Genomic DNA, 57,671 nt, shown 5'->3' with positions numbered 1-57,671 from the left:
CGATCACTGCACCTGAAATTGCCAGATAAACGGAGCTCATGATCAGCAATGGCAGACGCAAGGAATTGAACTGAATGACCATCAGGATGTAAATCAAGAAAATAACAATGATGAACAGTTTACCTACTTCAATAAAGAAGTCGCTTCTTGCTGAAGACTCCCCTCCAACAGAGATCGAAGTGGAATCTGTTTCATAGGAATCGGCAATCTCCTCTACCTGCTTTTCAAGCTTCTGTTTATCCTCTTCACCAGGATACACTCGGACAGTAACCGTTCTTTCCCCATTTTTATGCGGGATAAGCGGCAGGGCTTCCGTTTCCTCCTGTGTAACCAGCTCGGATAATGGTACAAGTACAGGTGCACCGAACTCCGTGGTTTCAAGCTTGCTAGGGATCTCGAGGTTTTCCAGGTTCAACGTTTCCCCTTCATCCATTAGATCCTGAATGATAGTTAACGTTTTTCTTTCCTTACCCGCTTCATAGGAACCAACAGGTATGCCTTCCGTTTTCAGTCTGATCAGATTACTGATTTCCTCGGCGGTAATGCCATGTTGCTCCATTGCGCCGCGATTCGGAACATAGTTGATGGTTGGTAATGGTGTACCCACATCATCTATTACTACACCGCTTCCTTCCAAATTATCAATTTCTCTTTTCAAACCATTTACAGTTTCCATCAATTCATCGATATTTTCTCCGACAACCGTCAAGGCAATCGGGGCACCAACAGGCGGACCGGCTTCAATGGTGGAAAGCATAATGACACTATCGGGATTTTCTTCCCTCAGCTTAGGCTGCCATTCTTCAATCGTTTCAGCAGCCGACTGCTTTTCGCGATCAACTCTCAAGACGATCTGTCCAGTATTTTCACCAGAATTGGATAACTTGCTGCCGAAAATGCCCGGCTCTCCACTACCCGCAAAAATAGTGGATTCATAGATATCTTCGTCACTCTTCAAATTTTCTTCCATCGCTTTCAACCTTGACTCTGTTTCTTCCATAGGGGTTCCTGCAGGCAAGGTGACAGTCACGGTGACTTCTTCCCTGTCCGCACTCGGGAAGAATACGACAGGAATAAATGGTACTAAAGCGTATGTTGCCGTACAGAAAATCAGCACCGCAAAACCTGTAAGGAGCGGTTTTTTTACAATATTCGTTAAAATTTTGTCGCTATACCAAGTGCTCACTTTATCAATTTGAGAACCTAATATTCCATCTTTCGATTTCTTACTGCGCTTTTTTTGACGCCATGCAAGAAAGATTGGAACGATCGTGAGCGCCACGATTGTCGATCCGATGATCGTTGAAATCAATACGGTCGGCAATGCTGAAATGAAGGCTCCGTTCGGACCGGATATGAACGTCAACGGCAGGAACGTAAACACAATCGCGAGGGAGGAAGTGATGACAGAAATCCTCACTTCTTTCGTCCCTGTCAGTGCCCCTTTCAAAGGCCCATCTCCAAGCTGGTAACGCCTTTGGATATTATCATTTACCACGATGGCATCATCGACAAGGATACCGAGGGCGATAATCATCCCGATGATGGAAATCTGATTCAAATCGACAGCTGCATATGGCAGCGGGATGAGCCCCAGTGCGATCGATATCGGGATCGATAATGCAACTAGAATGGCGGATACTGCATTTAAACCAAAGAATGTTATCAATACGACAACAAAGATGGAAATTAGGAATGAGATACCCAAATCATTGAATATTTTACTCACAATCTTGTCCTGGGTATAGTAGAGATCCAATTCAATTTCATCAGGCAGATCCTTTGTAAGGCGCTCCATCTCTGCATCCACTTTTGAATAGAGGGTTGGGATGTCCACGCCCTTCTCCTGCATGATGGTCAACGATAAGGCAGGAGTCCCGTTATAGACAACAAGGTCTTCCTGTGCTGCCGGGATTTGTGTCAAGCTAGCGATATCCCGTACATATATGGAATCTCCTGCTTGATTTTTTTTGATAAACACATTTTCTACATCTTCTATTGAATCAATGTGCTCCATCGTCAGCTGAGAAACCTTGTTTCCTGACTCCTGGCTGCCTAGTGGGGTGATTTCGAGTTCATTTTGGATACTAGTAATTACATCAGGCAGGATGATTCCGGTTTCCTGCATTTTTTCGGAATCAAGATTTAAAGTATAACTTGTCTCTTCCAATCCTCTTACAGTTACCTTGCGGACTCCATCAATTTTTTCCAGTTGGGGAATCCAGTCATTTATCAATTCTTTTTGCTCCAATAAAAGGGAACGGTCTTCATTCAATAAATGGTAGGACGCGATCACTCCCATTTGAATGTCTGAATTGACGGTAGGCTCAAATGCTTCCTCAGGGAATTCACGACTCACATCCGATACAGCCTGACGGACAAGTGAAAACACCTGATCCCGATCTGCATCATCTGTCAGTTCCAGCACAATATTGGAGATGCCGACACCTGAAACGGAAGTAACGCTATCCATCCCTTCAATATCAAGAAGCTCCTTTTCCAGAGGTGTGGTGATATCCCTTTCCACTATCTCAGGCGCAGCCCCTGGATAAACAGTGGTAATCGTCCCTACATTGATGGAAATCTCCGGTACCTCACGCTTCGGGATCTGAAAATAAGTGAGAGTACCTATTACAACAAGCAATAGCAAAAAAATTAATGTTACTTTTGGTTTTTTAATAAGTGCATTAAACAACTGGATGTCCTCCTATACGAGTTGATTATTCAAATTTGACTATATGATTATATGATATCATCATACTGGCTAGTGGATGGTGAGCGCAACATTGAATATGCTCGGTAGGAAAGTTTAGTTTTTTGGACACAAATTACAACAAAAAAACACCAAGTGCTTTCCGCACCTGATGCTCGTTTTTTCTATTGGGCCTTTAAAGACCGCTGTTGATTTTCGCAATAGGCTGCGCTTTCCGCGGGGCGTTTTGTGGAGCCTCCTCGGCTTCGCCTGTGGGGTCTCCACTAAACGCGTCCTCCCGCAGGAGTCTTCGCCTATTGCTCCAATCAACAGCTAGTGTACACAAAAGCAATACTCATCTTTCACGAACATTTACTTTACTTTTATTAAACTCCCACAACACGGAAGTACGTACTTTACATCATGATGCCGCCGTCCACATGCAAGACGGTTCCATTTATATAATCGGATTCATCTGATGCCAAGAATAGATATGCGTTTGCTATATCGCTCGGTTTACCCAGGCGCTGCAATGGGATGACCTGTAAAAGTCCCTGGATCACCTTTTCGGGAACAGTCGTGACCATGCTTGTTTCCACAAATCCAGGCGCGACTGCGTTTACATTGATTCCTTTGCGTCCGAATTCCTTTGCCCATGATTTAGTCATCCCGACAACCGCCGCCTTGGAAGCGGCATAATTGGTCTGGCCGACATTTCCATATACGCCGGAAACAGAGGATGTATTGATGATTTTGCCTGCACCTTGTTCAAGCATATGGGGAACTACCGCCTGGGTACAGTTGAATACTCCATTAACGTTGATATCCATTACTTTCTGGAAATCTTCACTGCTCATCTTAAGCAGCATATTGTCCTTGGTAATGCCGGCATTGTTTATTAATATATCAATCTGTCCGAATCTTTCTTTTACCATTTGAACCATTTCCACTACCTGTGACTGGTTCGAAACGTCCACCTGATAGAAGGCAGCTTCCCCCTCCGCCTGCAACTCCGAGACTCTTTGCTCCCCGGCTACAGCATCATAGTCCACTAGTGCCACTTTTGCACCTTCCCGTAAAAATACCCGTGCTGCCTCCAGCCCCAATCCATTGGCGGCACCGGTAATGATGGCTACTTTTCCTGATAGTCTCATTGATATTGTTCCTCCTGTTTTTTCACGAATGTTGTAATGGCTTCCAGCAGTTGCGGCAAATCATCCACCAAGGCAGAGTGTCCGCACCCTTTTAATGGAATGAAAGTCGCTTTACCTCCTAAATCCTCCAGGATCTCCTTTGTCATCTGTTCAGTGATGACAAGATCCTTTTCTCCTGCAAGAACAAGCACCGGGATGTTGATTTTCTTTACATCTCCTGTTCCATCCTTCAGACCATTATTCTTTTCGCTGATATTAAATGTGTTTAGGGCATGCAGGATTTCCGGATAATTGCGCTGTGTCATCATATCATTCAAATATTCCTCGTAACGCTCCTTTTCAGGTTTATTATCATGGTAGATGGCAAAATCCCAAATCATCCGCAACATGTCTTTATTTTTTGTTTCATATGCTTGTGTAATGGTGATGGTTCTTGTTTTATCCTGCAGGACCTGTTCAAAACTTGAAAGTCTTTTGGATAAATCCGGCTGACCAGTTTGATCCGTATCGAAAATCGGATATCCTCTTGTAGAAGCGGAAGCAAGCAGGATCAGCTTGTTGCAATAGCCTGGGTTATCGGCAGCAAATTGCATTCCTACCGCTCCACCTGTCGACCAGCCGACCAATGAGAAACCGGAAAGGTTCAGCTCATCAACAAACAGCTTGATATCAACCGCTAATTCCTTGATGGAATAGAATTTTTCATGATAGGTGGACTCGCCGAAACCACGCATATCTACTGCTATCACATGAAAAGAAGGATCGATGTTCTCCATTACAAGGTCCCAATGTTTAGAGGAGGTCATATTACCATGGACAAGTAAAAGTTTTTCTCCACTTCCTTCACGCTCTCTATAACCCAGTGTTTCCCCATTTGCCAGTTTGACTGTTTTCTGTTCGATAATACCCATGTATCATACCCTCCTATTCGATGGCTTTTCCCCATCTGATAGTTGTTGCTCCCCATGCATACCCGATACCCGCACTGACCAGGACGACAATGTCACCAGCTTTTATCTTTCCTTTTTCCAAGGCAAGCTCAAGCGATAGGATCTGGTCGATCTGACCGATATGCCCGTAGTCTTCAAGATAGATAGATTGGTTTTGGGTCAATCCAAGTTCCTTTAATACATAGTCATTAGCCGATTTCTTCATATGCAGGATGCCTAGATAATCAACATCCTTTTCAGTTAAGCCGCTCCTATTCAAAGACCCACGTATGGCTTCCAGGAAATTCTTCATCGATTTCTCTTCCAGTCTTGCTTTCATTCCATCCGGGTCCAGAACGTCCAGTTTGTTCAATCCCAATTCGAGTGCTTCTGTTGATATGGGATGTTTCGTCCCCCCTGCCACCACTACGACATCCTTTGAAAAGGATCCGTCCGTGATCAAATGGGACTCCAACAATTCGTTTTCTCCATTATTCTTTTTAAGAAGAAGAGCCCCTCCTCCAGCGGCTAAGTTGAACATAAAGCGTGTCCTTTGGTTATCATAATTGATAAAATCTTCATTGCGATAACCGCCTGCCAGCAGAACGGTGTTGATAGCATCATCACTAAGCATCATATCCTTGGCTATCTTCAACGCCATGATGGTGGTGCCACAGCGTAATGCCATATCAAACCCAATCGCATTCACCGCGCCCAAGCTCTCCTGCATATATAGGGCGGCTGTCCATAATGGGTATTCCTTATGCTCTTCTCCGATATAAATGATCAGATCAATCTCTTCGGCTTTTATTACCGACTTTTCCAGGGCCATTCTTGCGGCTTTTATTCCCATTTCACAAGTATGGTCTTCCTCTCCCGCAATGGGCTTCTGTTTAATGCCCAGCTTTTCTTCCACCACATATATAGGTATTCCAGATTTTTCTGAAATCTCCTTGCTCGACATGAAATTTTCCGGGATATAAATTCCTGTACTGACAATTCCAACGCTTGTCATCGCTCTCACCTGCTTAATATATCCTTCATATATTCATACACTTCCTCCAAGGAAGCAACCGATATTTCTTCCTCACCTTGCACATGGCTGACAGTGATTCTCCAGACAGGATCCTTATGATCTATATCCACTAAGCTTGCGCACCGCACCACAAAGGATGCAACGTTCGGCTGTGTAATCATCTTTCCCCCCCCTAACCTGAAATGTTGTTATCGTTTTTTATAGCGCGGTGCTTTGCCTTCCTCTTCCCCCACCAGAGCCTTACTGTCCCTATGATGCCTTGCGGGAAGAACATGACGACCAGTATATAGAGGATTCCAAAAAAGATGATCCAGCGTTCAAAAATCCAATGCACCTTCGCTAAATCAGTTAACCAGTGATGCGCAAATTCAATCAATCCTGCACCAAGGATGGCACCCACAAGCGTGCCTACTCCACCAATGATGGTCATCAATAAAGCATCGAGCGTAACATCCACTGCAAATACGGAGGTATTGACAAAGCGCAGGGTCAGCACGTAAAGGCTTCCTGCGAAGCTTGCCACTACACCGGCAACGACACTTGCAATCACTTTATAGTGAAGAACATGAAAACCAAGTGATTCGGTTCTGTTTTCATTCTCCCTGATAGCCTGCAGCACCCTTCCCAAAGGAGAAAGAGTGAACCTTCTCAATAAAAGGAAAATTACAGCCATCATTATTAGAGCAACAAAGTACAAGGTCATCCGATCCTTTAGTGGATCCGGAATCGAAAAAGTAAATCCATCATTTCCGAATGTCAGAGATCTCCACTTTTCCGCTACTACTAAAAACAGACCGGAAAAGGCAAGGGTTAGCATCGCATAAAAATGGCTTTTTAACCGTAAGGAAAGCATCCCGACGAGATAACTGATGACGGCAGCAATAACCGCTCCAACCAGCACGGCAAGAAGCAATGTTGCGATGGTACTATCAAAATGCTTGAGCATGACACCTGTGGAATAGGCGCCAATTCCAAAGAACATCGCATGTCCAAAGGAAACGATACCCGTGTAGCCCAGGAGAATATCATAGCTCATCGCAAATATCGCAAACAGGAATATTTGGGTGAACATGATTAAAAGAGTACGAGAATCAGAGACAAACGGAACAGTCAGAAGCATGATGAAAATTAACAGATACACCATATTAGGCTTTGTTATATACGTGTTCATGCCCTCACCCCTTTACCCCGAATAAGCCTTGCGGACGGAAGATGAGCACGGTTGCCATCAAGAGCATGTTTACCGCCAATGCCAGGTCCGGTACGTAATACGCCATAAAGCTTCCGCTCAATCCCACCAGGATGGCCGCAAGAACCGAACCGGTTATACTGCCCATGCCTCCGATGACCACCACGATGAAGGCAAGGATTCCAAACTCCAGCCCCATTTCGGCATATATGACTCCCGAATATGGTCCAAGAAGCATTCCTCCAAGTGCCGCCATGGCCGCTCCGACCATGAAAACGAGCATAAAAACCCGCTTAATATTGATTCCGAGGGCTTGCACCATTTCCTTATTGATCACACCAGCCCGAACAATAAGGCCTATTTTCGTATTTCTCAGAATATAGTAAATGGCCCCGAAAACCAGTGCACCAACAATAATGATGAAAACCCTGTATTTGATGATGATAATGTCCCCAAACTCCCAGCTGCCACTGAAATAGGAGGGTGTTTTCGCACTAAGCTGATTCGGCCCGAAAACGACCTTGATCATTTCGCTCAATACAAGCATCACCCCCAAGGTGATCAGAATCTGCTGGACATGATTGCCGTAAACAGGCTGAATGATAAATCTTTCAAGGACTAAACCTAGAATAAGTCCAGTCGCAACGGCAGCGAGAATACCTAACATAAAACTTCCAGTTGTGCTATATACCCATATACCGGAGAAAGCACCCCATGCGAACAGCCCCCCATGGGCGAAATTCAGTACATCCATCAAGCCGAATATCAGCGTCAATCCCGCAGCCAGCAAGAATATCAGCATCCCTGTCGCTAATCCATTGACAGCAAGGTTAATAAATACCTCCACTATGCTCCCCTCCTTTTATGCAATTCCCAAATAGTGCTTCCGCAGTTCCGTATTCTCTTTAAGTTCTTCCATCAATCCATTATGAACGGTTCTTCCATCATCCAAGATATAGAAGCAATCCCCGATGGTACTTGCCATATAAAAATTCTGTTCCACCAGAATGATAGTCGTCTCTTTTTTCATCTGTTCAATGGAATGCATCACCTTTTCCACCATGATCGGCGCCAGCCCCTTGCTAGGCTCATCAATCAGCAGGAGCTTGCTGTTATTGACATAGGCACGGGAGATGGCGAGCATTTGCTTCTGACCGCCACTGAGATTTCCTCCACGCTTCTTCCAATAGGTTTTCAGATCCGGAAATAAATCCAGGATCCAATCGAGACGGGAAAGTGTTGCGACGTCGTGCTTTCTCATGGCGACCTTCATATTTTCCTCTACCGTCAATTCTCCAAATATCCCTTGGTCCTCCGGGACATATCCGATTCCTTTATTGGCAATTTCATAGGTTGCAAGGCCGGTGATATCCTGCCCATTATAGGTGATGGAACCTTTGTTAGGCGGATTCAATCCCATGACACTTCTCAGGGTGGTTGTTTTTCCTGCACCGTTTCTGCCTAGCAGAACGGTGACTTCTCCCTGCTTCGCTTCAAAATCCACCCCTTGCAAAATATGAAACTGTTCAATATAGGTTTGAATCCCTTCCACTTTAAGAAGCGTTGTCATCATACAATCCCCCTAAATACGCCGATTGGACGGTTTCATTGTTCATTATTTCTTCAGGAGTCCCATCCGCCAATAGCCTTCCATTGAAAAGGACCATTACTGAATCAGATAGATCCAGGATCATATCCATTTTGTGTTCTATTAAAATAATGGTTCGATCTCCCTGTGCTTTTATCAGCTTTATCACTTCGAGAATTGCGGGAACCTCTTCAATCGACATTCCGGCGGTCGGTTCATCCAGAAGGAGGATCTCTGTTTCCAGTGCAAGCAGCATTGCAATCTCCAGCTTCCGTTTTTCCCCATGCGCCAGGTTCTTGGCTAGTGAGTTCGCCTTCTTATTCAACAGTACTGTCGTTAAAAGTTCCATGGCTCTCACTTCAAAATCCTTGAAGTGCAGGAAGTGTGAAAACATGTTATACCGGACCTCTTTTTGCGATTGAACGGCAATCCTCACGTTCTCCAAAACAGTTAAGTTAGGGAAAACATTCGTTATTTGAAAGGATCTTCCTATTCCTTTTCTTGTCCGCTTCATTGGAGATAGCTTCGTTATGTCCTCCCCTTTCCAATACACCTGACCACTTGTCGGTTTCAGTTGCCCGCTTAGCAAATTGAAAAAGGTGGTTTTTCCTGCACCGTTTGGACCAATGATCGATTTGAAATGGTTGGGCTCCACCTTGAAATTCACTCCGTCCACCGCAACATGCCCTCCAAAAGCTATCGTAAGCTCCTTAGTTTCCAAAATGGGATTCACTTTGTTTCCCTCCTTTTTAATCCTATGTAAGTTCAGAAATATAGCACGAAGGAACTTTGGAGCAGAGCTCCAAAGTTCCTTCCTTCTTTGATTAATTTCGAACTGGTGGGGCCGTTTCCTCTGGGGATAGTTCCCTGATCAGAACTGGCACCGGATAATCTACCCCATCCACCTTTTCCAAGCGAATCGCATATAGGGTCTGCATCGCCTGATGATCTTCAGGGCGGAATGTCATTTGACCTTTTGGTGTATCAAAACTCATTCCTTCCATGGTCTCAATGAGTTGATCCGTGTCCGTTTTACCCTCTGTCTTCTTTAAAGCTTCGACGATGGCAATAGCTGCAGACATCCCGCCCGGCGTGAACAGATCCGGCACTTCCCCATTGAATTTTTCTTTATGCTTTTCCACCAGCCAATCGTTAATTGGATTGTCAGGCAACGTATGATAGTAAACTGAAAATCCTTCCATGCCGATAAGCTGCTCCATCGTGGAAAGTGCCGCAATATCAGGAGCTCCAGTGGAAATCTTGATTCCTCTATCCTGCACCTTCATATCTGAAATCTGGTTCCATGGAGAGTTTGCACCTGCCCAAACAACGAAAAGATAATCGGGCTTTGCATCCAGGATCTTCTGGATATTGGATGTGAAATCCGTTGCAGCAGGATCCGCATACTCCTCAAGCACAATGTCTGCTCCGAGAGCTACAGCGGCCTCTTTAAATGCTGCGACTCCGTCATGACCGAACGAATAGTCAGGCGCCAATGTGGCGATTTTCACACCTTTACCGGCAATTGCTGCTGCCCCTGCCACTGCATCCTGCGAGGAGTTGCGGGCAGTACGGAAAATATATTTATTCCAGTCAGCACCCGTGATGCTATCGGCTACAGCCGGCTCCACAATCATCACCTTTTCATATTCCTCAGCTAGCGGAAGCACTGCCAATGTGTCCCCTGAACTAGATGATCCCACCAGGAAATCCACTTCATCTTCCTCTAATAGTTTAGTAGCTTTTTGGATGGCCACTTCCGGTTTTGTCTCGGTATCCTCCACCACAAACTCAATCTTATGCCCGTTCACTTCCATGGTTCCTTCTGTTGCGTACTCCAAGCCCAGCTCAAAACCTTGTACCGTCTGCTTGCCATAGGTTTCAAGGGCCCCTGTAAGAGAAGCAAGTACGCCTACCTTGATCACCTTTTTGCCATTATCTCCATTTGACGAATCAGAATCTGTTCCTGCATTGTTGTTACAGCCGGCAAGCACCAGCATCATCATACAGGCAAGCAGAAACCCTATTTTCCATTTTTTCATTGTTTATCCCCCTCTAAACTAATTTGAAAAGTTGTACCCTTATCGTAAAATGTAGGGGTTACAAATGAGTTACATGAAAAACCCCCGCAACCAAAAATTGTGGATACGGGGGTTTCCTCATTCATTTTGCTTTCCCGAGTACCATGTCATACATCTGCATTGTCGTGGACATCGGTTCCACACCGAGTTCGTTCTCGAGATAGGTTTTACATTTTGCAAACCACTTCATCGCCTGCGGACGATTATTTTTTTGATAATAACAGAACATCAGAAGTCGATAGGCTTCTTCCCATGTTGCGTCCTTCTCTATTATCTTTTCGCAGTAGTGGATTGCCTGATCGAAGCTTCTGGCTGCAACAAGCAGCTGTGCTATTTTTTCACAGCAACGTAAATAATAGACTAGTAGACGCTCACGCTCATTCAAGCACCAATCCGCATATTTCTGCTCAGGCAGGAAATCTCCTTTGTACAGTTCCAACGCTTTTTCCAATAAGGTTAACGCCTTACCCGGTTCCTTTTCATCCAGCCCGATATGTGCAAGCGTTTCAAATTCCATACAATCCAGCACATATCCGCAGCTCGGGTTCAATCCATAGGTGTTACCGTTCCTTTGGATAAAAAACGGCTCCGTCCGCGCTCTACGGTCCGGCTCCAAAGCATTGTTCAATGCATTCAAAGCGACCTTGAAATCCCTTGTCACCGTTTTTTCCGGAACATTGGGCCAAAGTGCTACAAAAATGTCATCCTTGACGATCTGCTTTTTCCGTTTCGTGACAAAATACTCCAGCAGCTCTTTTGCTTTTATCCGCTGCCAGTCTTTGGAGTCCAGTTCTTTTGGGCCCAACCATACCCTGAATCCACCAAGGGTCTGAACTTTCAACGTATAGCCTGGATGATTATGAGCATTCGCAAAGCCCAGTTCATTTAATAAGGATGTCACATACGACCGCTGGATATCTCTTTGCAGCGCTTCCTGCAGCATAGGTGTGATTTTCTGAATATCACTCGGTCCAAAGGTTGTACGGTTAAATAGCATGAACTCATAGTTTCCTGCTTGAAGAAACGTCAGGAAGCGGTTCATGGAGTCTTCGAAGTTTTCCCATTCTTCCTTTTCATAAGAATGGATGGAACGCCAGAAGTAATAAAGAAGCTCCCCATAATCGTCTCCGCATTTATGGAGCAGACTGTAAGCACGTACTCCATAGTACTCGACCTTCTCCCATTTCCCATTCACGATTGATGCTATTTTCATGGACAGGTAGATCAAGCCTGAAAGCCAGTTGTCCTTGACTTCCTCTGTTTCCTTTAAGGCTTCTTCCCCGCAAATGATCGCTTTTTCAAAAGCTCCCTGGTTGGCATATAAGAGACATAGCCCCATATTCGCTTCCGCTTTCCCTCTTGAAATATTCAATTCATCCATTATGTTCAAGGCAGTCTCATAGCATTGCTTGGCAAGTGTTGCATCATAAACTTCCATCAATTGAACCGCATGACCCAGACGGATCCAGCCGCATGCTTCCACAAAAGGTGCCTGCAGTTTTATTCCTTGCTTGATTCCGGCATCCGCCAATTTCTTTGCCTGTTCCGCATTTCCCATAAATACCTCTACCAAAGAAAGCAGAAGGTCTGTCTCTCTATGGGATTGGGGGAGGATTCCTTCTACCTGCTCCCTTTTAGTGGACGTCAGCAATTTCTTTGCCTTTTGCAGCTTTCCTGAGCGGAGCATTATTCTTGGTTCAAGATTATTCTCAGAGCTATGTTTATAGGAAGCTTCCACCTTATCAAACCACGCCAAGGCTTTTGTCGCCTGACCGGCATTCAATAGATTTTCCGCCATGATGGAATAAAGCTGATTCTGCTCTTTGGCTTCTACTTTAGTAGTAGCGAGTAGATGAATAGCTTCTGAGAGTAGCCTCTCCGCCTTTACCGGCTGGATGGTATCCAAATAGATTTTTGCAATGCCCTTCAGCGATCGAATGGTGGCAAGTCCATCCTCATATTCCCGCGAGACCTTCAGCGCCAGCATATAGGCCTTTTCCGCTTCTTCATACTGACAGCGATAACGGTAGATTTCCCCTTGGATAAACCAGAGCATATAGTATTTTCCCTTTATCCTGTCATTGATCTTCAACAGCTTTTCGAGCATATAGGAAAGCTGCCCCTGTTCAATCAGCTCGAAGCCATAATCATGAATCAAGGCTGCAATGGCGGTATAGTCCGCAACCTTTTCCAAATGAGAGATGGCTGAAAGAATATCCCGCTTTTTTATATACCACTTGGAACATCGTTTGTGCAGCAGGATATATTGCGCTTCCTGCTGCTTCAGTCGCCTTTCCAGAAACTCCTTGAACAAAGCATGGTAACGGTATTGATCGGGTCCCGATGCACTAATAAAAACATGCCTTTCAGCAAGGGTCTGCAGCAGATAGTTCGATCCGTTTATACCAAGGATTTCATCGCACATCTCGCCTGTCATGATGTCAAGTATCGAGGTTTGCTCCAAAAACTGCTGTACCATCGGGGTTTGTTTCGTGAAGACCTCTGTCGCCAAATATTTGAACAAATCATCCAATGTACCGGAAGTGGATACCAAGTCATTGTGCAATGACTGCTCCCCCAGCCTTTGGCTTAAAAGTCCAATGGCCATCACCCAGCCTTCCGAAAGGGAATAGACCTCCTCTACCTGATCTTCGGTCACATCCATCATATAGATATCCTGCAATAAAACCTCCACTTCTTCTTTTGAGAATTTCAAATCCTCTTCCGTAAATTCCAATAGTTCATTCTTCACTTTCATGGCGGTGAGAACATCCCAATTTGGACATTCCCTAGTTATCAAAATGAGATGGAGGTTGGAGGATATATGCTGCAGCAGCCAATGGAACCATGTGACAATTTCCGGGTTTCCCTGAACTAAATGAAAATCGTCTATGACAAAAATAATCGGTTCCTCAAGATTCAAAAGCTCATTCAGGAACAATGAGCATAAATCCTGTATTTCCTCATCCCGAATATACCGGTCCATTCTTTCAAGATAAGAGAGTATCTTCTCACCGAAGCCTTCCCTTTCTCTTCTGAGGGCATGTACCACATAACGAAGAAAAGGAATCAGTTCATCATCGAACGCTGTCGCCGTATACCAATAAGTAGGGACATCGAATGTAGGAACAAAGGATGCCAGAATGGTACTCTTCCCATAGCCGGGACCCGAATGGACAATGGTCACTCCATGACTGGTAACCGCTTTCATTTTTCTTGCCACTTTTGCACGTCTTAACACATAATCCTTGACGATTGGCGTGGTGAGTTTTGTATGGAGGATTGTGTTTGTATCAGATGAAGACATCATCTCGCCCCCCTGGTTCAGAATATTCCATCTTTTTATTCTATTATAATGGAAAAATGAATGCAGATAGTACTTTTTTCACTCCTCATGATTAAAAGTCTTTCAATAAAAAAAGAGAGAGCCACCTCGACTAAATTCCAAGATGCCCTCTTCCAACTATTTAAAAGTTGTAACAAATTCATCGGCCGGCCAGTAGCGGACATGAACTTTTCCAACAATGTCTTCCATTTTTATAAAGCCGAAATGACGGCTATCACGACTGCCGAGACGATTGTCTCCAATAACAAACACATGACCCTTCGGAACCTTTTCTACACCAGTCAGCTCTTCTAGTGTAAAGTCTCCGGTGAAATTCCCGCCAAATATCCGAAGATTATCCGAACTGATAAACGGCTCCAGTACAAGTTCATCATTTACATATAGCATATCTCTCTTATATTCTATTTTATCTCCCGGTAACCCTATTACTCTTTTCACATAGTCTTCCGCGGTGTTGTCCTGATGAAACACGACAACATCGAATCGTTCCGGTACGGAGAAAGCATAAACCATTTTATTAACCATTAGAAAGTTCCCTTCTTCTAATGTAGGGTTCATGGAATGGCCTTCCACTACATAATTGGAAAAGAACAGGGCACGAATCATAATAACCAAAAGGAAAGAGACAAGCAACCACTTCATCGCTGATTTACGCTGTACGTTTGTTTTCTTTTCTTTCAATTCATAACCCCCGAAATTAATCTGTTAGGTCTATTGTACCAATAACCATCTATTATCACAATATACTGAATTATCATTAATATTCTTTTTTTATTTATCTGCTGAAAGCTGAAGGCGCAATTCTACCTTTTTTCCAATATACCATAAAACAAGCATGATCGTTAAAGCGATCACTGTTTTAATAGGAGCGCGGATAAAAGAAATAATATCATACCCAATATAACTGATCGTAAAAATCATAACCATCTTCCCTGCTAACAGGGCCAGAAAAAATTGATAGAATTTTATACGTGACAGGCCCGCCACCATATTGATTAAAAAAGATGGAGTGAACGGAAAACAGAATAAAAAGAAAATCGGCCCAAATCCATGCCTCTCAATCCAGGACATCGTCTTTCGAATCTTCTCTTTTTCCAGCTGCCTCTGAATCCATTTATTTCTTTTCAACTTGGTTGCAAAAAAATACACAATGACAGCACCGACCACAGTGCCTGACCAAGAAATCAAAAATCCTAGCCATAAACCAAATGCTGCAGCGTTTGCCATGACAATCACAATCAGCGGCAGAAAAGGTAAAAACGCTTCTAGCACCACCAGTAAAAATCCCGGAAGCGGACCAAATGACTTATAATCCTGAAGCCCTTCCAAAAGGTTATCCATTGTTAGCAGATCTTTAAAGAAATTTATCATATCCATGTAGGTTAACTCCGCTTCTGTCTATATCTATCATCTCTTATTGTACTAGTTATTTCTATAAACACCCATAAAATAACATAAAATCTTTACATTTTTTATATAAAATATCAAATACCCATATAAAACAAAAAACAACCATCCATTTTCACTTTGGGAAATGGATGGTTGTTTTAATATTTTCGGATCAGTTAAACACCGCTGTTTAACAGGGTCAAATTTTTAAGAAGCGGTACCTTGCTCCATGTAAAACACTTCCCAGAGGTGTCCGTTTATATCCTCAAAGCCCCAGCCATACATGAAGCCGTGATCCTGTGGGTCATTAGAGGGTTTGCCACCGGCATCAAACGCCTTGTTCACGATTTCATCCACCTCTTCCCGGCTATTGGCGGTAAGGGCAATAATGACCTCCGAGCTTTTGGAGGTATCTGAAATGTCCTTCTTTGTAAACGACTTAAAATAATCCTCAACGAGCAGCATCGCGAAAATACTGTCACTGATCACCATGCATGTTGCGTTTTCATCAGTAAATTGGGGGTTGAACTCAAAACCGATTTTCGAAAAGAATTCCATTGTCTCATCAAGGTTTTTCACAGGTAAATTCACAAATATCTTATCTGCTTTTAATGCCATGCTTTTCACCAACCCTTTAAGTTTTTACTACAACAGTAGTATTTCACTGAAAAACTTGTTTCTCCTTCTTTTAGCTTGGCAAATAGGGCTTAATACCTCATTAATTGATTTATTCTTTTGTTCTTTTATTTTCCGGCTGCTTCAGCCAATGCCTTATCCCCTTCCCCGCCAGCGGTTCATCCTTGTACCTTGGAATCACATGAAAGTGACTGTGCTGGATAGACTGGTTGGAAGCAGGCCCCACATTCCAGCCTAATGTGTAGCCATCAGGAGAGAACTTTTCATCGAGATATTCTTTTGCTTGCTGCAACAGATCATAGGAATCGTTCCATTCCTCCCTTGTCAGCTCAAACGTATTTTCGCGGTGCTTTTTCGGGACAATGACTCCGCAGCCTTCCAGAACGTCCTGTTCTTTATCGTGCTGAAGAAAATAGCAGGTCTCGTTTTCCAAGACTATGTTTTGGTACGGGTCGTTCTGCGGGTAGCAGAACGGGCAGTTTTTTTCGTGGTTCATGGTTGCCTCCTCTAGGTATCTTTCTTTTTTGTTACAGGGCGCGTTGTGTGAATGCCCAGCGGTGTCCATCCACATCATCAAGCTCGAATTCGATATCCCCCCATGGACGCGTGACAGGTTCGTCGATCGGCTTGCTTCCCTCCTGATGGTCGATCGGGACGAGGCCGTTTTCTTTGACAAGTCTGAAGTGCTGATGAACATCCTCGACTGCGGCATGGACAGCCGTATCTCCGGGTGTTATCGTTTCTGCTGGATGCAGCATGATAAGTCCGTTTCCTAAATGGAACCAATGCATCCCTTCGTATCCGTGAGAGTATTTGAATCCAGCTTTTTCGTACCATTCCTTTGATTTTTCGGTATCCATGCAAAATAAAACGAGGTGGTCGAGTCCTTTGATCATATGTATGTTCCTCCTGGCTTGATTTTTTAGCATCCTTTATGAATTCTTCGTAATTTTTGAAAGTCCTTTTGTGTATTTAGGCATAATTTAGTCCAACATCCTGTTTGCAGCTTTAAAAAGCTTAAAGAAATTTTTTTGTTAGCTCACTTATCGATGGAATTTTTAATATATCAACGGTTTCTTTAGTGATATCAATGAAAAAAATTTTATATCAATGAATTTTTCGATATTTCAACGAAAAGGGACCAGATATCGATAAAACGCATTTTCTGACAAAATTCGCACGCTGAATGGCATCACATTGGCGACATCCGTGACAACCCCAGTGGAATCCCCAAACTGAAACTAAAAAGGCCCCTCCCCCACCAAAGGGAAGGGCCCACTCCTTGCTTTCAATCCAAGTTGCCTATTACTTCGCACCCTCCAAATACTCCACAAACCAGTTCTTGATATGGTTTAATCGGTGGATTCGGAGTGCCGGGTTGCCGCTTCGGGACAATTCATGGTTGGAATCCGGGAAACGGACGAACTTGGTTGTCTTGCCCTGTTTCTTCAGTGCAATGAACAGCTGCTCCGCCTGCTCGATCGGGCAGCGGTAATCTTTTTCACCGTGAAGGATCAAGAGTGGCGTGTTGACATTCGCTACGTACTTGATTGGAGAGTGGTCCCAAAGCTTTTCGACCTTGTCCTCCATGTTTCCTTTTACTTCCCACTCGGAGAAATAGTAGCCGATATCACTCACACCGTAGAAGCTCAGCCAGTTGGAGATGGAACGCTGTGTTACTGCCGCCTTAAAACGGTCTGTATGCGCCACCACCCAGTTTGTCATAAACCCGCCATAGCTGCCACCGGTTATCCCCAGGTTCTTCTCATCAATAAAATCGAATGATTCCAATGCATAGTCCATCGCACTCATGACATCGATATAGTCTTTGCCACCGTAATCGCCACGGACCGCATCGACGAACTCTTGGCCATAACCATGGCTGCCTCTCGGGTTTGTAAATAGCACAACAAAGCCTTGGGCGGTGAGGGTCTGAAACTCATGGAAATATGTGTTGGCGTACATCGCATGAGGGCCGCCGTGAACTTCCAGGATAGTCGGATATTTCTTTCCTTCTTCAAAACCTGCCGGCTTCATGATCCAGCCATGCACGTCCCATCCGTCCGGTGCCTTAAAGCTGATCGGCTCGGCAATGCTGATTTCAACTTCTTGTTTCCACGCTTTGTTCACATGTGTAAGCTGTTCTCTTTTCTGTGTTCTGAAATCAAGGTAATATAGTTCACCAGGATCAGTTGAGCTGCTGATCCCCACAATCGCTTCATGGGAATCTGTCAGGATAGATACGGCATACACATGTTCACCAGGAACGTGGATAGGGTACATCGCCCCATCAAGGGAACCGTAGTAGATGCCTGTTCCACCCTGGTCACTCAACAGGAAGTAGAAGCCATCACTATCCTCCGTCCACATAAGGCCGGGATTCACATTGCCAGAATGGAAGTCGCCTATGGCCACATCTCCCACTTCGATATCCAGATTTTCTGTCAGGCAGAGCAGCACTTCCGTTTCCAGCTGGTACACCCATACACGAGTCAACGTGGCACTTTGGAACTCTTTTTCATGACCCAGGAATCCAAGAAACGCACCGTCAGGGGACCATGTGATGGTGGAAAAGAAACCGTTGCTGTGGGTCACTTTTTTCTTTTCTTTAGACTCGAGATCCATCACGTACACGTCCGTTACAAGCACCTCATCCGGATTTTCCTCCAGGTTCGCTACAAAAGCGACCTGTTTGCCGTCCGGGGACCAGACTGGGCTTCCATAGTCACGATCGCCGTGAGTTAACAGGGTAATCTCCTTCGTCTCGAGATCAAGCACAGCCAAGTGATCGTTTTTCTTGTCCAAAAAGCCTTTTGCATCCGATTTATAACGCAGCTTCTCCACAACCATCGGCTCGGTTTTTTTCTTTTTCTCCTCTTTCTTGGAACCTGCCTTCAGATCTTCCTCCGACTCCAGTGCCGTACTGAAGATAAGCTTCGTTCCACATGGGGACCAGACTGGACCTCTTGCACCGTTTTTGCAGAAGGTAACCTGCTCGGCTTCCCCTCCGTCCACCGGCATCACATAGATTTGCGCTTTTTCATTGCGCGTGGAAACAAAAGCAAGACTGCTTCCATCCGGGGACCACCTGGGAGTAGTCGCTCTTCCTTTTCCATATGTGAAAGGTTTTGCCTTACCATCCAAGCTCCCTACATAAATGGTGGAAAGATACTCATTATCCTCTTCGCTGATTGTTGTCTGCACATAGGCAAACTTGCGGGAGTGCTTCTCCCACTGTGGATCGGTCAGGGATGTTAATCGATATAAATCGTTCGCTTCTATTTTTCTCTTTGTCATAGGAAACTCTCCCTTATGTATATATTCATCCTTACTTGTTTATTTCGACAGCAGAAATAGATACCCTTTAATAAATAAAAAAAGCTCGAAATTATTCGAACTTAAAAAGTTGCTTGCATATTTTAAATAAATTAGTATAAAATAAATACGAACAAATGTTCTTTTTTGAAAGCAGGAGGATTAATTTATGACAAGACTATCAAAAGAACAAATACACCTCTTTGAGCAAGCCATCTATCTTCCCTTATTGCTTATTGTCCTTGAACGGGATACAGCTATCATCCGGGAAAGCGCGTTGAAATTGAAAGATCCCTATCTCACCCTAATTGACGAGGTCATGAAAAAAGTACAACTTCAGCTTAAACAAGTGAAAATGGACATGAAGCAGCAAAAAATGAAGCTCCATAAATTAAAACAGGATGAGGCTTTTACGATGTATGCATTTCTTTTCAACGGATATGAGGAACAACACAATTACTTTAATCCGAGAATCCGCAACAAAATCAATGACCTTCTGCACTTTTATCTGGTCAATAAAGAACACCGGCTGCTTAATGAAAAATAGGAAGCGTTTCTGTTTTGTCAGGAGTTTTCAGGCATACGTGTAACCGGTTCTGTTCATTCACCGCAGCATAAAAAACTTCTTTCACATCTGCAGTCTTTTGCTTTAATAGCTCTTCACGGAGCCAGGCTTCATTCAAGCCTTTATATTGAAGGGCTTCCTTTTGAATTTCACCATCAATAATAACTGTAAACTCCATGGCATTTAATGCAGGGCTTCCTTTTACATGCTCCACTTTCGCAGTTTCCTTTTCAGGCTTTAGCTTAACCGACAGTTCACCATTTGCCTCTACTAATGCGAAATGCACATCTTCGACCCTAAACACATCCTTCTCCCGCAGCATCTGCAATATATTGTCAATCGAATAGCTTATCTTACGCATGTTCCGGATATGGAACTGACCTTCAAAAATCACAAGCGTCGGCTCAAAAGATAAGTACCGGCCAATTTTTCTGTTTTTTATTTTCCACCACGCGATGATCTTTTGAAGAAGCGCTATCCCGAAGATTGCACCAATTGTCGGAAAGTGATGTATTTCAGGATCAGCGATATCCGCTCCCACGACAGAACCGAGCGTCAATATAACGAGAAAATCAAATACCGGCAACTCGCCAATGGAACGCTTCCCCATAAACAAAGTCACCAGCAGCATCAGTGGCAGAATGGTTACGATACGTAGCATCACCTTCATCAAATCAAGAATAAGCTCCATAGATGTCACTCCCTTCCTCCATAGCCTTTTTCAAAAAAAAAATCCTATACACAATTCATGCTTTATTGTAGAAACATAAAATAAAAAAACATCCCCTAATGTGGAAGAGGATGTTTACCTTTACTTTTTTTTGATGATCCGATAGGTTCGGGGAGGAGAAGCAACATAATCACGATGCTCCTCAGGAACACCAAATCCTTGAGCCCTTTGCAGCATCCTTGTTCGCAATAGGGCTGCTCGGTGCATTTGGGTCTCAAAGGAACGCAGGGAAATCTGGAATTCCATTTCGGTTTTATTGGTAAAGTGGGCGATTGTAGTGGATAAGGATGTTTTTCTTGTTTTCTCTACATGGTTCAGGGAGATCCAGGTGCATTCATTTTTTTTGGGAGACATGGTGGGAAAAAAGTACAAGTCACTCATGGGGTCTATTGCAAGTGGGGATTTATGCGTAACACCCGTCACCATTTTAGTTCCTGATTTTCTGCCTTCCATACTTGCTCCGTAGTAGTTACAGCTATCATCGATAATTTTAAGGGGAGGCAAGTCCACATATATGTCCCCTTCCACTTCCATTATCTTAGAAAACACTTTCCCCTGATCCTCTATAGGCAATACAGCCATAGTGAAGCGATTGATCTCATATTCTGAAACTAAAGTGACACTATTCTCCATATAATTCACCCTTCCGCTAAAAAAATGATTTGCCCGGCTCCAAATAGAGCGAAAGAACCAGAAATTTGTCTATTTATGTATATTTTTACAAAAGACAACCAAAAAGTAAAGACTTTTTAAATTTTTCTAAATATTTTTAATTTTTGTTGATTTTATGTGAGTTCCCCAATATACTATTAAAAAGGCTCGAGGTGAGGGACTCATGAAAAATGAGAAGTCTTATACGGAATTGATGAAATCGAGAGTAATGAGCAAAAAATTGTCCGTTGAAGCCTATATGATGAATATTTATACCCAGATGATCATTGATGAATCGCTTTACCACTACCACAAGAATCTCCTCCAGGAAAGAATTGACCATGCCATCGACACTAACGACCACACGCAGTTTCATTCCCTAAGCTCCACATACAAAAAGTTCCTGACTGATTGGGGTGATTCCGCCTGATAACATGGAAAGAGAAGAGCCCCATTTGGATCTCTTCTCTTTTTTATTTTGGCTGTTTTCGCATTCATTGTTGATAAATAGATAAATTGTAAGCATCAAATGCCGCCCGTTGATTTCCACTCCGCACACAAGATTCCCCGGGGACGGATGGGAGCCTCCTCGGCTTCGCCTGTGGGGTCTCCCATGCCCTCTACTCTCCCGCAGGAGTCAAGTGTCCGCCGCTACAATCAACTCACGGGTTAAACGTTATTTGCTACTAGAAAGAGCCTTAAAACAAATTAAGTTCGCTATTGAAATGAAAAATTGAGATAAAATGCATTTATTGTACCTTTAGTAAGGTAAATTTTTTACTTTGAGTCACCCCTGTTGGTTGGAGTGCAAGGCGTGAGACTCCTTGAAAATGCAAGCATTTTCTGCGTGCGATGTATTGCTGCCGCAGCCTTCCTTGTCCTGCGGGAGCAGCGTGTCAAGGGAAACCCGCAGGCGCAAAGTGCCGAGGAGGCTCCCCAGGCCTTCCTGGATAAGCGAACGCCTGGAACGGAGACCAACAGGATGTTTAATGTTGAAACCTTATCTTTAGCCCAGCCCTATATTTATTTTTCTTTTAGAATTGTGCCTCTTCCGTAGAACCGGAAAGTGCTGTGGTGGAAGAATTCCCGCCGGATACCACTTTAGCCACTTCATCGAAATAGCCTGTGCCCACCTCACGCTGATGACGGGTTGCAGTATAGCCATGCTTTTCACTGTCAAACTCCGCTTGCTGCAATTGTGAATATGCCCCCATCCCGCGATCTCGGTACCCTCTTGCCAGTTCAAACATGCTATGGTTCAGCGCATGGAACCCTGCAAGCGTCACGAACTGGAACTTGTAGCCGAACGTGGCGATCTGCTGCTGGAAGGTTTCAATCGTTTCGTCATCCAACTTGGACTTCCAGTTGAAGGAAGGTGAACAATTATAGGCAAGCAACTTACCAGGGAATTCTGCATGAATGGCATCCGCAAAAGCTTTTGCCTGCTCCAGATTCGGCTCGGATGTTTCGCACCAGATTACATCTGCATAAGGAGCGTAGGCCAATCCACGTGCAATCGCTTGGTCAAGTCCGGCCTTTGTTCTGAAAAAACCTTCAGGAGTCCGTTCTCCCGTCAGGAATGGATGATCATATTGGTCCACATCACTTGTAATCAAATCAGCTGCATCCGCATCGGTTCTTGCAATCAAGACAGTCGGCACTCCCATCACGTCAGCGGCCAATCGTGCAGAAATCAGATTTTTAACTGCGGTCTGAGTAGGCAACAGAACTTTCCCTCCCAAATGCCCGCATTTCTTTTCGGAAGAGAGCTGATCCTCAAAATGAACACCGGACGCCCCGGATTCAATCATTCCCTTCATCAGTTCAAACACATTCAATTGCCCGCCAAACCCGGCTTCTGCATCCGCTACGATCGGCGCAAAATAATCGACTTCCTCTTTTCCTTCTAAGTATTGGATCTGGTCCGCACGCTGAAGCGCCTGGTTAATGCGCTTGACCACATGAGGAACGCTATTTGCAGGATATAGACTTTGGTCCGGATACATATTTCCTGAAAGGTTGGCATCTGCCGCTACCTGCCAACCGCTTAGATAGATGGCCTTCAATCCCGCTTTTACCTGCTGGATTGCCTGATTTCCTGTCAAAGCACCAAGTGCGTGTACATAATCCTCCTTTGTAAGCATATCCCAAAGCTTTTGTGCTCCTCTTTTTGCCAATGTATGTTCAATGTCAATGGATCCGCGAAGCCGAAGAACATCCTCTGCGCTATATGGGCGCACAACCCCATTCCACCTTGACTCTAGCTCCCAACTTTCCTCTAACATTGCCATTCTCTCTTCTCTTTTCATCTTTTCTCCTCCTTCAATATCTTGTAATCTATTAGTCTTCCAGCAAGCTATATGCAGGAAGTGTTAAAAACTCTGCAAACTCTTCGTCTTTTATCAGGCTTTCAAACAGCTCGACAGCCTGATCCAATTTCACTTGTGTGTACCGCGATGGCCCCACTTTTGCCAAAATGGCCCGCTTCTCCTCTTGAATGAGTCCCTTTACGAGTTCAAGTGTTATTTTCGTCCCATCCTCCAAATTCGCCTCAGGATGCCTTACCCATTGCCAGACCTGCGACCTCGAAATTTCCGCAGTTGCTGCGTCCTCCATCAGATGGAAAATGGGCACTGCTCCGTTTCCATCCAGCCACGCGGTGATGTATTCGATGCCGACATGGATATTTTTCCGTAAGCCCTCTTCGGTAATGGTGCCTTCTGGAAGTTCTACGAGTTCGGCAGCTTCCGTATGGACATCTTCCCTTTTGCGGTCTATCTGATTTGATCCCTTCATATGTTCATTGAATACTTCCATGGCAACAGGCACTAACGCTGGATGAGCCACCCATGTGCCATCATGGCCATCCTTTACCTCACGTAGCTTATCCTCCCTCACTTTGGAAAAAGCATGTTCATTCATCTGTTCGTCGTTTTTGACCGGAATCTGTGCGGCCATCCCGCCGATTGCATGAGCGCCACGTTTATGGCAAGTTTTTATGACCAGTTGTGTATACGCTCTCATAAAAGGCACCGCCATGGTCACCTGGCTTCTATCTGGAAGCAGGAATGCAGAGTCGTTGCGGAACTTTTTGATGAAGCTGAAGATATAATCCCATCTGCCACAGTTCAGTCCGGCAGCATGCTCCCGCAGCTCATAAAGGATTTCATCCATCTCAAAGGCTGCTGTGATTGTTTCGATCAACACGGTGGCCTTGATGGTCCCCTGTGGGATTCCCAGCTCCTGTTGAGCAAACACAAACACATCATTCCATAGCCTCGCCTCTTGGTGGTTTTCGAGTTTCGGCAAGTAAAAATAAGGTCCGCTTCCGTTTTCGAGAAGGCGCTTTGCATTATGGTAAAAGTAAAGTCCGAAGTCGAAGAGGCTGGCTGATACAGGCTCCTTGTCCAGAAGTACGTGCTTTTCTTCAAGATGCCAGCCTCTAGGGCGGACAAGCAATGTTGCAATATCATCGTTAAGCTTGTATAGCTTGCCATTTGGTGCCTCAAAATCAATGGACCGGAAGTTTGCGTCTCTCAGATTGACTTGGCCATCCATGATATTGGACCAGGTCGGTGATGTTGCATCCTCAAAGTCTGCCATGAACACCCTTGCTCCTGAATTCAGTGCATGGATGATCATTTTCCTATCCACCGGACCGGTGATTTCCACTCTTCTATCCTGTAGATCCTGTGGAACTGGTGCGACCTGCCAATCACCGTTTCTGATATGTGCAGTTGATTCAAGGAAATCCAATTTTGTTCCTTGATCGAGTTGCTTCTGTTTTTGGACTCTTTCTTGAAGAAGCTCTTTTCTCCGGGGATTGAATGTTGTTTGCAGCTTTTCAATAAAAATAAGTGCGTCCTGTGTTAATACAGTTTCATAGCCTTTTTTCCATTCCCCTGTAACCTCAATGCCTGATGTGTCTATATTCACGCTTCTTGCAACCTCCTTTGTTATGAAACAGTTAATATATTTGTATTGTATTATATAACAGAATGTTCAAAAAAATAAAGCCCTTTTTTGGATTTGTTTAGTAATTTTTTTCGACAAGGCAAAATCAACACATATTCCTCTGTTAAACACCGCTGTTGATTTCCGCACTAGGCGCAGCGACCCACGGGGCGTTTGTGGAGCCTCCTCGGCTTCGCCTGCGGGGTCTCCACTAAACGCTTCCTCCCGTAGGACAAGGAAGGCTGCGGCAGGGATACATCGCACGAAGAAAATGCTCGCATTTTCGAGGAGTCTTCGCCTATTGCTCCAGTCAACAGCTAGATTCATAAAATCAACATTATTCCTTTATTACCCTACAAAAAAGAGGCGATAGGCTTCCCTATTCCTCTTCTTCCAAGTATTTTTCCAGGTAGGCGATGCGGTCGACCATCGGGGGATGGGTGTATCTAAGGAATTTTACCAGTGCCGGCGGATGTACTTCACTGAGGCTGGACCTGGTTATCTCCTGAAAAGCGCCGATTGCAGGCGCAGCATCACCTGTCAACTCGATGGCATAGACATCCGCCGTATGCTCCTGATGCCGCGACACCGCATTGGTGATGGGGCTTGCAAGAAACAGAACAAGGGATAACAGGAGCAGCAGTAAAGGCAAAGAGGCCAGCTGTCCCAAACGCGTAATTTTGATTGCCTCCCCCCACTTGCGGATTACTCTGACTGCACACCAATGAATCAGATAAAAAGCAAAAAAAGAGAATACAATATAGCCCGTGATCCCTACCACCACATGGTTCATGACGAAGTGACCCATTTCATGTGCCATGATGAACAGGATCTCCTCCTCTTTAAGGCGGTTCAATAATGTATCCCATAAAACAATGCGTGAATTTCCTCCGACACCTGTTACATAGGCATTGATGCTGTTTGTCTTTTCCGACATATTCACTTCATATACCCGGTCCGCTGCAATATCTGATTCTGCAGCAAGCCCCAGGATTTTCTCTTCCAATTCCTTGTCCTGAAGCTCGGTAAATTCGTTGTACAATGGATCGATGACCACCGGCTGTATGTACATAAGAAAGAAGACAAACGGAATGAACAATGCCCAGGTTGCCACCCACCACTTTTTCTCGAAACGGTGAATCAGATAATAGAGGACCGCCACCACAAGCCACATGAGGAAAATCCCTTCCCAAAAGCCGACCACCTGGTCCCGCATCCAGCCTGCAAAAGGTTGAACCGTGATATTATAGCTTTTCGAAAGACTGTACCGGATATAACTTAGTGGAAAGCTTGCGAGCGTGACGAAAAGCGTCAGCCAGAACACATAGATGCCGCCTTGGAGCCAAAAGTATCGTGTCACCTTTTCCGACCAGGCCTGAATTGCCCGGGCGCCGCCGAGCAAAATCAAAAGGAAATAGAGCACCCAATCAAACGGCAAGGATAGAAAATACATCATATTACGTATTTTGGAGTATTCCTCTACGAGCAGCATTTCCTTCCCCGAGAGAAAGGTCCTTGGGTCCGCCTTCGTCCCCACTAGATTTGCCGGGAGGGAAGTATCCGCCCCAAACCAGAGATAATAGGCCATCAAAAGTGCATAAAGAATGTATCCGACTATCGTTCCAATAAGAATTCTTTTCAAGAACGCACCTCCCCACTTCCATACTATTCTATCGCCTAACTTGCCAATTTATAAGTCTGTACAAAAAAACACACATTGCCTTATGTGTGTTTCTTCAAGAAAAGCCTCGCTCGCTTCTTGTTCGCATATGTAAATAGCAGAACCGTAAGGAAGAACAGAACAAGCTGCAGTCCAATTTGATTCTTTGGCAGGAATTCACCCGTCAGATTGAGGAATGTCCACAACACATGAAAAAGAAGGGAAAAACCTAAAGCAAGCATAAGGGTTACCACTTTGATTTTCTGGTATATTCCACTGGCCTTGAAATATTTTAATGACAAGGCAACCAATAAACCGCATCCGACGAATAGAAGGGTTACTTGCCAATTCAGATGTGATAGCTCCTGTTCATTGTCAGCCAGGAAGAAATTATTATACCAGAAAAGATGAATCACCAGTTGAAGTAGAAAAAAATAGAAGTGAATCAAAATATCCCCGACAATCAGCAATGAATGTACAACTGTATTATTATTCTTTCCCGGCATGTTCAACCCACCACCCATGAATATATGCTCAGCGCAGCAATCGAACTGATGACAACCAAAATCACATTCGCCCCTAGATAGGCAACAACCAAGGCCACCGCACCGCCGATCACCCCGTACATGATATCCTCATTGATGAGAAAAATCCCTGGAACGATCAGTGCCCCAAGTGTTGCATACGGAACATTTTTCAATACCGCCTGTACAAAAGGAGGAAGCTCTTTCCCCTGGAACATGACAAAGGGGATAAGGCGTGGTAGATAGGTGACCACCGCCATGCCCACAATCATGATGACAATCGTATTATTCATGGTCCTTCTCCCCCTCTTCTACACCACTTCGAAAAATAATTTCCACTCCAACGGCACTGACCAGTGTGGCCAGCACGATGGACCAGCCTGGTGCAATGCCGAGTACCAGGCTGAATACCGTATTCAACATCGCCGCAATCCCCGCCAGGACAACCACTTTGCGATGCTTTTTAAAGGATGGGACAAGCAAGCCGACAAACATGGCATAAAGGGCCACTGCCATGCTTTCCTGCAGGGAATCCGGCAGGCTGCTTCCGATGGCATGGCCGATCCCGGAACTTACAACCCAGCTGGAATAGGAGATGAAAATCACTCCAAACATATAGCCCGTCCTGATGGTCCCTTCCTTTGTCGCTGTGACAGAAAAGGTTTCATCCGTAATGCCAAATGAATAGAGCGACTTCTTCCAAAGCTTATCCTCCTCGACCTTCTCATTAAGTGAAGCACTCATCAGAAAATGGCGGATGTTCAGGATAAAGGTGGTCATGACAATCTCAAACACTCCTGACCCCAGGACGATCATATTCAAACTCATATACTGTGCCGCTCCTGCAAAAACAAGGAGACTCATCATCACTGTTTCCGTTACTGTCAGCCCTGCCGATTTCGCCAGCAGACCGAATGTAATCGCAATCGGAACATATCCGATCGCGATACTGATACCTGCCTGCAGACCGTTCCGGAAGGATGAACTGTTTCTGGTTGCAATAGTCGTTCCCACGCCGCATTTCCCCTATACCTGTCAATTTTGTTATCTATTAATATACTAATTGTCAGGAAGGATTGTAAAGACTATTTCGAAAAACGTAATAGATCAATAAAAGAGTGCCCTCAAAATGAGAGCACTCTTCTCTTATTTCCCTTTAAATTCCGGCGCTCTTTTTTCCCCGAACGCCACCAATGCTTCCACCCTGTCTTCGGTCGGAATGATCACTTCATAGGCTTTGCGCTCGATCTGCAAGCCTGTCTGCATATCAACACCCATCCCTTGCCTGATGGCAAACTTGGCCTGTTGAAGCGCAACCGGTCCATTTTTCAACATTTCATGGGCAAGCTCCATGGCTCCGCCGTGTACTTGAGAGCTTTCGTCTACGAGTCTAGTGATCAGGCCGAAGCCGTTCGCTTCTTCTCCTGTAAAACGTCTTGCAGTCAGGATCAGCTCCATTGCCTTCGCTTCCCCTATGATTCTCGGAAGACGCTGCGTTCCACCTGCACCCGGGATGATGGCCAGGCTCGTTTCCGTCAGTCCCATTTTTACATCGCGGGCAGTGACACGGAAATCACATGCCAAAAGAAGCTCCATCCCGCCTCCGAATGCATAGCCGTTGATTGCGGCAATCGTCGGCTGCGGCAGGTCGGCGATGCGGTTGAAAACATCCCCGATCTTATACACATTGCGTCGTACCTGCTGCTCTGTCAGGCCTCTTCTTTCCTTTAGATCCGCACCGACACTGAACGCCTTTTCGCCGGCTGCGGTCACAACGACAACCCGTACCTCCGCGTTCGTACGCAGCTCTTCTGCCACAAGGCCAAGCTCCACCAGCATATCGTAATTAAACGCGTTCATCGCATCAGGGCGATTAAGCGTGACAGTCGCAATATAGTCCTTGACTTCCACTTGTATAAAATTCATGTATGTTCCCTCCCCGAGATTGTTAGCGGTTACAAAATTCGCTATTTTTATAGATTCTCTAAGGAGTCCAAATATCCTCTTATACTCCCAGCTTTTCTTTCAGTGCTCTTCTGAGAATCTTTCCAGTCGTATTCTTTGGCAGCTCCTCTAAAAACTCAATGGAGGATGGAACCTTATACTTCGCCAACCGTTCTGCACAATAAGCGAGCAGCTCCACTTCCGCCACCGGTTGATTTGTCACGACAAAACACTTTACCGCTTCACCGAGCTGGGGGTCAGGCACCCCAACAACTGCCACCTCCACTACATTCTCATGGCTGTATAGCACTTCCTCGACTTCACGCGGGTACACATTGTAGCCGCCGACGATGATCATGTCTTTTTTGCGGTCGACGATGTAGAAATAGCCTTCGTCATCCATTGTGGCAAGATCGCCGGTGTAGAGCCAGTTGTCACGGATGGCATGTGCTGTTTCTTCCGGCATCTTGTAATAGCCCTTCATGACGTTCGGTCCGCGGACCACAAGCTCTCCCACTTCACCAGGAGCAACCTCTTCCCCCAGTTCGTTTACGACTTTGTTCTCCACGTTCACAATCGTCGTACCGATGGAACCTGGTTTTCTTGGCTTATCCAATGGATTGAAGCACGTAACTGGTGACGCTTCGGACAGACCGTAGCCTTCCGAGATGATGACCTGGTATTTCTTTTCAAAGTTCTGCAAGAGGGCGACCGGCATGGAAGCACCGCCACTGATGCAAAGTCTTAGTGATTTCAGATCCTCCACTTCTCCCTGGGATTGCAAGAGGAAATTGTACATCGTCGGCACTCCGGCAAACACGGTTGCTTCGTATTTTTTCACGATTTCAAAAATGGCTTGCGGGCTGAACCTCGGCACAATGATCACGGTTGCTCCATTCATCAAAGGGGCATTCAAGGCCACCGTCAAACAGAATACATGGAACATCGGCAAGGTTGCCACGAATTTGTCTCTATCGTTCACCTTCAGGAAGTCCGCCGCATCCTTGGCATTGCGATACAGATTCTTATGTGTCAGCATCGCACCCTTTGGCTTTCCGGTCGTCCCGGATGTATAAAGGATGACAGCCACATCATCATCCTGGAGTTCAGGACCTTCATACGTGAAGCTTCCACTCGCCATAATGCTTGTAAACGATTTCATTTTAGGAAAAAGAGAAAGCTGTTCAACCGGGAAGCTCTTCGCTTTTTCCTTTCCATCGGGTGTTTCACAAATAATGTAGGTTTCTGTGTCTGGTAAATAGTTATGAAGCTTTTCAAAAAGTGGGACAAGAAGGTCTAAGGTGATGACAGCCTTAACATCGCCGTCTCTTAATATGTAACTGAGTTCATCGGGTGTGTAGATGGGATTGATTGGAACGACCGTTGCACCAAGACGTGCAGCGCCGTATAAGCCGACAACAAAATACGGAGAGTTCCCTACCACCAGTGCGATGTGGTCCCCTCGCCCGATGCCCATTGCTTCCAGTCCTGAAGCGAAGGCATTGATTGCAGCATTCAGTTCCGCATATGTTTTGGAATCCCCTTCAAAAACATACGCCTCTTTCATCGGGTTCGTTTTAGCTGTTAGTGCTAGTTGTGACGAAATATTCACGTGTTTCATCTCCCCTATAGTTTATTAAAGGCTTTCATCGGATTGATTGTCGTTTATCGAATAGGTGTTACCCCACGTTTTTATCGTATCATCGTGCTCTTTTCCCTAATGATGACACGAAGTATGTTAGCAACAAATGCGATAAAGCAGGTGAAAAATCCAAGTGCCGATTTTTCACTAGCGTAATAACAACAATTTTTCAGAAAAGAGCCTCATTGAATGAATGACCATTCATTCATCTCCCACTAACAATTATAGTAGATTGCTAGAGTTCTGTCATTATATTATGTCTATAAAATTAAAATATTCAGATAAGATATTTTACTATAGAAAAGAACGTGAAGCCAACAGCCCCACGTTCCCAATTTTAGTATATTAGATCAAGCAATTCTTCACGCGTTATATTACCAAAATAATGTTTCACATCCACTGTTTCAATCGCCTGCGCAATTTCAGCCTTCTCATATTTGACGCCTATGAGTAGCTCTTCGATTTCACTGACATCCCCGACACCGAAGAAATCTCCGTAGATTTTGCAGTTTTCGATTTTCCCTTTTGTCACATCAAGACGGATATCAATCTGTCCGACAGGGAATCGGTGCGAATGCTGTAGGTTGAACTTTGGTGATTTTCCATAGTTCCAGTCCCAGTTCTGATAGCGTTCCTTCGATAGCTCATGGATGTTCTTCCAATCCTCTTTCGTCAGTTCGTACTCCGGAATGTCCTTCGTCTTGAAAATCGCCTCCAACAGAAGCTGACGGAACTGCTCGATGGTGATGTCCTCTTTCAGGAATTCCTTGATATTCGCCACACGGCTCCGGATTGATTTGATACCCTTTGATTCGATCTTATCCTTTTTCACATTCAAGGCGGAAACAACATGTTCGATTTCTGAATCAAACAGAAGCGTTCCGTGGCTGAACATTCGCCCTTTTGTGGAGAACTGCGCATTTCCTGAGATTTTGCGCCCTTCTGCCAGAAGATCATTGCGTCCGCTCATTTCCGCATTAACACCAAGGCTCTTGAGTGCTTCGACTACCGGCGCTGTAAACTTTTTGAAATTGTGAAAGCTCTCCCCGTCATCCTTGGTAATGAAACTGAAATTCAGGTTCCCATGGTCATGATAAACCGCTCCCCCGCCGGAAAGACGACGCACGACATGGATGCCATTATCCTCGACATATTTCGTATTGATCTCTTCCACACTGTTCTGGTTCTTCCCGATGATGATGGAAGGCTCATTGATGTAGAACAAAAGATAGGTATCCTCGATATCAAGATTTTTCAGTGCATACTCCTCGATTGCCAAGTTGATCCTTGGATCGGTAATTCCCTTATTATCAATAAAAAGCATCATTTATTTTCCACTCTCCCATGTATAACCTTTATGTGCCAGTGTGATTTCACTCTTATAGATGGATGAAGCCTCTTCCACCAGCTGCTCTATGTTTCCAAAATGCGGCAGATGCGTAAGCAAAAGCTTCGGCACTCCAGAATCCCTTGCCACCTTTGCAGCATCATGGCTGTTCATATGCCCTGCTGCCTGACCATTCTGATGGGCATACAGATTGCACTCGCAGATCAAGAGGTCCGCATCCCTAGTAAAAGGGATGAACGATTCCTGATAGCTCGTATCTGCAGTATAGACAAAAGAGCCTTCATTCGTCGTGACCTTCATCGCATAGCATGGAACAGGATGCGTGGTCTTCAAGAACTCTATGGAAAAAGGCCCAATCTGAAGAATCTGCGCGGGATCGTACGCCACACCCTTTGTATACTCTTTATAGTCCAATGAGGCAAATCCCTGCATGTCCTCCTGATGACCATAGATCGGCAGCTGTGTCACCGATTTGCCCATATAGAAGGAAATAAGTCTTGCAAACTGCAGCGGCCCGATGTCTGCCACATGATCATGATGATAATGCGACAGGATGACAGCATCCAGCTCTGTAACTTCTATGTAATTCTGGAGCTGTGCTAATACACCGCTTCCGCAATCAATCAGTAAACGAAAACCATCTTGCTCGACCAAATACCCGCTTGTTGCGCTATTTGCAGCCGGATATCCGCCCCAATACCCTACAACCGTAAGCTTCAACGCCACATCACCCTTTACCTGTTACTTTTCAAAATAAGAATACCATACCCACACCCATTTTCCTATTTTACAGTTTGTATTAAAACAGTTGTTGACAGGACAAGTTCTGTTATAATACAATAACATCAAATAACAAAACGGAGGGTGATAACATGTTGATTAAAAGTACCGAATTTTTCAAAACCTTACCACCTAAAAAATGCGTAGAATGCAAAAAAACAATGGATGAGCAGCACGAGTGCTATGGCAACCATTGCAACGAATGCATGTCCAGCCAATTAAAATAGAAAACTACCCACAGGGTGTCCTATTCGGATACCCTGTTTTTTATCTCTTATTGATCGGTTTTATAGGCTTTAATTGATAAAAGATTTTCTAAATCAACTATGTCGAACTTCCTTTCCTGTAATTCCTCAATCATTTTAGAGAGAGCCTTGGTAGTTTCATTCTTTTCGGAATCGGAATGCATCAGAATGATATCTCCATTTCGAACATTTTCCAAAACGTTATTCACAATATTCTCTGATTCCTTTTGGGACCAATCAAGAGTGTCAATAGACCAGAGTACAATAGAATATCCTTCTTCTTTCGCAATAGCTGCAACAAGCCCATTCGTTTCTCCATATGGTGTTCGGAGGATTGCCGGCTCCCTGCCTATTACTTCATTCAAGGCATTCCCTGCCATTACCAGTTCTAGCCTCAAATTTTCTTCTGGCAATGTTGTGAGATCAACATGATGGTAGCTATGGCTTAATACAAGATGACCCTCTGAATAAGTCCTCTTCACAATATCCGGAAATCGCTCGACTTCACTCCCTAAATAGAAGAAACTTCCTTTCACATTATATTGTTTTAAAACATCCAAAATGGCAGGCGTTACGGATTCGTCCGGCCCGTCATCAAACGTGAGGGCGACCTTTTTCTTGTTTGGTCCATTTATGTAGATATGTTCATAATCTCTGGAAAAAGAAACAATATCCTTCCGCCATTTTTGCATGTCTTTCCATGCTTTAGCAGATAGTTGATTTGATGTCCCTTTAATATCAAGGTGATAGTCTCTGTCCTCTTCCATCTCAGACGCTATTGCCCTTCCCCCATTAAACACTGACAAATGATCAACTCCTTCAGCCTGAGAAGGTATTACCATTTTCAACTCAAGCTGCTTTTCCAGTCTATAAACATAAATCCGTTCGTTTTCAAGCTCCCGTATTTCTGAAGGCTCCCCCAATTTCTTTTCCATCATTTCCAAAGTGATTTCATTAAGATTCCTTGCATAGGACCGGATATCAAAAATATCCCCGTCATCGCTATATCCGATGGTAACCTGTTTCTTCGGGAAGCTGGCATATTTTCCGTAGCCCGCCTGATCTACCTGCTCAGGTTTCCCCCATTCCCTTTCCACTTGGTCGATAGTCGTTTGCCATACGTCAAAGGAGCTTTCCTTGATCATTCCTTGTTGTGCCTTGGCTAAGATTTCATCAAGTAGTATGGATGGATCAATCTCATTGATTGTTGAAGGATCTTTTTCGATTGAAGGACTTTCTGCTTCATCTGGTGGAATTACCATTTCCCCTTTTTCACATGCCGACTGGGAGAAAATAATTAAACAAAGGACGAAAAATAATGAATTGGCTATTTTACGTTTCATCCGATACTGGACCTCCCTTCATTTCTTGGACTAATTTCTTCTAAAAACATTATAGTCTCTATGGACTCACTAATCATTATATTGTTGATTTCTTGTGAGATTTAAAGGCCAGTTCAGCATTTTCCAACATGATATCCAATAATACATAGTGGTAAAATAAGGAGGCAACTTAAATTGAGTAAAGGAGTTTACATATTTTGATAAATGAACAACAAAAGACGTTAAAGCCTTTTATATCACTTATTCTTTCAACTAATATACTTTGATGCCGAGCCAGGCACTATGGTGGCCTTCGCTGGTCCAAGAAAGATCTTGGCGGTTTTTCTTTCGATAGTGGAATCTATTACAAAGCCCCCCTTCTATATTATTATTTTCTTTACACCACCAATAAAATAATTTATTGAATCATTCTATATCTAATCATTTTGCCGGTACAAAGAATTGCTATTTTCATAGAATACATAAGTATATAAAAAGGAGGTGTACAAATGACTCAACCCATACTTCCACAGTTAAGCCCCCCTCAGTTTACCTATTACAATGAACTGAAATACTCTGTTGGAAACGATCCTGCGGTCACAGTGACGAATATCATTGAGTTGCCATTGGATGCAGGGTATCTCGTTCCGATTCTTGTCCGAAACCGCAAGAAAGCTCAGGCACTGGCTACTATTCTAATTGCCCAAAAGGAATTAGGAAATATTAATGTGTATATCGTAGTAATTAATGATGGACAGGTTGTGGATCCGATTGAAGGAACTTTGACAGCAAAGGAAATCCAAGAGCTTTTTGAAACCGCTTTGGAAACGAACCGCTATTTCAAATTTGCCGTAGTTGAACCGTTCACTCCTGGTACATTATCTGTATTTCCCGTATTTTCAAAGAGCGTCATCCAGTTCTATAATGATGATCTGTCTGACCTCTATAAAAACTTCAATGAAGTGGCAGCCGATGTATTCAGAGACATTTTAAGAGAGGATATTAATGGCACTACCATTAACCCCTCAACCGCTGAAAAAAATTGAGTCAAAAAAAAGCGCACCATCCCCACAGTGCGCTTTTTCCTATTCTATACGTAAACCCCTTGTTTGACCGTTGATTCCCGAACGATGAGTTCGAGATCGTATTCATATATTTCCTTGTGGCGGAAGCGTTTGGAGCGGACTTTTTCCATCATGACCTGGAAGGCTTTTCTTGCCATGTCCTCGATCGGCTGATTGACCGTTGTGATGGACGGTTCGACGAGCTCGGTGATTGCCTGGTTGTCGAATCCTACAACTGCGAGATCCTCCGGAATTCTTACGCCATGTCGCTTTGCTTCTGTAATGATGCCGGCAGCCACTTCATCCCCGCCAGTGAAAACGGCAGTCGGCTTTTCCTTTAGTGTGAGCATATCGCGAAGAATTCTACGGCCGTCCTCGATGGTGAAGGCGTCCCCAAAGGTGAACTCTTCTTGAAATGGCACATTAAATTCCGCCAGCGCTTTTCGGAAGCCAGCTTCACGGCTTTGCGCCACATTGCTTTTGTACCCCCCGGTACAGTAGGCGACCTTGCGGTGACCAAGCTCGAGCAGATGCTTGGTGGAAATGTATCCCCCATATGTCTGATCAAGACGAACGGATGGCACTTGCGCATCCTCTTCAAATTCGTTGCATAAAACGATTGGTCCAAATTCTAAAAATGGCTCTATTACATTCCAGTCGTTTTGAATCGAGGAGAGTATGATTCCGTCTACCTGCCTTGTTTTCAGAAGGTTTAAGTAGTCCAATTCTTTTTTCTTGGAATATTTCGTCTGACAGATGATCAGCTGATAGCCGTTCTCCGCCGCTGCCATTTCCATTCTTTCAATCAGTTCGCTGAAAAATGGATTCATGACCCGCGGAATCAAGAGGGCAACCATCTCCGTCTTTTGACTGCGTAAGCTTCTGGCCGAGGAGTTCGGGACATACCCAAGCTCACTCATCGCATTCATGACAAGCACTCGCTTCTTCTCCGATACATACGGGTGGTTATTGATGACACGGGAAACAGTCGTTCTCGATAACCCTGCTAGTCTTGCTACATCTTCTATTGTTGCCACGAGTCTCCCCACCTAACTAGAATTAATATGTTAGAAGAATAATTGAAATCGTTTTCATAACTACTAGTATAAAAGGAAATGTAAGTGTTTTCAATAGGTTTTTTGCATTTTAGGAGGAAAATCGATTCTGGAGAGATGGAAAATAATTCTTTTACTGGTATAGGAATGATGAAATTGGTACGTTGGCTTCGAGTTCGTGCGGAACAAGGCAGAGTTGATGCCGAAGTGGGCTGAGTTCGTGCCAAACTGCGCAAAGTTCATGCGGAATTGGGGCGAGTTCGTGCCGAACCACCGAAATACATAAAAACGGAGCCCAGCATCCAGCTGGGCTCCATCTCCATTATTCTTCTATCAGTCTACCAATCTTCTTAAATCTTGCAACAAAGTACATCCACGTCCCGGCCATCAGCACGCCCATGAATCCCGCAAGAACCGCCGCATTCTCCCACATAAAGCCGAAGTCGCCGCTAGAAATCACCGCTTTCAAACCGGCCACCGAGTAGGTCATCGGCAGGAATGCATTGAACACCTGCAACGCTCCCGGAATCAGCTCCAACGGGAATGTTCCTGCGCTCGTTGTAAGCTGTAGAATCAAGATGATGATCGCAACAAATCGTCCCGGGTCTCCGAGCAGTGTCACCAGGAATTGCACCAGTGCGATATATGCCAAGGATGTGAGGATACTGAACACCACAAACAACGGAACGCTTTGCACCTCAATGCCAAGGCCATACAGCAGAACAAGATCCGCAAGCAAGGCCTGCACCACACCGACAACCACCAAGACACTTAGTTTCCCGAGAAACCAGCCGGTACCGGAATTTGGTTTACCGACAGTGTCCCGTAATGGATAGACAATCGATAACAACAGGGCTCCGACAAACAAACCGAGTGATAAAAAGTAAGGAGCAAATCCTGTTCCATAATTAGGAACACCATTGGCAACCTCTGATTTCACTTTTACCGGATTAGCGAACATCCCGAAAGTCTCTTCATCAGCTTTGACCTCCCCTGCCTGAACGGCTGCATCCGTCAGCTTGGACTCCAGTTCCTGAGAGCCTTCACCCAGCTGACCGATTCCATCATTCAAAGCCGAGGATCCTTCTGCAAGCTGGGAAGTCCCATCACTGAATTGTTTCGATCCATCATCAAGCACTCCCATACCGTTGACCAACTCTTTTCCTCCGGCAGAGAGCTCTCGGCTTCCAGCAGCAGCCGAAGTCAAACCATCACCAAACTTCGCCAGTCCGGAAGTCAACTCCGTTTGACCTTTAAGCAACTCATTTGCTCCAGTCGACAATTTTCCGGACCCATCAGCAAGTGCGGATAATCCCTCAGAAAGCTGTGCCTCACCGCCAGCAAGCTGCTCGAGTGAAGCAACGGAAACAGTCAAGCCGTTTTGCAACTCACGCACCCCGCCGTCCAATGCCACCATGCCTTGTGAGAACTGATCGGAACCAGCAACAAGCTCCTTCAAGTAAGCCTCAATAACAGCGCGTTCCTCTGGCGTCGCATCTTCCAAAACAGGCTGCAGCACCGTTTCAAATTCTTTCATGCTTCCTGCAAGCTGTTCCGCTTTCACCGCAGCTCCTGAAGTTTTTTCCTGCAGGGAGGCTCCACCTGCTGCCAGCTTTTTCGATCCTTCATGAAGCTGTGAAGCGGCACCTGCAAGCTGCTGCTGGGACTTGTAGGCCTTCTCAATACCAGCCTGTGTTGCTGCAGCACCATCACTCAACTCTTTCGTTCCAGCAAGCGCGCGCTCCATTCCATTTGTCAGGCTTCTATGCCCCTCTTCCAGCTCACCCAATCCATTTGCAAGCTTTTCATTCCCAACATAGATTTCCTGTACTCCGCCATAGGCTTTTGCCACCCCTTGGCTGAAGGTAATCGATTTTTCTGCCGCCTGGCCCAATGCTTCCTTCAGATCACCTGAGCCTGTCTGAATTTCCGCAATCCCTTCAGTTAATTGATGTGTTCCATCTGCCGCCTGTGAAAATCCGTCCCCGAGTTTTTCAATATTGGCAAACATCTCTTCCGCATAGGTAGCTGTCAATTCGTTTGAAACTTCCTCCTTGATTTTCTCCACTGCGGTTGACCCGATCTGTGCAGATAGGAAGTTGTAGCTTTCATTCGGTACATATTTCAATTCCATTGGAAAAGGCTTTTCATCCAGAAGCGTCGTTGCCCGCTTCGAAAAGTCTTCCGGTATCTCGATCACCATATAATATTTCTGATTTTCCAGGCCTTGATACGCTTCCTCCTTATTCACAAACTCCCATTGGAACGAAGGATTATCCTTCAGGTTCTTCGAGAGATCCTCCCCTATTGTGAGCTCCATCTCTTCAAATTGAGCACCTTCATCAAGATTTACGACCGCAACCGGCAGGTCATCCAATCTTTCATAAGGATCCCAAAACGCCCAAAGAAACATCCCACTGTACATCAATGGAATGAAAAGGACTGCCAGCACAGGAATCAATATTTTTTTATTTGTAAAATGATCCTTCCATTCTGCTCCAATAAAATTTTTCATTGTATCAATACCTCCTGTAAACTATATGACCGTTTTTCTCATTTGGTCATTTTTCTTCAAATAGATAAGGATCATCAGACTGACAATCCTTTGAAAAAGTAGAGCTCAAACAGCTCTGCGATTTTTTCTTTTGATAATGGTTCGTGATTTTTTTCCCAATCCACAATCAGGGCAAAGTAGAATTTCAGCATCAGGAAAGCTGTAAGTTCTGAATCGCATGGAATGATGTCCCCTTTTGCGATAGCAACGTCGATCTTGTCCTGGATATAGGCGACAATGACCTGTTCCACTTTTTGCAGCTCTTCCTTCACAATCGGTGTGCCAAGCTCTTTTTCCTCCTGGATCAATTTTATCGTCAACTGATGCTCTTTCCGGAACTCCAAAATCCTTACAAGTGCCCGGTGTGCGTTTTCATGAAACGACAGCTCGGGATCGATGGCTCTATCTGCAACCTCTCTCATTTCACAAATGATCGCTGATACAATGTCACCGAAGAGCTCCTCCTTATTGGAATAGAAATTATAGATAGTTCCTTTTCCGACATTGGCAATTTTGGCAACCTGGTCCATGGTGGTGGCTTTGTAGCCGAACATGGAGAAGGATTTCGCAGCCGCTTCCTTTATGCTTTGTTTTTTATCCATGATTGATTGGCCCCTTTTTAACTGCTGACTGAAATACAATTATGGTCACTTCGTCATTATTATATTCCCTGTTCATAAAAATTGCAATAAAAAAAGGAGATTACATCCGAAAAATGCAATCCCCCTTTTCTATTTATACCGTTACCGGCTGATTCTGGTAATGATTCAAAATGGTCTCCACTGCCGCTTTCCCCTGATCGATGCAATCCGGCAGTCCCACCCCTTCAAAGGAGCTTCCTGCAAGATAGACTCCTGGCATTTCTGCAGCTAGTCGCTCATAGATCTTACGCAGCATCTTCTTATGGCCGACAGCATATTGCGGCATGGCCTGCTTCCATCTGCTCACAATGGTGAAATCAGGCTCTGCATGGATGTCCATGATTTTATTCAGGTCATCGAGCACCACCTGCTTGATCTCTTCATCACTCTGCTCGACAATTGCCTCTTCTCCGGCTCTGCCGACATAGCAACGTAACAGTATTTTCCCATCAGGTGTCGTATGCGGCCACTTTTTGTGGGTCCAAGTACACGCGGTGATGGTGTAGTCGCTGTTTCGGGATACGACAAAACCAGTGCCATCGATATCATGCTTGATGGCAGATGCGTCAAATGCCATGGCTACTGTTGCTACGCTAGTGGAATCCATCTCCGTAAGTTGTGCCAAATAGTCAGCATGTGGCAGCATGCTTGTAGTTGCAAAATGTGGTGTGGTCATCACTACATGATCAGCTTTCAGCGTTTTGCCATTGCTTAGTGAAATCTGATATTGAAAATCACCATGCTTGACTACTTCATCCACTTTTACTGCCTTCTGTACATTCACATGTGTCAAGTTGTCCTCAACAGCATCCACAAGCGACTGCAAACCGCCCGTCAAAGTCTGGAACATCCCTTTTTTGCTCTTCGGCTGATTGGCTGGACGCTTGGGTGTGGTCTGCTTCATACCTAAGATCAAACTGCGGTACTTCTGCTCCACCTGCTGAAATTGCGGGAAGGTTGCCTGCAAGCTGAGTTTATCAATATCCCCTGCATAGATGCCGGATAATAATGGCTCTATCAGGTTTTCAACAACCTCATCACCGAGCCTTCTGCGGAAAAAAGATCCCAGTGACTGGTCTTCCCCATTTCCTGAAGAAGGCATGATGAGGTCTGCCGCTGCTCTCATTTTCCCCATTGGAGAAAATAAACCGGTTGTGACAAATGGTGTCAGCTTTGTTGGAATACCCATCACTGCACCCTCCGGCATTGGATAAAGCTTTCCTTTTAACAGGATATGTGCAGTGCCTGTTGCGTTATTGGTCAACTTGCTTTCAAGCCCTACATCCTTGGCCAATTGACCGGCACTGACCTTTCTCTCCAAGAAAGAATCCGGCCCTCGCTCAATGGTAAAGCCATCTTTTTTCACCGTCTGGATTTTCCCGCCTAATCGGTTGCTCGCTTCAATCAATGTAATCTCTATATCTAACTTTTTCTCTAACATTTCTTTTTGAAGATAATAGGCGGCAGAAAGGCCTGTAATCCCTCCACCGATGATGACAACCCTTTTTTTCTCCTCGTTCATGGTTTCATCGCCTTCTTTACTAGTTTACTGATTGTGCTTTTTCAATTCTTCCAATACGACTGTTGCCATTGCATCCACAAACTGTGGCTGTGTATTCGGCATTTCCGGGCGATAGTACTTGGCACCGATTTCATCTGTCACGATCTTGCACTCAATATCATTATCATAAAGAACCTCAAGATGGTCGGAAACAAATCCTACTGGTGTGTAAACAAATGAAGTGTAGCCTTTTTCTTCATGAAGGTCACGTGTAATATCCTGAACATCGGGACCTAACCATGGATCTGGTGTGTTCCCTTCACTTTGCCAGGCGATCACATAGTTGTCGACCCCTGCACCCTTGGCGATCAAATCCGCCGTTTCCTGAAGCTGGTCGCGGTATGGGTCGCCCATTTGAAGGATCTTTTCAGGCAGACTGTGTGCAGAAACAATCAGCACCGCCTTCTCTCTTTCTGTACTATCCATGCTTTGGAAGGTTTCCTTGACACCTTTTACCCAATAGTCAATGAATTTCGGCTCGTCATACCAGCTCTCCACAGAGTAGATTGCCGGGCCGCCGATTTTCTCCGCTTCTTCCTGTGCACGTCCGTTATAGGATTTCACGCTGAATGTGGAGAAGTGAGGCGCAAGGACGATGCTGACCGCTTCTTTGATTCCGTCATTATGCATCGCTTGGACTGCATCTTCCACGAAAGGCTCGATATGCTTTAACCCCAGGTATACTTTGAATTCGATATCATCTTGGATGGAGTTCAGATGTGCGCCAAGTGCATTTGCCTGGTCTTCTGTGATTCTTGCAAGAGGAGAAATTCCCCCGATTGCATCATAGCGGTCTCTCAAATCCTGAAGCATTTCATCCGATGGCTTTCTGCCGCGGCGGATATGTGTGTAATAGCGCTCAAGGTCTTCTTCTTTATATGGTGTACCGTAAGCCATGACCAATAGGCCCATTGTCTTTTTTGCCATTAGTTCTACACCTCGTTCTATTATTCTTTATAGGGTCATGCAATTATTTCTTAGAAGAATAGTCGTGTACGAATTGTGCCAGACGTTTCAATGTGTCAGGATTCACTTCCGGGAATACACCGTGACCCAGGTTGAAGATATAGCCAGGCTGTTGCATCCCTTGATCCAGGATGGCCTTCGCTTTTTCCTCGATCACTTCCCATGGGGCAAGAAGAATGGCCGGATCCAGATTCCCTTGGACCGTTTTAGTGATGCCGCGCTGTCTTGCTTCTGCGATCGGCAGTCTCCAGTCAAGCCCCACTACATCCAGCGGAAGGTCATGCCATTCATTGGCCAAGTGGCTCGCACCGACACCGAACATGATCAATGGGACATTTTCTTCTTTTAGAGATGAGAAGATGCGGTTCATGACAGGCTTGATGAAGTAGCGGTAATCTTCCACATTCAATGCGCCAACCCAGCTGTCAAAAATCTGGATTGCTTTTGCTCCGGCATTGATCTGTGATTTCACATAGGTGATGGTCATATCAGCCAGTTTATCCATTAATGCGAACCATGCTTTCGGTTCCGCATACATAAATGCTTTTGTCTTGTTGTAGTTTTTGGAAGGACCGCCTTCGATCATATAGGAAGCGAGTGTAAATGGCGCTCCCGCGAATCCGATCAGTGGCACGTCCAATTGTTCCTTTGTTAATAGCTTGATTGTATCAAGTACATAAGGAACGTCCTCTTCCGGATTGATTTCTCCCAGCTTTTCCACGTCCTGAACGGATCGGATCGGATTATCGATCACAGGACCGATTCCCGATTTGATTTCTACATCCACGCCGATTGCTGGTAGAGGACTCATGATATCTTTATATAGAATGGCAGCGTCGACATTATATTGATCAACCGGGAGCTTTGTTACGTATGCACATAGCTCAGGCTGGTGTGTAATTTCAAACAGAGAGTACTTCTCTTTGATTTTTCTGTATTCAGGCTGGGAACGGCCAGCTTGCCTCATATACCATAAAGGAACATGATCCGTTTCTTCCCCTCGACATGCTTTTAAAAATGTATCATTGAACTTGCGTTGATTCACTGTGATGACCCCTTCCGTCTATCGATTGATTCTCTTTTATTACGTTTCACTTCTGTCATTTAACACTATACCTATTATTGTAAGGAAAGTATAGAATTAGCGCCCATTGTTCATAAAATAGACGATTTATTTAGGCTCTTTTCGTACATTTATATATGAAGTGGCAATAGGATCTTTACGGTTGTTCCTTTATTTTCCTGACTTTGTATCGAAACGGCTCCACCATGGTTCTCTATGATCTTCATGCTGACCATCAGCCCAAGGCCCGTGCCCTGCTCTTTTGTCGTGAAAAAGGGTTGCCCTATTCTTTCGATCAGAACAGCCGGAATGCCTGTCCCTTCATCCTCGATCAAGAGATAAATGAACTCCCGCTCTTTTTTCACCTTGATACGGATCTTTCCACCTTCAGGCATGGCTTCTATTCCATTTTTTATCGTATTGATCAACACCTGCTTGATTTGGTTCGGCTCGCAATCGATCCATATGGGAGCTTCTTCATACTCCACTATAAGCTCTACCTTATGCAGCAGGGCTTCACTTTCAAGGAAATCGGTCACCTGGCAGATCAGCTCCAATAGATTCTGGTTTTTAATCTTGACTGCCTGGGGTTTTGCAAGCGCCATAAATTCATTGGTGATCTGGTTGATACGATCAAGCTCCTTTTGCATGATATTAAAATAATACGGATCCGGGATGGTCCGCTGCTGAGAGAGAAGCTGAACGAACCCTTTCAGGACAGTCACTGGATTACGGATTTCATGGGCCACACCTGCTGCCAATTCACCGATGACAGAAAGCTTCTCCGACTGCATCAGCGCTTCCTCCGTCCGTTTTTTATCCGTAATATCCTCCATCAGAAAGATGAGTGCGATGATGATTCCTCTTGGATTTTTTATGGGTGTTACCGTCACTTTCACTTCGAGCGTTTGGTTGCCGACAGTCGATACGGTCTCGAAGGAAACGTTTTTCTGTTCTTCCATTCTGCTTAATAGAGAGGGTATATTTTCCATTTTCGTGAAAGTAAGAAAGCATGTTTGCTTGCCGACGACATCCTCTTCACGGACTTGAAATATATTTTCAAAGGATGCGTTGATCTGAATAGCATGGCCATTTAGATCATACACCCCGATTGCATCAGTAGTATTGGCGAAGTACGCCTCCAAGTACTCCCTGGTAGAAAGCAGTTCGCGGGATGTTTCTTTTTCTCTCTCCTCCGCTTTCAGACGGAACCGTTCATTTAAGCTGCTTGAAAACAGGAGATAGACGGTTACAAATAGCGTAAACAAAATAAAATAGACGACATCCACTTTAATATTTTCATAAAATACAGTTTGGAAATAATAGAAGTAGAAATATGTCAAGGTAACAAGGGTTATGGCACTAGCCAAGATGGTAGGCATGATTCTGTTGTATATCGAAGACATGATTAAAGGCATCGTTAAAAATATGTAATTGATAACATCCTTGTCCAGGTAGGCAACGACCCAAAAAGGCAAGAAGGATGTACAGACAATCACGTACATCCCTATTTTTGCAAGCCTGGGCTGTAAAACAAAATAAAGGGTCACGCTGCAGCCCAACAACGACAAAAGAATTACCGGCAATAGAATGCTTGGAAAAACAAAGAGATTTGTGATGGCATCCAGAACGGACAACGTGACGAAAACAATCAGCAACAGCTTGTTCCTTTTATGAATCATCGCAAGCTGTTCACTCGTGTCGTTCATTTCCAAGTTCCATTGTTCGGCTAATCGTAGGGTGAAGCCAGTAAAAAAGTTAGGTTGATAAGATTTCATTTCCTTGTTTCTCCTCTAGTGCATTGCTTTATCTATTTTAGCGAAATGTTGGTTTTACTACTGGTGATGGTTCACCTTCCTGTTCTGTCTGCGGATTGTATGGAACCACATAATAGGAAGGGACGGAAAAGATATTGATCATTTCCATCTCGTACGTTCCTTTTCCTGTGACCTCATCTACAAGTTTGGCTTTCTCATCTTGAAGGGAGTAGATTCGGTAGACTACCCTATCGTCATCCGATGCAGGCCAATGCAGGATCGTGGTAAACAGGCCGAATGGACGGAATGTCAGCGATGCTTTCAGCTCATCGACTTCGGTCAGAATGATCGGCTCTTCAAGATCTGTTACACCGGCTGGAACGGAAAACATTCCATCATCCAATCCCGATTCCCTGACAATGTCCTTAAAAAGTTTGGTAGGGAATGCACCGCCACCTGTCAGATACTGCTCTTCAGTCGTCACATCATAGCCCATCCATACCGTTCCAACGATATCCGGAGTATACCCGACAAACCAAGTATCCTTGATGGCACCCTCGACATGGGGATAATTGGTGGTCCCGGTTTTTCCCGCTAGATCCCCTTTTATCGAACCCGCCTGTGCAGTCCCCTGCTCGACTACTCCCTCAAGCATTCTTGTCATTGTCCAGGCTGTTTGGGAACTGAAGACATGCTTTTCTTTTACTTTTGCCTGTGCGATGACTTCTCCGGTTCTGCTCTTTATTTCCTTGATGAAGTATGGTTCTACAATTTTCCCACCGCTTCCGAAATTACGGTAAGCCTTGGTCAATTCCAGAGGTGTAACCCCTTCCTTCAACCCGCCAAGTGCGATGGCCAATCCGTTATCTGGGATGGAAAGGTCCATTCTATCTAGATAGCCTTTACTCTTTTTAATCCCCAGTTCATTTAAAGCCCAAACTGCCGGTGCATTTAGCGAATCCCTAAGCGCATCATACATCGTGACCTGCCCCAGATACTTGTGATGATAGTTTCTAGGTTCATAGTCGCCATAGGATAGAAGCTTGTCCGATAAAAGGCTGTATGGCTCGAACTCCTTTTCCTCAAGGGCGGGTGCATAGACAGCGAGAGGCTTAAAAGTAGATCCGGGCTGCCTTTTGATGGAAACCCGATTGATGCCTTGGGTAACATAATGCCTTCCACCCATCACCGCAAGCACACCACCTGACTTCTGGTCCATCAGGACGAAGGAACCTTCCACATTTTCGGGCTTGCCTGGAAAATACTCATTCTTTTGGAACAGCTCGAAGGCAGCGTCCTGTGCGGCAACATTCATTGGGACAGTAATCGAGTACCCTCCCCTGTGCAGCTCTTCATTGGTAAGGCCATAACGTTTTTCCGCCTCTTCCACCACCATATCGATATAGGTCAGATAGGCCTGTTTTTCCGTTGGCTCCACAATTTCTATACCAAGGGTCCTACCTTGCAAGGCCACCGCTTCCTCCGCTTCGAGGTATCCATGCTGATGCATAAGCTCTATCACCAGATCTCTGCGGTTTTTGGCCGCCTCCGGATTATTGATGGGAGAATAGCTGCCCGGAGCCTTCGGCAGTGCTGCCAGCATGGCTCCTTGTTCCACAGAGAGATCCTTGGCGCTTTTATTAAAATAGAACTTGGAAGCCGCTTCTACTCCATAGGCCCCGTGCCCAAAATATATCTGATTCAGATACATTTCAAGGATCTCGTCCTTCGTGTACCGTCTCTCCAGATTTATGGCAATGACCGCTTCCTTCGTTTTACGTAGCCACGACTTCTCATTCGTCAGAAAGATATTTTTCGCAAGCTGCTGCGTTAAGGTGCTTCCACCCTCCGCCTTGCTTCTCGTCACCACATCACGATATACTGCCCTTCCAATGGCCCTGACATCAATGCCACGATGCTCATAAAACCGTTGATCCTCCACCGCCACAAATGCGTGCTGGACATGCTTTGGAATACGATCCAGCGTCACAATTTCTCGATTTTCAAAAAATAGCTTCGTGATGGGTTTCCCTTCTTCATCAACAAGTGTGGTGGTCGAATCCATTATAAGTTTCGTGTCGTCTATGACATAGTTACCCGCCATGATAATCGCGATGTATCCGACTAGGCTGAAGAGTATCGCACATATTGCTATCACTGGAAACACAATATATTTTTTCTGAAAATGCTTCTTGAAATGCTTTAAACCTTCCCACTTCTTTTTCCTTACAGCTCTTTCGATGATGTTTACCTCCTTATGAAAAGCGGTAATAATAAGTAAGATTAATTTGCTCGGACATCCTTGCAGAAGGTGTCCGGGCATCCTTTTTCTTATATAATGGCAGTAAAAGAGTAAGCTAAAATCGTCCAGATACTATTTTAACTTATTCTGGAGAATCTTTCTTGCATTTACCTTATTTTGTTATAAGAAACCGTTAATTAAACATGAGGAGCGATGAAAAATGAACTTTTATATGACATTTGGAACAGCGGGGTTCCTCGAGGACCTGCGCGAGGGAATACATGATGGCGAATTACTGTTGATGCATGGGGAGGATAATGCAGTCCTGATGCACGAAACCACGGAACAGTCGAGCTTCAATTCAGGAAATAAATATGAAGTGCTGGACGCATCCGGCGAGCTCTCGAAGGGGAAGTTTGCCGTACTGAATAATATTCCGGTAACAGATGAAGGCCGACCGGTATTTGAATACCGCTTCAACCAGCGAGCAAGATTAATTGAAGATGAAGCAGGTTTTGCAGCAATCAGGGTTCTGCGTCCAGTGGGTTCTGATACTTACGTGATTCTTACACTATGGGAAGACGCCAAATACTTTACCCAGTGGCAGGAATCCAAAGCATACGATAAAGCGCATGAAAAAAGAGGTTCATCGGAAGGCATCGATCAAAAGCAGCAGGTATTCCCGCGTCCTTCCTATGTTACTACCTATCATGTGCAGATGCCTTCCGAGACGGAATAGGCAGCAAAAAAGGACCGTGGAATCGGTCCTTTTTTATATCATTTTTTCTCTTTATCCCTCAATACCCCATGCCTATTTGCATAAATGGCTGCTTGGGTGCGATCTGCCACATTCAGCTTGCCTAAAATATTGCTGACATGCGTTTTGACTGTTTTCACACCGATAAAAAGCTCATCACTGATTTCCTGATTCGTTAATCCATCCCCTAGACACATCAGAACCTCTATCTCCCGTTCTGTCAATTCATCGTGCGGCAGCTTGGAAGGAGCGCGGAATCTATTCATCATTTTGCTGGCCACCTTGGGTTCAATCACTGGCTCATTGCGGACAGCCTTCTCGATGGCCTGGATAATATCCTCTGCTCTTGCTGTTTTCAATAGATAGCTGTATGCGCCTGCTTCTATCGCCGGAAAGACCTGTTCATCATCATAATAGCTTGTGATAATGATAATTTTGCAGTTTGGGTGAAATTTTACTATTTCCCGTGTAGCGTCAATCCCCGTGCCATCCTCCATTAAAAGGTCCATCAGCATGACATCCGGCATTTGCTTTCTTGCCAATTCGATGGCAGCCCTGCCACTCGCCCCTTCTCCGACTATTTCAATTCCTGGCTCTGTTATCAGGTAAGCCAATAGGCCTTTGCGTACCATGTCATGGTCATCCACCACAGCAACTCTTACCTTATCCATTTAAATTTCCTCCCCTCTTATCGGAATATGAATTTCTATATGTGTGCCTTCCCCTTTTTTCGAACGGACTGTAAACTCTCCGCCAATCTCTTCACAGCGCTCCTTCATATTCGACAGGCCGTAGGAGGATTGCTTCTGATGGTTCACTTCAAATCCTTTTCCGTTATCACTAATAAATATGTATACATACTGATTTTCCTTTTGATGCATATCTATTTTCACAATGGTAGCATCCGCATGCCGCAGTATATTAGATATCGCTTCCTGAACAATCCGGAACAAGTGATCCTCCGTTGCATTGCTCAAGGAGGAGATCTCTTTTATATCATGCTGGAATGTAATCGGAGTCCTCTCCTCCAATTCTTCAAGGAGCTTATGTATTCCCACACACAATGTATCGTTCGTCAGGGAAACCGGGCGTAAATGCAAGAGCAATGCCCTCATCTCCCCTTGTGCCTGGGCAGCGATACCAGCAATATCATTCAACTGTTTTTTGGACTCATCCGGATACTGCTCAAACATTCTTATCGCGGCAGAGGACATGATACTTAAGGCGAAAAGCTGCTGACTGACGGAATCATGCAATTCCCTGGCAAGTCTTTGTCTTTCTTCAATGGTCGCAGCATTATGGGCTTTCATTGCAAGCTGATTTTTCTCTTCCGCAAGCTTTTGGAGCGATCGGACCTGGCTTTGAAATTTGTTTGCAAGTTGGTTGATATCTTCCGTCAATCTTCCCAATTCATCCTTTTCTGCGACAATGATCCTTTCAGAAAATTTCCCACGGCCTAGTGTCGCAATAAAGGTTGAGATATCCTCCACCCTCTTTTTCAAATAGCTGCTTTGCTTATAGCCGATATAAATACTTGTACCAACTGAAATCAAAAAACTCATGACTGTCATCCAGATCGATATGGAAACAGTGATTTGGAAATCCTGAATGAATAGGACCAGTAATTGAAGGGAAATGAAAAATAAGGAGCAGGAAATCGTCGCCACCGTCACAAAAGAACGAATCAGCCAAAAACGCAAACTGTTTATCTTTTTATCTTGTTTAGATTCGTTCAATACGCACATCCCCTATTTTCAGATCCAGTTCAATATCAAGCTTTCTTGTCGCACTATCATAATTCGGTGATTCATAGAAAACCCTGCATTTTTTCCCTTGAGAGGATTCATCAAAAACCCTGATTTTCCCTATCTTAACCGATGACTCGATTCGAATTGGCAGGTCATCCGGTATCAACATTTTCAAGTCCGCGACCACGCCCTTTATCCGAATTTTCGTTTCCTTGTCAGGGATATAAGCTTTTGAAAAATCAAAGTAGTAATCCCCTACCACCGTTTTCAATGTCAAAGGCTCGACAGCCCAATTCGGCTTATTCATTTTCAGCTCGCCGATTGTAATGACCTTCTTTTGATGGGAGGGGTCTTTCTTTTCCTCATTTAAAAAATCATCGTCTTCCTCTTTTGAAAATAGGTCGAAATCATAATCACCCTTGGTGACCGTTATTTTAACCGGGCGCTTTTTAATAAATAACTGGAGACCAAAATAGATGAACAAAAGCGGCCAAAGCTTCCAAATCATCTGAAATTCAAATACAAGGAAGTCAAGGCGATCCATTAGCAATAACGCCCCAAACACGACAAGTACCAGGCTGATGAAGAGTGCTTTCTTTCCGTATAGAACGGATTCTATGAGCCACTTTAACCCTAGCAATACGATAATAACGGGATAAAACGTGACAAAATACTCTTTTATTTCCAAGGAAATGACTCCTAAATTGACAAGAAGCAACATAATTCCTATTAGAACAAATAAAATTGCGATTATTTTCTGATTGAATGTTTTCATGATGATGCTCTTCTCCCCCCCTTATACCTAATTAGACAACCTAACCGAGAAATCCTTTTAGTCTATTATCAGTTTACTAAAATCCAAAGTGGTTAAAACCGACCTGCAGTTCGTATCTCTATCCGTCTTGGGGCGGAAATTTCAAAAAAGAGCAGCGTGCCCTAAGGCTTCACTGCTCTTTTTTGAAAATAGGAATGTAACCCTTCGTAGGCCAACACACCTAGCAGCAAACAGATATAGCCTGCTGCATAACCTGCAAATACGTCGGATGGATAGTGGTAGTTAAGGAAAATCCGACTGGTCCCAAGCAACGCAATGAATACGATACCTGCCACAAGAATAATCAATCTTTTCCCACCGGTCTTGATATAGGTCAAGATCAGATATAGGAGCAACCCATAGAAAAAGAGCCCGACCATTGCATGTCCACTAGGAAAACTGAGACTTTCGGCACCTGGTCCAGTCATCGGCCGCTCTCTTCCGGTAAAATCTTTCAGCCATTTATTTAATTCATTGACCACAATAACGCCGGCAATGATCGTTCCCATCGCTATGTAATCCCTTTTTCTCCACCAGATCAGCACCACTGCAAGAAGCATGATCGTGATTACACCAGGTTTATCGCCAAGTGTGGTAAACAGATGAAAGAAACTGACAACCCACTCCGCTTCCAATCCGCTGACTGCATCCCGGATTGCACCATCAAAAGCTATTGTATTTTCAGCAACAATCTGTTGAAAAGACCAGAAGAAAAACAGTCCACATAAAACAAAAAAGGCACTTCTGCTCCATATCCTATATTTTACTGCCACCTGTTCCCTTTGCACTTTTTCCGCTTGCATTCTATCTCCTCCACCATACTTTCTACCTATCTATCATACATGATTTTTGAAAAATATGACTATTCTTTTTTGGTGAAATCATATAGAATACTAGAAAACCAATATTTATTTCGAAAGGGGAAACATTATGCTGGATAAACTTAGTGAGCTGTTAGCGGAACATTATGAAGAAATGGTTGAAATCAGACGTTATTTGCATCAATTCCCTGAAGTATCCTTCAAAGAATTTCACACGGCAACGTACATAGCCGACTTTTACAAAAATCTCGGCATTTCCGTTACGACGAATGTAGGCGGAAATGGAGTGGTTGCAAAAATAAAAGGGGCCACCCCGGGTAAAACGGTTGCATTACGCGCTGACTTTGACGCTCTTCCGATCCAGGATGAAAAAGAAGTGGAATACAAATCGAAAGTTCCAGGAGTGATGCATGCATGTGGTCATGATGGCCACACTGCTACCCTTCTAGTATTGGCCAAATGTCTGAATATGCTCCGTGATCAATTGGTCGGCAACGTGGTCCTCATCCACCAGCATGCTGAGGAATACGCTCCAGGCGGTGCCATTGCCATGATCCAGGATGGCTGCCTGGATGGCGTGGATGTGATATTCGGCACTCATTTATGGGCAGGTGTTCCATTAGGTACCATCCAATATCGTGTAGGTCCGGTAATGGCCGCTGCTGATCGCTTTTCCATTAAAATTCAAGGCTCAGGCGGACATGGTGCTCAGCCGCACAAAACAAAGGATGCCATTGTAACCGGCTCCCAACTTGTCATGAACCTGCAACAGATTGTCAGCCGCAGAGTCAACCCAGTCGATCCGGCCGTCATTTCCGTCGGAACCTTTGTAGCGGAGAACGCTTTTAATGTCATTGCAGATTCTGCACAACTTATCGGTACTGTCCGCACCTTCAACGATGATGTCCGCGATCAGATCGAAAAAGAAATTGATGCAGTGGCAGCCGCTACTTGCGCGCTGAATGGATCTACTTATGAATATACGTTCGATCGCGGCTATCCTGCTGTTGTGAACCATAAAGAGGAAACAGAATTTCTCGTGGAGATTGCCAAACAGATTTCCGAAGTGGAAACTGTCGAGGAAACAGCGCCTCATATGGGCGGGGAGGATTATGCCTATTACCTTCGTCATGTAAAAGGAACCTTCTTCTTTACAGGGGCGAAACCGGAAGGCGTGGAAGTTGCCTACCCGCATCATCACCCTAAGTTTGATATCAATGAAAAATCCTTGTTGGTTGCAGCAAAAACACTTGGTTCTGCAACTGTCCAGTATCAGAATCAGGCACAAAAGTCCCTGGTTCAGCCCCATCAGGCATAGTAAAAAGGCACCGAACTTCTCCTTTGAAGTTCGGTGCTTTTTACATGAGTCCCTCTTTCTTCAAATATCTCATTCGGTAGCAGTTAACCGCTGTTTTCCCAAGGTGATCGAGGAAATTATAATTCGCATACGCTCCAACAATCGCTCCAAATCCCGGAATCATCTGCAGCATTTTGATAAGATCGATATAATCCCTATACTCCTGTTGAAATGTCTGCCAATCCAATTCGGTGATATCCTCTTTATTCTTTTCCCAATCCTCTAAAAAGCCAAGGACTTGCCTGCGGTGGTCTTCACCTGAAAATGCCAGTTGGAAAATATAAAGGATGTAAACCCGCTCCTCATACTCTTTAATGTTGTAGCCGTAGATGGATGCGACTTCAAAGAGGAACTTCATTTTGATTGAGAGAAGGAGCGGGAAGTCCGCCAATCCCAACAAAATGCCGCCAGCCCCTGTACCAGCCCCTTCAACCGCTGCGGTCCTTTTGTAGAAATCCAGCTTTTCCTGTAACAGTTTTTCTTTTTCTACCAAGGTGAGGTTATAAATATCCTCCCTCTTTTTAGTAGTAATATTACTCCCCACTAAAGTTGCCTGTACCATCTTTTTAATACTTTCACGCATCACCGTATGGACTTTTTCCGGAATCATGCTATTTACTTTATTCTGCGCACCTTTGGAAAGCCTTTGGAACATCGTTGATTTTTTCTGCAGCTGGAGCTTCCATTTCGTGACTTCCTCTAGCATTTTTTGTTCATACATGGGAAACACTCCTCTGTTCTTTGTATTTATTTATACGTATGTTTTCACGACAGGTTTCAAATGGTGTGGAAGAAAAATGTATCAACTTCATAAAGTAAAAAGCACGCAAACGCCAATACGCTTACGTGCTCTCCATTTACAACTTTGCAATTTTATTCTTCACTACCGTATTCACATAAACGTAAGCAAACAGGACGCCCCCAACCAATACAATGGCCACTTCCATCCAGGAAGCAACAAATGTAACAAGGACACTCAATATCACTGATTGCACAACTAGAATGCCTGTCATCATTTTCAAAAATGCACGGCTTCTTTCCTCTTCCTTGACCGGGTAAATGGACAGCCATATTTTGTTGTAATGATGGCGCCACATCGGCACAAGCTGGAAGGCTGTGAGATACAGGACGAACAATGGTGCAAGGTAGGTTGCATATCCTACAGGCAATAACAGCAGGAACACTCCTCCGATGATCAGCAGCCTCAGGAATAAACCGAAGTAGTCACCGGAACGCAGAAACGTCCGTAAATATAGGTAAAGATAGCTTTGATTCTGATGATACTTTCCCAAGGGCAGCACCGCATCCATCCATCTTCTCCTCTTTACTTTCTCCTTCAGTCCTGGGACATCCACAAACAGGTTTGCCACACGGTAGAAAAGCTGCATTCTCTTTGTTTCATTTTCGATCAGGTATTCCCATTTCCAAGTCAGCTTAGCGGTTACTTTTTGGAAATAAACAAACAAAAACGTCATAATCAATAGCACAAGTCCAATGAATAGATAGTCTGCCCGCGCAAAAACGAGGTACAGGAGGGCAAAATTCAAGAAAAGCCTGATCCACCAATCAGCCAGACGCGCTTTATAATCAGTGTAAAAGCTCATAAGCCAGGTCATCCAGAGGTTCCAGGCTTTAACTGCAATTAACAGGGCAAGGATTACCATAACAGTTTGCATCGTTGCTCCTGTAAGCGTGACAAACAAGGGGACCGAAACCCCGAAAACGAGGAGAAGGAAATAGCTCTCCAGGACAATCGAAAACCGGAATGATTTTTTTATGTAAGGACCAAGCTTTGCTTCAAGCGGCAGCAGAAAGACAATATCCGGATCTTTTAAAAATGTATGAATGCTTCCCCTTGTCAAAAGTAGAGCAAGGAGCGCTCCCATAAGTGGGGCATACGGGAAATCCTTCGGAACAACCTCCAGCCAGTTTTGATAAGCAAGCGCAAGTCCACTTAATAGAAAGATCATGACAATGACCAGATGATCATTGAACATATAGCGTAAATATTTTCTGGTATCCTTTATATATTGACTGAACCTGTTTTTCCAAAGCTGATCGACATTAAACATTGTTTTCTTCCTTTGTCAGCTGGATATATAGGTCATCCAATGATGCTTGCGGCATACCGAATTGCTGTCTAAGCTCCGTTAGTGTGCCCTTCGCCCTGACTTCCCCCTCATGCAGGATGACAAAAGAATCGCAATATTTCTCCGCCGTCGCCAGGATATGAGTGGACATCAGGATACCCGCACCACTTTTCTTCGCTTTGTCCATGATCTCCAATAAGGAATGGATCGCAAGCGGATCCAGACCGACAAACGGCTCATCCACGATATAAAGCTTTGGTTCAATCAAGAAAGCCGCCAGAATCATGACCTTCTGCTTCATCCCCTTTGAAAAATGGGCGGGAAACCATTTCAACCGCTTCTCCATGCGAAACTCCTTCAATAAAGGATGCAGACGCGCCTCAAATGTCTCCTTCGAGAGGCCATAAGCCATCGCTGTCAGTTCCAGGTGCTCGTAAAGAGTCAGCTCATCATATAGTATCGGCGTCTCCGGTATGAAGGTAAAAGTGGAGCGGTACTTGGTCGTATCCTCCTGGATGGAGATGCCATCAATCTTAATGGACCCCTTCTTCGGCTCCATCGTTCCGATTACATGCTTGATAGTCGTACTCTTCCCGGCCCCATTCAGCCCGATCAATCCAACCAGCTCGTTTCTCTTCACCGAAAACGAAATATCCTTCAACACCGCCTGATTCGTATATCCTCCGGTCAACCCGCTAATCTCCAACAAATCTAAACTCACCAACACCCCATCCTTTCACAATCCACTAAAGCAATATTAATATGTACTACATAAAAAGGGAAAATCCTGCTGGGGTCTGGCCCCTAAATTTTTTTCTTATATATAAAATTTACCATAACATATTTTCGCGGAAAGTGCGCATCATATGTAAGGAAGGGGAACGGGGGGCAAGTAACAAGCCTTTAGGTTAACTTTATGAGATGAGGTGGCTGTCCAAGACAGTTGTGCTTGACTCAATAAAAGTTAAAATAATGTGTTCTCGTCGTTGTGGGACTTAACCGGCTACAACAAATCGATCATCATGGACTGAACTCCTGCTGATCCTCAAGAATGAGGTGTTTACGGGCGACGCTTTACTTTAAAGTTAGTGTATCCGTGAGTAATTCATTTTGAAAATGAGGTGTTCGTCAAAGACTATCTAGTCGAAAATCCAAGTTACTCTAGTTGTGAAATCAAGTAACAAGGGGATGGTTGTTTTGAACAGGAAAGCTGACCATTAGACACATTTTTAAAAACAGATGAGGTGTTTATCAAACACAGTTTATTTGTAAGCTAAAAATGCTGTTTGTAGGCTTCTCCTAATTCTGACAGAGAAGCTTGTTGCCCCCTTTCCCCTTCTTTAAAGCAGAGGCTTTGCGCTTCTGCTTTTTATTTTATCCAAACCTTGATGATTCACTGATTATGCAATGTGTCCAAAACATGGTAAAATGAGAAAAAATTAATGAGGTGATTCTGATGCATGATTGCATTTTCTGCAAAATTATCAATGGGGAAATTCCTAGTGCAAAGGTATACGAGGATGAGCATGTTTACGCATTTTTGGACATCAGCCAGGTTACGAAAGGCCATACACTGGTGATTCCGAAAGTACATAAGGAAAACATCTATGAACTTACTCCCGAGATTGCATCCAATCTGTTCAAGGTGGTACCGAAAATCGCAAATTCCATTCAATCACAATTTGAACCGATCGGCTTAAACCTCCTGAATAACAATGGGGAAGCTGCAGGGCAATCGGTATTCCATTATCACCTCCATATCCTGCCGCGCTACGGTAAAGGGGACGGATTCGGTGCAGTATGGAAGTCCAATCAAAGCGACTATTCCACCTCCGACCTATTAGAGATTTCGTCCAAGATCGCGCAAGGAATAAAATAGGATGATTAATCGAGCTGTCCGAAACGTGTCGGGCGGCTTTTGATTTTTGCTGGGGGTATTTAAAGCGGCGGGAAATTCTAAGTGGATGATGGACTTTTTACATGGAATCCTAGCTCAAAAAGTCCTTCATAAACCCGATGAGTGACTTTTCTCTTGCATTCACACCCAAAAACGTCCTTCATAACCACTATGATGGACGTTTCACATACCATCACACCCCAAAACGTCCTTCATAAACCCGATGATGGACTTTTCACATACCATCACACCTCAAAACGTCCTTCATAAACCCGATGAGTGACTTTTCACATACCATCACACCCAAAAACGTCCTTCATAACCACTATGATGGACTTTTCACATACCATCACACCCCAAAACGTCCTTCATAACCACTATGATGGACTTTTCACATACCATCACACCTCAAAACGTCCTTCATAAACCCGATGATGAGTCAAGTCCTGGTTATTGTGTAAAATTGTAGGCAATGGTTTCAACCCTACTATTATTATTTTTTTGCGAAACTTCCATGGACTTTTTTCTTCATATCTGGGAAGGGATGTCAAAGGCTTTTCACTT

Annotated in this window: 52 protein-coding genes (1 of these 52 running past the window's edge); 7 read left to right on the top strand and 45 right to left on the bottom strand. The window is 44.5% G+C overall.

Annotated elements, in window-relative coordinates:
• The 17 genes from ACQCT5_RS16470 to ACQCT5_RS16390 form a co-directional block, all read right to left on the bottom strand.
• Positions 1 to 2,695 carry the 5' portion of an efflux RND transporter permease subunit gene (locus ACQCT5_RS16470; RefSeq protein WP_499643225.1) on the bottom strand. It extends 359 nt beyond the left edge of the window, so the window shows 2,695 of its 3,054 coding nt (coding positions 1-2,695); its start codon is at positions 2,693 to 2,695; its stop codon lies beyond the left edge, outside the window.
• Between the two features lie 413 nt (positions 2,696 to 3,108).
• Positions 3,109 to 3,846 (bottom strand): 3-oxoacyl-ACP reductase FabG, encoded by a 738-nt coding sequence (gene fabG / locus ACQCT5_RS16465; RefSeq protein WP_499643223.1) that lies wholly within the window; start codon positions 3,844 to 3,846, stop codon positions 3,109 to 3,111.
• Complete coding sequence (phaZ, locus tag ACQCT5_RS16460) at positions 3,843 to 4,757, bottom strand: intracellular short-chain-length polyhydroxyalkanoate depolymerase (protein WP_499643221.1); 915 nt, start codon at positions 4,755 to 4,757, stop codon at positions 3,843 to 3,845. Before phaZ ends, fabG begins: the two co-directional genes overlap by 4 nt.
• A 13-nt stretch (positions 4,758 to 4,770) precedes the next feature.
• Positions 4,771 to 5,790, bottom strand: coding sequence for a 3-oxoacyl-ACP synthase (locus ACQCT5_RS16455; protein WP_499643219.1), 1,020 nt, complete (start codon positions 5,788 to 5,790; stop codon positions 4,771 to 4,773).
• Between the two features lie 5 nt (positions 5,791 to 5,795).
• A complete protein-coding gene (locus ACQCT5_RS16450; protein ID WP_499643217.1) occupies positions 5,796 to 5,972 on the bottom strand; it encodes a hypothetical protein in 177 nt (58 codons plus the stop codon).
• Positions 5,973 to 5,983: 11 nt separating this feature from the next.
• Complete coding sequence (locus ACQCT5_RS16445) at positions 5,984 to 6,982, bottom strand: branched-chain amino acid ABC transporter permease (protein WP_499643215.1); 999 nt, start codon at positions 6,980 to 6,982, stop codon at positions 5,984 to 5,986.
• Between the two features lie 4 nt (positions 6,983 to 6,986).
• Positions 6,987 to 7,847, bottom strand: coding sequence for a branched-chain amino acid ABC transporter permease (locus ACQCT5_RS16440; protein WP_499643213.1), 861 nt, complete (start codon positions 7,845 to 7,847; stop codon positions 6,987 to 6,989).
• Between the two features lie 15 nt (positions 7,848 to 7,862).
• Positions 7,863 to 8,570: an ABC transporter ATP-binding protein gene (locus ACQCT5_RS16435; protein ID WP_499643456.1), complete on the bottom strand. Its 708-nt coding sequence runs from the start codon at positions 8,568 to 8,570 to the stop codon at positions 7,863 to 7,865.
• Positions 8,554 to 9,321 carry an ABC transporter ATP-binding protein gene (locus tag ACQCT5_RS16430; RefSeq protein WP_499643211.1) on the bottom strand — a complete coding sequence of 256 codons (768 nt, stop codon included), beginning with the start codon at positions 9,319 to 9,321 and terminating at the stop codon, positions 8,554 to 8,556. Before ACQCT5_RS16430 ends, ACQCT5_RS16435 begins: the two co-directional genes overlap by 17 nt.
• Before the next feature lie 91 nt (positions 9,322 to 9,412).
• On the bottom strand, positions 9,413 to 10,630 hold the full coding sequence (locus ACQCT5_RS16425) for a substrate-binding domain-containing protein (RefSeq protein WP_499643209.1): 1,218 nt from the start codon (positions 10,628 to 10,630) through the stop codon (positions 9,413 to 9,415).
• Between the two features lie 121 nt (positions 10,631 to 10,751).
• Positions 10,752 to 13,979 carry a winged helix-turn-helix domain-containing protein gene (locus ACQCT5_RS16420; protein WP_499643207.1) on the bottom strand — a complete coding sequence of 1,076 codons (3,228 nt, stop codon included), beginning with the start codon at positions 13,977 to 13,979 and terminating at the stop codon, positions 10,752 to 10,754.
• A 153-nt stretch (positions 13,980 to 14,132) separates the two neighbouring features.
• Entirely contained in the window at positions 14,133 to 14,657 is a 525-nt protein-coding gene (gene lepB / locus ACQCT5_RS16415) for a signal peptidase I (protein ID WP_499643454.1), read from the bottom strand.
• Positions 14,658 to 14,786: 129 nt separating this feature from the next.
• A complete protein-coding gene (locus tag ACQCT5_RS16410; protein WP_499643452.1) occupies positions 14,787 to 15,386 on the bottom strand; it encodes a TVP38/TMEM64 family protein in 600 nt (199 codons plus the stop codon).
• A gap of 225 nt (positions 15,387 to 15,611) precedes the next feature.
• Entirely contained in the window at positions 15,612 to 16,022 is a 411-nt protein-coding gene (locus ACQCT5_RS16405; protein ID WP_499643205.1) for a VOC family protein, read from the bottom strand.
• A 109-nt stretch (positions 16,023 to 16,131) separates the two neighbouring features.
• Positions 16,132 to 16,536, bottom strand: coding sequence for an HIT family protein (locus ACQCT5_RS16400; RefSeq protein WP_499643203.1), 405 nt, complete (start codon positions 16,534 to 16,536; stop codon positions 16,132 to 16,134).
• Positions 16,537 to 16,567: 31 nt separating this feature from the next.
• Positions 16,568 to 16,936 (bottom strand): VOC family protein, encoded by a 369-nt coding sequence (locus ACQCT5_RS16395; RefSeq protein ID WP_499643201.1) that lies wholly within the window; start codon positions 16,934 to 16,936, stop codon positions 16,568 to 16,570.
• A gap of 409 nt (positions 16,937 to 17,345) precedes the next feature.
• Positions 17,346 to 19,337 carry a S9 family peptidase gene (locus ACQCT5_RS16390; protein ID WP_499643199.1) on the bottom strand — a complete coding sequence of 664 codons (1,992 nt, stop codon included), beginning with the start codon at positions 19,335 to 19,337 and terminating at the stop codon, positions 17,346 to 17,348.
• A 187-nt stretch (positions 19,338 to 19,524) separates the two neighbouring features.
• On the opposite strand from ACQCT5_RS16390, the gene ACQCT5_RS16385 reads away from it, so the two are divergent.
• A complete protein-coding gene (locus ACQCT5_RS16385; RefSeq protein ID WP_499643198.1) occupies positions 19,525 to 19,902 on the top strand; it encodes a YhjD family protein in 378 nt (125 codons plus the stop codon).
• Here ACQCT5_RS16385 and ACQCT5_RS16380 read toward each other — a convergent pair.
• On the bottom strand, positions 19,889 to 20,611 hold the full coding sequence (locus ACQCT5_RS16380; RefSeq protein WP_499643196.1) for a DUF421 domain-containing protein: 723 nt from the start codon (positions 20,609 to 20,611) through the stop codon (positions 19,889 to 19,891). The genes ACQCT5_RS16385 and ACQCT5_RS16380 overlap by 14 nt on opposite strands.
• A gap of 120 nt (positions 20,612 to 20,731) precedes the next feature.
• On the bottom strand, positions 20,732 to 21,283 hold the full coding sequence (locus ACQCT5_RS16375; protein ID WP_499643194.1) for a competence protein ComK: 552 nt from the start codon (positions 21,281 to 21,283) through the stop codon (positions 20,732 to 20,734).
• A gap of 202 nt (positions 21,284 to 21,485) precedes the next feature.
• Between ACQCT5_RS16375 and ACQCT5_RS16370 the strand changes: the two genes are divergently transcribed.
• On the top strand, positions 21,486 to 21,731 hold the full coding sequence (locus ACQCT5_RS16370) for an IDEAL domain-containing protein (RefSeq protein WP_499643192.1): 246 nt from the start codon (positions 21,486 to 21,488) through the stop codon (positions 21,729 to 21,731).
• Between the two features lie 604 nt (positions 21,732 to 22,335).
• Here the strand turns inward: ACQCT5_RS16370 and aceA are convergent.
• From aceA to ACQCT5_RS16320, 10 genes are all read right to left on the bottom strand, one after another.
• Positions 22,336 to 23,610: an isocitrate lyase gene (gene aceA / locus ACQCT5_RS16365; protein WP_499643190.1), complete on the bottom strand. Its 1,275-nt coding sequence runs from the start codon at positions 23,608 to 23,610 to the stop codon at positions 22,336 to 22,338.
• A gap of 31 nt (positions 23,611 to 23,641) precedes the next feature.
• Positions 23,642 to 25,237 carry a malate synthase A gene (gene aceB, locus ACQCT5_RS16360; protein ID WP_499643188.1) on the bottom strand — a complete coding sequence of 532 codons (1,596 nt, stop codon included), beginning with the start codon at positions 25,235 to 25,237 and terminating at the stop codon, positions 23,642 to 23,644.
• Between the two features lie 397 nt (positions 25,238 to 25,634).
• Positions 25,635 to 26,897, bottom strand: coding sequence for a M48 family metallopeptidase (locus tag ACQCT5_RS16355; RefSeq protein WP_499643186.1), 1,263 nt, complete (start codon positions 26,895 to 26,897; stop codon positions 25,635 to 25,637).
• A gap of 80 nt (positions 26,898 to 26,977) precedes the next feature.
• On the bottom strand, positions 26,978 to 27,421 hold the full coding sequence (locus tag ACQCT5_RS16350) for a hypothetical protein (RefSeq protein WP_499643184.1): 444 nt from the start codon (positions 27,419 to 27,421) through the stop codon (positions 26,978 to 26,980).
• A 2-nt stretch (positions 27,422 to 27,423) separates the two neighbouring features.
• Positions 27,424 to 27,732: an AzlD domain-containing protein gene (locus tag ACQCT5_RS16345; RefSeq protein ID WP_499643182.1), complete on the bottom strand. Its 309-nt coding sequence runs from the start codon at positions 27,730 to 27,732 to the stop codon at positions 27,424 to 27,426.
• On the bottom strand, positions 27,725 to 28,453 hold the full coding sequence (locus ACQCT5_RS16340; RefSeq protein WP_499643180.1) for an AzlC family ABC transporter permease: 729 nt from the start codon (positions 28,451 to 28,453) through the stop codon (positions 27,725 to 27,727). Before ACQCT5_RS16340 ends, ACQCT5_RS16345 begins: the two co-directional genes overlap by 8 nt.
• Before the next feature lie 132 nt (positions 28,454 to 28,585).
• Positions 28,586 to 29,365 carry an enoyl-CoA hydratase-related protein gene (locus ACQCT5_RS16335; protein ID WP_499643178.1) on the bottom strand — a complete coding sequence of 260 codons (780 nt, stop codon included), beginning with the start codon at positions 29,363 to 29,365 and terminating at the stop codon, positions 28,586 to 28,588.
• A 79-nt stretch (positions 29,366 to 29,444) separates the two neighbouring features.
• A complete protein-coding gene (locus tag ACQCT5_RS16330) occupies positions 29,445 to 30,995 on the bottom strand; it encodes a fatty acid--CoA ligase family protein (RefSeq protein ID WP_499643176.1) in 1,551 nt (516 codons plus the stop codon).
• A gap of 367 nt (positions 30,996 to 31,362) precedes the next feature.
• Positions 31,363 to 32,349 carry a lipoate--protein ligase gene (gene lplA, locus ACQCT5_RS16325; RefSeq protein WP_499643449.1) on the bottom strand — a complete coding sequence of 329 codons (987 nt, stop codon included), beginning with the start codon at positions 32,347 to 32,349 and terminating at the stop codon, positions 31,363 to 31,365.
• A gap of 3 nt (positions 32,350 to 32,352) precedes the next feature.
• Positions 32,353 to 33,093, bottom strand: coding sequence for an MBL fold metallo-hydrolase (locus ACQCT5_RS16320; RefSeq protein ID WP_499643174.1), 741 nt, complete (start codon positions 33,091 to 33,093; stop codon positions 32,353 to 32,355).
• A gap of 152 nt (positions 33,094 to 33,245) precedes the next feature.
• Here ACQCT5_RS16320 and yhfH point away from each other — a divergent pair, with 152 nt between their 5' ends.
• On the top strand, positions 33,246 to 33,380 hold the full coding sequence (gene yhfH, locus ACQCT5_RS16315) for a protein YhfH (protein WP_499643172.1): 135 nt from the start codon (positions 33,246 to 33,248) through the stop codon (positions 33,378 to 33,380).
• Between the two features lie 47 nt (positions 33,381 to 33,427).
• On the opposite strand, the gene ACQCT5_RS16310 is transcribed toward yhfH, so the two are convergent.
• Positions 33,428 to 34,741 carry a polysaccharide deacetylase family protein gene (locus ACQCT5_RS16310; protein ID WP_499643170.1) on the bottom strand — a complete coding sequence of 438 codons (1,314 nt, stop codon included), beginning with the start codon at positions 34,739 to 34,741 and terminating at the stop codon, positions 33,428 to 33,430.
• Positions 34,742 to 35,229: 488 nt separating this feature from the next.
• Between ACQCT5_RS16310 and ACQCT5_RS16305 the strand changes: the two genes are divergently transcribed.
• Positions 35,230 to 35,766, top strand: coding sequence for a hypothetical protein (locus ACQCT5_RS16305; protein WP_499643168.1), 537 nt, complete (start codon positions 35,230 to 35,232; stop codon positions 35,764 to 35,766).
• 44 nt (positions 35,767 to 35,810) lie between these two features.
• On the opposite strand, the gene ACQCT5_RS16300 is transcribed toward ACQCT5_RS16305, so the two are convergent.
• The 8 genes from ACQCT5_RS16300 to ACQCT5_RS16265 all read right to left on the bottom strand — a co-directional run bounded on the left by ACQCT5_RS16300 (position 35,811) and on the right by ACQCT5_RS16265 (position 47,548).
• On the bottom strand, positions 35,811 to 36,821 hold the full coding sequence (locus ACQCT5_RS16300) for a LacI family DNA-binding transcriptional regulator (protein ID WP_499643166.1): 1,011 nt from the start codon (positions 36,819 to 36,821) through the stop codon (positions 35,811 to 35,813).
• A gap of 340 nt (positions 36,822 to 37,161) precedes the next feature.
• The gene (locus ACQCT5_RS16295; RefSeq protein ID WP_499643164.1) at positions 37,162 to 39,354 is read right to left on the bottom strand and encodes a YhgE/Pip family protein; all 2,193 of its coding nucleotides are present in this window, start codon (positions 39,352 to 39,354) and stop codon (positions 37,162 to 37,164) included.
• A gap of 74 nt (positions 39,355 to 39,428) precedes the next feature.
• The gene (locus tag ACQCT5_RS16290) at positions 39,429 to 39,995 is read right to left on the bottom strand and encodes a TetR/AcrR family transcriptional regulator (RefSeq protein WP_499643162.1); all 567 of its coding nucleotides are present in this window, start codon (positions 39,993 to 39,995) and stop codon (positions 39,429 to 39,431) included.
• A 133-nt stretch (positions 39,996 to 40,128) separates the two neighbouring features.
• Positions 40,129 to 41,556: a protoporphyrinogen oxidase gene (hemY, locus tag ACQCT5_RS16285; RefSeq protein ID WP_499643160.1), complete on the bottom strand. Its 1,428-nt coding sequence runs from the start codon at positions 41,554 to 41,556 to the stop codon at positions 40,129 to 40,131.
• A gap of 24 nt (positions 41,557 to 41,580) precedes the next feature.
• On the bottom strand, positions 41,581 to 42,522 hold the full coding sequence (hemH, locus tag ACQCT5_RS16280) for a ferrochelatase (RefSeq protein WP_499643158.1): 942 nt from the start codon (positions 42,520 to 42,522) through the stop codon (positions 41,581 to 41,583).
• 43 nt (positions 42,523 to 42,565) lie between these two features.
• A complete protein-coding gene (hemE, locus tag ACQCT5_RS16275; protein WP_499643156.1) occupies positions 42,566 to 43,606 on the bottom strand; it encodes a uroporphyrinogen decarboxylase in 1,041 nt (346 codons plus the stop codon).
• Positions 43,607 to 43,755: 149 nt separating this feature from the next.
• Complete coding sequence (locus ACQCT5_RS16270; RefSeq protein ID WP_499643154.1) at positions 43,756 to 45,402, bottom strand: ATP-binding protein; 1,647 nt, start codon at positions 45,400 to 45,402, stop codon at positions 43,756 to 43,758.
• A 37-nt stretch (positions 45,403 to 45,439) separates the two neighbouring features.
• Positions 45,440 to 47,548 carry a transglycosylase domain-containing protein gene (locus ACQCT5_RS16265; protein ID WP_499643152.1) on the bottom strand — a complete coding sequence of 703 codons (2,109 nt, stop codon included), beginning with the start codon at positions 47,546 to 47,548 and terminating at the stop codon, positions 45,440 to 45,442.
• 295 nt (positions 47,549 to 47,843) lie between these two features.
• Here ACQCT5_RS16265 and ACQCT5_RS16260 point away from each other — a divergent pair, with 295 nt between their 5' ends.
• Positions 47,844 to 48,362, top strand: coding sequence for an antibiotic biosynthesis monooxygenase family protein (locus ACQCT5_RS16260; protein WP_499643150.1), 519 nt, complete (start codon positions 47,844 to 47,846; stop codon positions 48,360 to 48,362).
• A gap of 38 nt (positions 48,363 to 48,400) precedes the next feature.
• Here the strand turns inward: ACQCT5_RS16260 and ACQCT5_RS16255 are convergent, their stop codons facing one another.
• The 4 genes from ACQCT5_RS16255 to ACQCT5_RS16240 all read right to left on the bottom strand — a co-directional run bounded on the left by ACQCT5_RS16255 (position 48,401) and on the right by ACQCT5_RS16240 (position 51,745).
• Entirely contained in the window at positions 48,401 to 49,051 is a 651-nt protein-coding gene (locus ACQCT5_RS16255) for a response regulator transcription factor (protein ID WP_499643148.1), read from the bottom strand.
• Positions 49,052 to 50,116, bottom strand: coding sequence for a sensor histidine kinase (locus ACQCT5_RS16250; RefSeq protein WP_499643146.1), 1,065 nt, complete (start codon positions 50,114 to 50,116; stop codon positions 49,052 to 49,054).
• Positions 50,103 to 50,903 (bottom strand): cell wall-active antibiotics response protein LiaF, encoded by an 801-nt coding sequence (liaF, locus tag ACQCT5_RS16245; protein ID WP_499643144.1) that lies wholly within the window; start codon positions 50,901 to 50,903, stop codon positions 50,103 to 50,105. Before liaF ends, ACQCT5_RS16250 begins: the two co-directional genes overlap by 14 nt.
• 161 nt (positions 50,904 to 51,064) lie before the next feature.
• On the bottom strand, positions 51,065 to 51,745 hold the full coding sequence (locus tag ACQCT5_RS16240; protein ID WP_499643142.1) for a phosphatase PAP2 family protein: 681 nt from the start codon (positions 51,743 to 51,745) through the stop codon (positions 51,065 to 51,067).
• 127 nt (positions 51,746 to 51,872) lie between these two features.
• On the opposite strand from ACQCT5_RS16240, the gene ACQCT5_RS16235 reads away from it, so the two are divergent.
• Positions 51,873 to 53,081, top strand: coding sequence for a M20 family metallopeptidase (locus tag ACQCT5_RS16235; RefSeq protein WP_499643140.1), 1,209 nt, complete (start codon positions 51,873 to 51,875; stop codon positions 53,079 to 53,081).
• Positions 53,082 to 53,121: 40 nt separating this feature from the next.
• Here the strand turns inward: ACQCT5_RS16235 and ACQCT5_RS16230 are convergent, their stop codons facing one another.
• The 3 genes from ACQCT5_RS16230 to ACQCT5_RS16220 all read right to left on the bottom strand — a co-directional run bounded on the left by ACQCT5_RS16230 (position 53,122) and on the right by ACQCT5_RS16220 (position 55,919).
• Positions 53,122 to 53,841: an EcsC family protein gene (locus ACQCT5_RS16230; RefSeq protein ID WP_499643138.1), complete on the bottom strand. Its 720-nt coding sequence runs from the start codon at positions 53,839 to 53,841 to the stop codon at positions 53,122 to 53,124.
• A gap of 136 nt (positions 53,842 to 53,977) precedes the next feature.
• Positions 53,978 to 55,192 carry an ABC transporter permease gene (locus ACQCT5_RS16225; RefSeq protein ID WP_499643136.1) on the bottom strand — a complete coding sequence of 405 codons (1,215 nt, stop codon included), beginning with the start codon at positions 55,190 to 55,192 and terminating at the stop codon, positions 53,978 to 53,980.
• Complete coding sequence (locus ACQCT5_RS16220) at positions 55,185 to 55,919, bottom strand: ABC transporter ATP-binding protein (protein ID WP_499643447.1); 735 nt, start codon at positions 55,917 to 55,919, stop codon at positions 55,185 to 55,187. Before ACQCT5_RS16220 ends, ACQCT5_RS16225 begins: the two co-directional genes overlap by 8 nt.
• Before the next feature lie 747 nt (positions 55,920 to 56,666).
• Between ACQCT5_RS16220 and ACQCT5_RS16215 the strand changes: the two genes are divergently transcribed.
• The gene (locus ACQCT5_RS16215) at positions 56,667 to 57,089 is read left to right on the top strand and encodes an HIT family protein (protein ID WP_499643134.1); all 423 of its coding nucleotides are present in this window, start codon (positions 56,667 to 56,669) and stop codon (positions 57,087 to 57,089) included.
• Positions 57,090 to 57,671 lie beyond the last annotated feature (582 nt).

The organism is Sutcliffiella halmapala (assembly GCF_050107295.1).
Lineage (GTDB): Bacteria > Bacillota > Bacilli > Bacillales > Bacillaceae_I > Sutcliffiella_A > Sutcliffiella_A halmapala_A.
The sequence above is the reverse complement of the archived record's forward strand: the minus strand, read 5'-3'. Positions and strand labels throughout refer to the sequence as shown.

Bases quoted from the DNA above. Each gene is read 5' to 3' on its own strand.
- fabG (WP_499643223.1), bottom strand. From the start codon at position 3,846: ATGAGACTATCAGGAAAAGTAGCCATCATTACCGGTGCCGCCAATGGA.
- phaZ (WP_499643221.1), bottom strand. From the start codon at position 4,757: ATGGGTATTATCGAACAGAAAACAGTCAAACTGGCAAATGGGGAAACA.
- ACQCT5_RS16455 (WP_499643219.1), bottom strand. From the start codon at position 5,790: ATGACAAGCGTTGGAATTGTCAGTACAGGAATTTATATCCCGGAAAAT.
- ACQCT5_RS16450 (WP_499643217.1), bottom strand. From the start codon at position 5,972: ATGATTACACAGCCGAACGTTGCATCCTTTGTGGTGCGGTGCGCAAGC.
- ACQCT5_RS16445 (WP_499643215.1), bottom strand. From the start codon at position 6,982: ATGAACACGTATATAACAAAGCCTAATATGGTGTATCTGTTAATTTTC.
- ACQCT5_RS16435 (WP_499643456.1), bottom strand. From the start codon at position 8,570: ATGACAACGCTTCTTAAAGTGGAAGGGATTCAAACCTATATTGAACAG.
- ACQCT5_RS16425 (WP_499643209.1), bottom strand. From the start codon at position 10,630: ATGAAAAAATGGAAAATAGGGTTTCTGCTTGCCTGTATGATGATGCTG.
- ACQCT5_RS16420 (WP_499643207.1), bottom strand. From the start codon at position 13,979: ATGATGTCTTCATCTGATACAAACACAATCCTCCATACAAAACTCACC.
- lepB (WP_499643454.1), bottom strand. From the start codon at position 14,657: ATGAAGTGGTTGCTTGTCTCTTTCCTTTTGGTTATTATGATTCGTGCC.
- ACQCT5_RS16410 (WP_499643452.1), bottom strand. From the start codon at position 15,386: ATGATAAATTTCTTTAAAGATCTGCTAACAATGGATAACCTTTTGGAA.
- ACQCT5_RS16405 (WP_499643205.1), bottom strand. From the start codon at position 16,022: ATGGCATTAAAAGCAGATAAGATATTTGTGAATTTACCTGTGAAAAAC.
- ACQCT5_RS16400 (WP_499643203.1), bottom strand. From the start codon at position 16,536: ATGAACCACGAAAAAAACTGCCCGTTCTGCTACCCGCAGAACGACCCG.
- ACQCT5_RS16395 (WP_499643201.1), bottom strand. From the start codon at position 16,936: ATGATCAAAGGACTCGACCACCTCGTTTTATTTTGCATGGATACCGAA.
- ACQCT5_RS16390 (WP_499643199.1), bottom strand. From the start codon at position 19,337: ATGACAAAGAGAAAAATAGAAGCGAACGATTTATATCGATTAACATCC.
- ACQCT5_RS16385 (WP_499643198.1), top strand. From the start codon at position 19,525: ATGACAAGACTATCAAAAGAACAAATACACCTCTTTGAGCAAGCCATC.
- ACQCT5_RS16380 (WP_499643196.1), bottom strand. From the start codon at position 20,611: ATGGAGCTTATTCTTGATTTGATGAAGGTGATGCTACGTATCGTAACC.
- ACQCT5_RS16375 (WP_499643194.1), bottom strand. From the start codon at position 21,283: ATGGAGAATAGTGTCACTTTAGTTTCAGAATATGAGATCAATCGCTTC.
- ACQCT5_RS16370 (WP_499643192.1), top strand. From the start codon at position 21,486: ATGAAAAATGAGAAGTCTTATACGGAATTGATGAAATCGAGAGTAATG.
- aceA (WP_499643190.1), bottom strand. From the start codon at position 23,610: ATGAAAAGAGAAGAGAGAATGGCAATGTTAGAGGAAAGTTGGGAGCTA.
- ACQCT5_RS16350 (WP_499643184.1), bottom strand. From the start codon at position 27,421: ATGCCGGGAAAGAATAATAATACAGTTGTACATTCATTGCTGATTGTC.
- ACQCT5_RS16345 (WP_499643182.1), bottom strand. From the start codon at position 27,732: ATGAATAATACGATTGTCATCATGATTGTGGGCATGGCGGTGGTCACC.
- ACQCT5_RS16335 (WP_499643178.1), bottom strand. From the start codon at position 29,365: ATGAATTTTATACAAGTGGAAGTCAAGGACTATATTGCGACTGTCACG.
- lplA (WP_499643449.1), bottom strand. From the start codon at position 32,349: ATGCTTTTTATTGATAATAAGGGAATTACCGATCCAAGGATCAACTTG.
- yhfH (WP_499643172.1), top strand. From the start codon at position 33,246: ATGTTGATTAAAAGTACCGAATTTTTCAAAACCTTACCACCTAAAAAA.
- ACQCT5_RS16310 (WP_499643170.1), bottom strand. From the start codon at position 34,741: ATGAAACGTAAAATAGCCAATTCATTATTTTTCGTCCTTTGTTTAATT.
- ACQCT5_RS16305 (WP_499643168.1), top strand. From the start codon at position 35,230: ATGACTCAACCCATACTTCCACAGTTAAGCCCCCCTCAGTTTACCTAT.
- ACQCT5_RS16295 (WP_499643164.1), bottom strand. From the start codon at position 39,354: ATGAAAAATTTTATTGGAGCAGAATGGAAGGATCATTTTACAAATAAA.
- ACQCT5_RS16290 (WP_499643162.1), bottom strand. From the start codon at position 39,995: ATGGATAAAAAACAAAGCATAAAGGAAGCGGCTGCGAAATCCTTCTCC.
- hemY (WP_499643160.1), bottom strand. From the start codon at position 41,556: ATGAACGAGGAGAAAAAAAGGGTTGTCATCATCGGTGGAGGGATTACA.
- hemH (WP_499643158.1), bottom strand. From the start codon at position 42,522: ATGGCAAAAAAGACAATGGGCCTATTGGTCATGGCTTACGGTACACCA.
- ACQCT5_RS16270 (WP_499643154.1), bottom strand. From the start codon at position 45,402: ATGAAATCTTATCAACCTAACTTTTTTACTGGCTTCACCCTACGATTA.
- ACQCT5_RS16260 (WP_499643150.1), top strand. From the start codon at position 47,844: ATGAACTTTTATATGACATTTGGAACAGCGGGGTTCCTCGAGGACCTG.
- ACQCT5_RS16255 (WP_499643148.1), bottom strand. From the start codon at position 49,051: ATGGATAAGGTAAGAGTTGCTGTGGTGGATGACCATGACATGGTACGC.
- liaF (WP_499643144.1), bottom strand. From the start codon at position 50,903: ATGAAAACATTCAATCAGAAAATAATCGCAATTTTATTTGTTCTAATA.
- ACQCT5_RS16240 (WP_499643142.1), bottom strand. From the start codon at position 51,745: ATGCAAGCGGAAAAAGTGCAAAGGGAACAGGTGGCAGTAAAATATAGG.
- ACQCT5_RS16235 (WP_499643140.1), top strand. From the start codon at position 51,873: ATGCTGGATAAACTTAGTGAGCTGTTAGCGGAACATTATGAAGAAATG.
- ACQCT5_RS16230 (WP_499643138.1), bottom strand. From the start codon at position 53,841: ATGTATGAACAAAAAATGCTAGAGGAAGTCACGAAATGGAAGCTCCAG.
- ACQCT5_RS16225 (WP_499643136.1), bottom strand. From the start codon at position 55,192: ATGTTTAATGTCGATCAGCTTTGGAAAAACAGGTTCAGTCAATATATA.
- ACQCT5_RS16215 (WP_499643134.1), top strand. From the start codon at position 56,667: ATGCATGATTGCATTTTCTGCAAAATTATCAATGGGGAAATTCCTAGT.